This is a genomic window from Pseudomonas sp. IT-P395 (assembly GCF_949767675.1).
Classification (GTDB): Bacteria; Pseudomonadota; Gammaproteobacteria; order Pseudomonadales; family Pseudomonadaceae; genus Aquipseudomonas.
Genome location: NZ_CATKPW010000059.1, coordinates 1 through 56,746, shown reverse-complemented (window position 1 = coordinate 56,746; position 56,746 = coordinate 1). Strand labels below are relative to the sequence as shown.

Here is a 56,746-nt window from a genome sequence, read left to right as displayed (position 1 = left end):
CCCCCAAAACGCCGAACCAATGGAAAACAACGTCAGCCCCGACGCCGTGACCATAAAGGTAATCAACGCCGCCTCCCGTTCCTTCACCTCGGCCATGGCAATGCTCAAACCATTGATGATCGAACCAAACAGCGCCAGCGCGGCAATCGACAGCACCAATTCCTTCGGCAGCGCGGCAAACAACGCCGCCAACGTGGCGCCGAACACCCCGGCGATCCCGTAGAAAATCCCGCACCAGACCGCAGCGGTGTAGCGCTTGTTGCGATCCTCATGGGCATGCGGCCCGGTGCAAATCGCCGCGCTGATGGCCGCGAGGTTGATGCCGTGGGAGCCGAACGGCGCCAGTAATAGTGAAGCGATGCCGGTGGTGGTGATCAGCGGCGAGGCCGGGACGTTGTAACCGTCGGCGCGCAGGACGGCGATGCCGGGCATGTTCTGCGAGGTCATCGCGACCACGAACAGCGGAATGCCAATGCTGATGGTCGCTGCCAACGAGAAGTGCGGCGTGGTCCACACCGGCGTCGCCACTTCCAGATGAAAACCGCTGAAATCCAGCAGCCCCATGAAGCCAGACAGCGCGGTGCCGATCAGCAGCGCGGCGAGCACGGCATAACGCGGCGACAGACGCTTGACCAGCAAATAAGTGAAGAACATCCCCAGAACCAGCCCGGTGCGGTGCTGTGCGGCGACGAAGATTTCGCTGCCGATCTTGAACAGAATCCCCGCCAGTAATGCCGCTGCCAGTGACGCGGGGATCTTTTTTACCAGGCGTTCGAAGCTGCCGGTCAGGCCGCAGATCGTCACCAGCACGGCGCAGGTGATGTAGGCGCCAATGGCCTCGCCATAACTGACGCCGCCGAGGCTGGTGATCAGCAACGCTGCGCCGGGTGTCGACCAGGCGATGGTGATGGGCGTGCGATAACGCAGCGAGAGGCCGATCGAACACACCGCCATGCCGATCGAGATCGCCCAGATCCACGAAGAAATCTGCCCGCTGGTCAGGCCCGCCGCTTGCCCGGCCTGGAACATCAGCACCAGCGAGCTGGTGTAGCCGGTCATCATCGCAATGAAACCGGCGACGATGGCCGACGGCGAGGTGTCGGAGAAGGGCCGCAATTGAGTGTGCGTGGCGTCGTTCATGACGGCGGTGTTCCTTATACAGATGAAGATGTCCGCCATAACGCAAACCCTTGTAGGAGCTGCCGAAGGCTGCGATCTGTTGATCTTGCTTCTCAAAATCAAAGTCAAAAGATCGCAGCCTTCGGCAGCTCCTACAGGGTAGGTGGTGTTCTGGCAGCGGATTCTGCGATCAAGCCTAAACTCAAACGTAACGGATCGTTGCAATACAGCGGAGGTCACAAACAGCCATACAGTCGTGTTGCCACCATCCATTGTGTACAATCGCGCTGTTTTTTACGCGATACTTGCCAGCGACCTACTGTGCCGTATTACAGTCACGGTCTATTCGCCGCAGTTCTCCCGACTCGAGTGCCCATGAACGAACAGTTGCAACCCCTCAAGAAACAACCGCGAGCAGGCAAAGCCGGCCGCAGCGGTACCCAGGACGATATTGTCTACGCGCATATCTTCGAGGCCATCCTCGAACAGCGTCTGGCGCCCGGCACAAAATTGAGCGAAGAAGCGCTGGGGGAAATCTTCGGGGTCAGCCGCACCATCATTCGCCGCGCGCTGTCGCGTCTGGCCCATGAAGGCGTCGTGCTGTTGCGGCCGAACCGTGGCGCCGTGGTTGCCAGCCCGAGTGTTGAAGAGGCGCGTCAGGTGTTTCTCGCTCGCCGTCTGGTCGAGCGCGCAATCACGGAGTTGGCCGTGCAACACGCCACCGCCGAGCAGATTGCCGAGTTGCGCCAGATGGTCAACGACGAGCGCGACAGCTTCTCGCGCGGTGATCGCGGCGCCGGTATTCGGCTGTCGGGCGAATTCCACCTGAAACTGGCGGAAGCGGCGATGAACGCCCCACTGATCAGTTTCCAGCGCAGCCTGGTTTCGCAGACGTCGCTGATCATTGCCCAGTATGAAAGCGGCAACCGCTCGCACTGCTCGTATGACGAACACACCCAGTTGATCGACGCGATCGAGAAACGTGACGGTGAGTTGGCGGTGAACCTGATGATGCATCACATGGATCACATCGACAGCAAGCTCAACCTCGATGAGGAAGGTGCGTCGGATGATCTGCATGCGGTGTTCTCGCATTTGTTGCAGACCAAGAAGCCGGGGCGCCCTGCGGCCAAGCTCTAAATGACACCGAGTCGCCCCAATCGCTGGCAAGCCAGCTCCCACAAGGAGTTGTGGGGTTCACCAAATCTGCGATACATCGAGAAACCTGTGGGAGCTGGCTTGCCAGCGATAGCAATCTGACAGGCAACAAAAAATCCCCCGGGGTACACACCACCGGGGGATTTTTTATGCCTTGGAAAAGCTTAGCGCTGATGCACCAAAGCACCTGCCGCATACGTCTGCTGCACCGTGCGGTCATCGCCCAGTGTCATCAACACAAACAACGTCTCGGCAATGTTGTTGGCCTGCTTCAAGCGGTAGCTCAGCAGCGGTGTGGCGTTGTAATCCAGCACCAGGAAGTCGGCGTCGGAACCCGGTTGCAGGTTGCCAATCTTGTCTTCCAGACGCAGGGCGCGTGCGCCACCCAGCGTCGCCAGATACAGCGACTTGAACGGGCTCAGTCGCGCACCTTGCAGTTGCATCACTTTGTACGCTTCGTTCAGCGTTTGCAGCAGCGAAAAACTGGTGCCGCCGCCGACGTCAGTGCCCAGACCGACGTTGAGTTTGTGCTTCTCGGCCATCGGCAGGTTGAACAAGCCGCTGCCGAGGAACAAGTTCGAGGTCGGGCAGAACGAGATCGCCGAGCCGGTTTCCGCCAGGCGCGCGCATTCGTCGTCGCACAGGTGCACGCCGTGGGCGAATACCGAGCGCTCGCCGAGCAATTGGTAGTGATCGTAAACGTCGAGATAGCCTTTACGCTCCGGGAACAGCTCCTTGACCCACTCGATTTCCTTGAGGTTTTCGCTGATGTGGGTCTGCATGTACAGATCCGGGTATTCGCTCAGCAGTTGCCCGGCGAGGGTCAGTTGTTCCGGAGTACTGGTCGGCGCGAAGCGTGGAGTAACTGCATAGTGCAAGCGACCCTTGCCGTGCCAGCGCTCGATCAGCGACTTGCTTTCGACGTAGCTCGATTCGGCGGTGTCGGTCAGGTAGTCCGGCGCGTTGCGGTCCATCATCACCTTGCCGGCGATCATTCGCAGGTCGAGCTTTTCGGCGGCTTCGAAGAACGAGTTTACCGACTGCGGGTGCACGCTGCCGAAGACCAGCGCGGTGGTGGTGCCGTTGCGCAGCAGTTCCTTGATGAAAATGTCCGCGACCTCATCGGCGTGGGCCTTGTCGCCGAACTGGCTTTCGCACGGGAAGGTGTAGGTGTTCAGCCAGTCGAGCAATTGCTCGCCGTAGGCACCGACCATGCCGGTTTGCGGCAGGTGAATGTGGGTGTCGATGAAGCCCGGGGTGATCAACGCGTCCTGGTAGTGCTCGATTTCGATGTCCGCCGGCAACGTCGGCAGCAAATCACTGGCGTGGCCAAGGGCGCTGATCTTGCCGCCATCGACCACCAGCAGGCCGTCCTCGAAATATTCGTAGGAGGCTTCGATCCCGACTTCGGCGGGGTCGGCGATGCTGTGCAGGATGGCGGCGCGGTAGGCTTTGCGAGTCAGAGGCATGAGGGTTCTCTAATCAGTTTGAGGCTTTGAGTTTGGTCGCCTGACTGCGCCGCGAAACCGGCAGCAGTTTGGCAATCGGTTCGGCGCTGGCAGTCTGCTGGCCGAAGTTGGCGTTGTAGGTGGCGATGATTTCGCCGGCGATGGAGATGGCGATTTCCACAGGCAGTTTGCCTTTGACTTCGCCGATGCCCATCGGGCAGCGCATGCGTTGCACGACGCCGCTGTCGAAACCGCGATCACGCAAACGGTGTTCGAACTTCGCGCGTTTGGTCTTCGAACCGATCAGGCCGAAGTAGGCGAAGTCGTTGCGCTTGAGGATCGCGGCAGTGAGTTCAAGGTCGAGCTGATGGTTGTGGGTCATGACGATGCAATAACTGCCGGCGGGCAGCTCATCGATTTCATCCACAGGCTCTTCGGAAACGATTTTACGCACGCCGTGGGGGATCTGTTCGGGGAATTCGGCCTCGCGCGAATCGATCCAGCGCACCCGGCAGGGCAGGCTGGCGAGCAGCGGCACCAAAGCGCGGCCAACGTGACCGGCACCGAACACGGCGATTTGCGCCTGCACCTGGCCCATCGGTTCGAACAGCAACACGGTGGCGCCGCCGCAGCACTGGCCCAGGCTGGCGCCAAGGCTGAAGCGCTCCAGATGAGTTTCCTGCTTGCCGCTGGCGAGCATGTCGCGGGCGATCTGCATGGCTTTGTATTCCAGATGCCCGCCACCAATGGTGTCGAAGCTCTGGTTAGCGCTGATGACCATTTTCGAACCGGCGTTGCGTGGCGTCGAGCCGAGTTCTTCGATGATCGTCACCAGCACACAGGGTTCGCCCTGGTTCTGCAGGTCGGCGAGGGCGTCGATCCAGTTGTACATAGTTCACCCCTACAACATCGTTGTCTGTTCGGGCCTCATCGCTGGCAAGCCAGCTCCCACAGGATTTGCGGTGTAACGCCTATCGGTTAAACGCCACAAAAACCTGTGGGAGCTGGCTTGCCAGCGATTGGCCGCGCCTCGGTCTTTAGAGCGGAGCCAGCTCGGTTTCAGCTTCAACGGCTTTCACCGCTTTCAGCTGACGCATCTGCTCGCAACCCCATAACACCCGCTCCGGCGTCGCCGGCGCATCGATCTGCGGCTGATGCTTGTAATCACCGAGGCTTGCCACCGCATCCTTGATCGCACACCACGAAGCAATCCCGAGCATGAACGGCGGTTCACCGACAGCCTTGGAATGGAACACGGTGTCTTCCGGGTTCTTGCGGTTTTCCACCAGTTTCACCCGCAGATCCAGAGGCATGTCCGCCACCGCCGGGATCTTGTAGCTGGCCGGGCCGTTGGTCATCAGCTTGCCTTTGTTGTTCCAGACCAGCTCTTCCATGGTCAGCCAGCCCATGCCCTGGATGAAGCCACCCTCGACCTGACCGATGTCGATGGACGGGTTCAGCGAGGCGCCGACGTCGTGAAGAATGTCGGTGCGCAGCATCTTGTACTCGCCGGTCAGGGTGTCGACGATCACTTCGCAGCACGCCGCGCCGAAGGCGAAGTAGTAGAACGGACGCCCACGCGCCTGGCTGCGGTCGTAGTAGATTTTCGGAGTCTTGTAGAAGCCAGTGCTCGACAGCGACACCTGATTGAAATACGCCTGCTGGATCAGTGCTTCAAAGGTCAGGATATGGTCGCGAACACGCACATGGCCGTTGTGGAATTCAACGTCTTCTTCAGTGACTTTGAAGTGACGGGCAGCGAATTCGATCAGGCGTTTCTTGATGATTTCCGCCGCGTTCTGCGCCGCTTTACCGTTCAAGTCGGCACCGCTCGACGCTGCCGTCGGCGAAGTGTTCGGCACCTTGTCGGTGTTGGTCGCGGTGATCTGCACACGATCGATTTCGACCTGGAACACTTCGGCCACGACCTGCGCGACTTTGGTGTTCAGGCCCTGACCCATTTCGGTGCCGCCATGGTTCAAGTGGATGCTGCCATCGGTGTAGATGTGGATCAGCGCGCCGGCCTGGTTCAAGAAGCTCGCGGTGAAGGAAATACCGAATTTCACCGGGGTCAGCGCCAGGCCTTTTTTCAGGATCGGGCTGTTGGCGTTGTAGCGACGAATGGCTTCGCGGCGCTCGTGGTACTGGCTGCTTTCTTCCAGTTCGGCGGTCATCTCTTCGAGCATGTTGTGCTCGACGGTCTGGTAGTAGTGGGTGACGTTGCGCTCGGTCTTGCCGTAGTAGTTGGCCTTGCGCACCGCGAGTGGGTCGAGTTGCAGGTGACGAGCAATCGCGTCCATCACTTCCTCGATCGCGACCATGCCTTGCGGACCACCGAAACCACGGTAAGCGGTGTTCGACGCGGTGTTGGTCTTGCAGCGGTGACCATTGATGGTCGCATCGCCGAGGTAGTACGAGTTGTCCGAGTGGAACATCGCCCGGTCAACGATCGACGCGGACAAGTCCGGCGAGCAGCCGCAGTTGCCGGCCAGATCCATGTTGATCCCGTGCAGGCGCCCGGTGCTGTCGAAGCCGACGTCGTATTCGACGTAGAACGGGTGACGCTTGCCGGTCATCAGCATGTCTTCGACGCGCGGCAGGCGCATCTTGGTCGGCTGACCGGTGAGGTGCGCAACCACCGCGCACAGGCACGCCGGGCTGGCGGCTTGAGTTTCCTTGCCGCCGAAGCCACCGCCCATGCGGCGCATGTCGACGACGATTTTGTTCATCGACACGTCGAGCACTTCGGCGACCAGTTTCTGCACTTCGGTCGGGTTCTGCGTCGAGCAGTAGACGATCATGCCGCCGTCTTCGGTCGGCATCACTGAAGAGATTTGCGTCTCCAGATAGAAGTGTTCCTGGCCGCCAATGTGCAGCGTGCCTTGAATGCGATGTTCAGCGGTCGCCAGTGCCGAGACCGAATCGCCGCGCTGGTGGGTGTGGCTGTCGAGCACGAAATGGCGTTTGCGCAGGGCTTCGACGACGTCCAGCACCGGCTCGAGATCTTCGTATTCGATGATCGCCGCCATCGCGGCTTTGCGCGCGGTTTCCAGATCTTTCGCGGCGACGGCGAGCACTGGCTGACCGACGAATTGCACGTCATCGATGGCCAGCAGCGGGTCGCCCGGCAACAATGGGCCGATGTCTTTCAGGCCCGGCACGTCTTCGTGGGTGATGGCGATGCGCACGCCTTCGAAGGCGTAGCACGGCGAGGTGTCGATGCTGATGATTTTCGCGTGGGCGCGGTCCGACAGGCGTGCGTACAGGTGCAACTGGTTGGGAAATTCCAGGCGGTCATCGATGTACTGCGCCTCACCAGACACGTGCTTGGCGGCGCTGTCGTGCTTGACGCTGCGGCCGACACCGGAGGTCAGGTCCTTGGCGAACAATTCAGCCAGTTCAGCTTGAGTTTTCTCTACGCCGTGATGGTTAGACATAAGCGGTCACCCGAGTCTCGATGTGCGGTGTTTGCAGTTCGATGAAGTATTTGCGCAGTAGGTTCTGCGCGCTGAGCAGGCGATATTCCTTGCTGGCGCGGAAGTCCGAGAGCGGGGTGAAATCTTCCGCCAGTGCAGCGCAGGCGCGCTCGACCACGGCGTTGTTGAACGGCGCACCGATCAGTGCGGCTTCACAGTGGGCGGCGCGTTTCGGGATCGCGGCCATACCACCGAACGCCATGCGCGCATCGGTGATTACGCCGTTTTCGACGCGCAGGTTGAACGCGGCGCAGACGGCGGAGATGTCGTCGTCCAGACGCTTGGAGACTTTGTAGGCACGGAACAATTGCTCGGCGCTGGCGCGCGGCACGATGATCTTCTCGATGAATTCACTTTCCTGACGGGCGGTGACTTTGTAGTCGATGAAGTAATCCTCGAGGTTCAGGGTGCGGCGGGTTTCGCCTTTGCACAGCACCACCTGCGCGCCGAGGGCGATCAGCAGCGGTGGCGAGTCACCGATCGGCGAGGCGTTGCCGATGTTGCCGCCGAGGGTGCCCTGGTTGCGGATTTGCAGCGAGGCGAAGCGGTGCAGCAGTTCGCCGAAATCCGGGTACTCGGCGTTCAACGCTTCGTAGCAGTCGGAGAGGGCGGTGGCGGCGCCGATTTCGATGCGGTCTTCGAAGGTTTCGATGCGCTTCATTTCGGCGACGTTGCCGACATAGATCATCACCGGCAAAGTGCGGTGGAACTGAGTGACTTCCAGTGCCAGATCGGTGCCGCCGGCGAGCAGGCGCGCTTGTGGGTACGCGTCATAAAGGTCGGCCAGATCAGCGACGGTCAGCGGCACCAGGCAGCGTTTGTCGCCGCTGTTGAGTTCGCCGATATCGGTCGGGGCGATGGCTTTCAGGCGGGCGATGGTCTCCGCTTCGCGGGCATCGAACTGATCCGCTTGCTTGCCGCAGCAGGATTGTTCGGCAGCGGCCAGAATCGGTCGGTAGCCGGTGCAGCGGCAGAGGTTGCCGGCCAGCGCTTCGTGGGCCTTGGCCTGATCCGGTGCATCGCTGTTCTTTTGCAGGGCGAACAGCGACATGACGAAGCCGGGGGTGCAGAAACCGCACTGCGAGCCATGGCACTCGACCATGGCTTTCTGCACGCTGTGCAGTTCGCCTTGGTGTTTGAGGTCTTCCACGCTGATCAGTTGTTTGCCGTGCAACGACGACACAAAGGTCAGGCACGAGTTGAGGCTGCGATAGCGAATGTGTTCGCGGCCAGCGTCATCCGTCTGTAACTCGCCGACCACCACGGTGCAGGCGCCGCAGTCACCGCTGGCGCAACCTTCTTTGGTGCCGGACTTGCCCACGTGGTCACGCAGGTAATTGAGCACAGTCAGATTCGGGTCCAGGGCGTGCTCGCTACGGAGTTCCTGGTTAAGTAAAAACTGGATCACGGAAGGCCTCGCAGACTCATTATTGTTGTTAACCGACGTGAACCGAATTTAGCAGGTCTGACTTTTCGGTCAATGGTTTTCTGACTTAAAGGTCAGGAAAATACGTTTCGTCGATCAACTACGTGTCTATTCAGTATTGACCCTCATTGGATCCCCTGCTTTTTTGCGGGAATCGTGCCAAAAACCGCTGAGTGGGCACTCCGCCATGACCGTGCATTTGCGCTACACTGCGCCGCTTGTGCAGATCGATAGAGTTTGAAGGACAACCATGACGTTCAAGGCGCCGGACAGCCTCGCCGAGCAAATCGCTCACCACCTCGCCGAACGCATCATTCGTGGCGAAATGAAGCCGGGAGAGCGCATCCAGGAACAGAAGGTCACGCTGGCGCTGAACGTCAGCCGCGGTTCGGTCCGCGAAGCCTTGCTGATCCTCGAACGCCGCCACCTGATCGCGATCCTGCCGCGTCGTGGCGCGCACGTCACCGAGCTGACGCCACACAAGGTGCAGAGCCTGTGCACGCTGATGAGCGAGTTGTACATCCTGCTCGGCAATTCGGTGGCCAATGGCTGGCAAGTGCAGTCGGACATGGCGCCGTTCGTGCAGATCCAGCAGCGCCTGACCGCCAGCTACGAGCGTCAGGACATCCGCAGCTTCGTCGATGAAAGCTTCGCCGTGATGCGCGCCGCCTATCCGTTCGCCAACAACCCGTACCTGCAAGAGACCGTCGAGAACCTGCAACCGGCGATGAGCCGCGCCTACTTCCTCGCCCTCGAACAGCGCAAGGCTTCAATGAGCGAGTTCCTCGAACTGTTCGAACGCCTGCTGGCCGCCGTGCTTGCCCGTGATTTACCGCAGATCCGCATCGTGCTGACGGCTTATGCCCAGCGCAGCTGCGATCTGGTGGTTTCCGCCCTGACGGTTGCCTAAGCGTGCGGCTCAAGTGCATCAAACTGGCGGGATTCAAATCCTTCGTCGACCCGACCACGGTGAACTTCCCCAGTAACATGGCGGCGGTCGTCGGGCCGAACGGTTGCGGCAAGTCGAACATCATCGACGCCGTACGCTGGGTGATGGGCGAAAGTTCGGCGAAGAACCTCCGTGGCGAGTCGATGACCGACGTCATCTTCAACGGTTCGACCAGCCGCAAACCGGTGAGTCAGGCCAGTATCGAACTGGTCTTCGACAACTCCGATGGCACCTTGCTCGGCGAGTACGCGGCCTACGCGGAGATTTCCATCCGCCGCAAAGTCACCCGCGACAGCCAGACCACCTATTACCTCAACGGCACCAAATGCCGTCGTCGCGACATCACCGATATTTTCCTCGGCACCGGTCTCGGCCCGCGCAGCTATTCGATCATCGAGCAGGGGATGATCTCCAAGCTGATCGAGTCCAAGCCTGAAGACCTGCGTAACTTCATCGAAGAAGCCGCCGGCATCTCCAAGTACAAGGAGCGCCGCCGCGAGACCGAAAACCGTATCCGTCGCACCCACGAAAACCTCGCGCGTCTGACTGACTTGCGCGAAGAGCTCGAGCGTCAACTCGAGCGCCTGCACCGTCAGGCCGAAGCGGCGAAGAAGTATCAGGAATTCAAAGCCGAGGAGCGTCAGCTCAAGGCGCAACTGTCGGCCTTGCGCTGGCAGGATCTCAACGATCAGGTCGGCCAGCGCGAGTCGGTCATCGGTACCCAGGAAATCAGTTTCGAAGCCTTGGTCGCTGAGCAGCGCAATGCGGATGCGGCCATCGAACGTCTGCGCGACGGTCACCATGACCTGTCCGAACGCTTCAATCTGGTGCAGGGGCGCTTCTATTCGGTCGGCGGCGACATCGCCCGGGTCGAGCAGAGCATCCAGCACGGCCAGCAACGTCTGCGTCAGCTGCAGGACGATCTGAAAGAAGCCGAGCGCGCACGCCTGGAAACCGAATCGCACCTGGGCCACGACCGTACGTTGCTGCTGACCCTCGGCGAAGAGCTGGACATGCTCACCCCCGAGCAGGAAGTCACCAGCGCCGCCGCCGAAGAAGCCGCTGCCGCGCTGGAAGATTCCGAATCGGTCATGCACGGCTGGCAAGAGCAGTGGGACGCCTTCAACCTGACCGCCGCCGAACCGCGCCGTCAGGCCGAAGTGCAGCAGTCGCGCATCCAGCAGTTGGAAACCAGCATGGAGCGTCTGGCGGATCGGCAAAAACGTCTCGGCGAAGAGCGCGCGCTGCTCTCGGCTGACCCGGAAGACGCGGCGATCATGGAACTCAACGAGCAGCTCGCCGAGTCTGAAGCGACCCTCGAAGACCTGCAGACCAGCGAAGAAGCGCAGGTCGAAAAGCTTGAACAACTGCGTCAGGAATTGCAGCAGGCGCTGACCGCGCAACAACAGGCGCAGGGCGATTTGCAGCGTCTTAACGGTCGCCTCGCGTCCCTCGAAGCCTTGCAGCAAGCCGCGCTCGACCCGGGCACCGGCACCGCCGAATGGCTGAAGGAACACAACCTCGCCGAGCGCCCGCGCTTGGCCGAAGGCCTGAAGGTTGAGGCCGGTTGGGAATTGGCGGTGGAAACCGTGCTCGGCGCTGACCTGCAAGCGGTGCTGGTCGACGATTTCAGCGGTTTCGATTTATCCGGTTTCACCCAAGGCGATCTGCGCCTGCTCAGCCCGGCCAGCGATGGCGTGCGCGTCGCTGGCAGCTTGCTCGACAAGGTCGACGCGCAGATCGATCTGTCGCCGTGGCTCGGTCAGGTCAAACCGGTCGACAGCCTTGAACAGGCTTTGGCCTTGCGCGGGCAGTTGAGCGCTGGCGAGAGTTTGATCAGCCGCGACGGTTACTGGGTCGGCCGGCATTTCTTGCGCGTGCGCCGGGCCAGCGAAGCGGAAAGCGGCATGCTCGCCCGTGGCCAGGAAATCGAAGCGTTGCACCTCGAACGCGAAGAGAAAGAAGCCACGGTCGAGGCCATGGAAACCCGTCTGCAAACCCTGCGCGCACAACAGCGTCAGCAGGAAAACGGCCGCGAACATTTACGTCGTTTGCTGCAAGACGAAGCGCGTCAGCAAGGTGAACTGAAAGCGCAGTTATCTGCCGGCAAAGCCAAGGCCGAACAGTTGACGCTGCGTCGTACCCGTCTTGATGAAGAGCTGGTCGAACTCGGCGAGCAACGCGAACTCGAGCACGAACAGATCGGCGAAGCGCGCATGCAATTGCAGGAAGCGCTGGATGCCATGGCGCTGGACACCGAGCAACGCGAATTGCTGTTGGCTCAGCGCGACAGCCTGCGCGAACGCCTCGACCGCGTGCGTCAGGAAGCGCGGCAGCACAAGGATCACGCCCATCAATTGGCCGTGCGTCTTGGCTCATTGCGCGCGCAGCACGACTCCACGCGCCAGGCGCTGGAGCGTCTGGAAATGCAGGCCGAGCGTCTGACGGAAAAACGCGAACAGTTGAGTCTGAACCTGGAGGAGGGCGAGGCACCGCTGGAAGAGCTGCGTCTGAAACTCGAAGAACTGCTCGACAAGCGCATGACCGTCGATGAAGAACTGAAGACCGCGCAGATCGCTTTGGAAGATGCCGATCGCGAATTGCGCGACGCGGAAAAACGCCGGACGCAGGCCGAGCAGCAATCGCAGCTGATTCGCGGCCAACTCGAACAGCAGCGTATGGAATGGCAAGCCCTGACCGTGCGCCGCAAAGCCTTGCAGGATCAATTGCTCGAAGACGGCTACGATCTCAACGGCGTGCTCGCGACATTAACCGCGCAAGCCAGTGAACGCGAAGCCGAAGAAGAACTCGAACGCATCAATGCGCGGATTCAGCGCCTGGGTGCGATCAACCTCGCGGCCATCGACGAATACACGCAACAGTCCGAGCGTAAGCGTTATCTGGATGCGCAGGACGCCGATCTGGTCGAAGCGCTGGAGACCCTGGAAAACGTCATTCGCAAGATCGACAAGGAAACCCGTAACCGCTTCAAAGATACCTTTGATCAGATCAATGGTGGTTTACAGGCGCTTTTCCCAAAAGTTTTCGGTGGCGGGCGCGCGTATTTGGAACTGACGGGCGAAGATCTACTCGATACAGGGGTAACGATCATGGCGCAGCCGCCAGGGAAGAAGAACAGCACCATCCATTTGCTCTCCGGCGGGGAAAAAGCCCTGACCGCACTGGCACTGGTTTTTGCCATCTTCAAATTGAACCCGGCGCCGTTCTGCATGCTCGATGAGGTTGACGCGCCACTGGATGACGCTAACGTTGGACGCTACGCACGCTTGGTTAAGGAGATGTCGCAGACCGTGCAGTTCATCTATATCACCCACAACAAGATCGCCATGGAAATGGCCGAGCAGTTGATGGGCGTGACGATGCATGAACCGGGTTGTTCGCGACTGGTAGCCGTGGATGTCGAGGAGGCGATGGCGATGGTGGACGCCTGAGTCAGCGTGGTGTCGGAAAGGTAATTTGGTGTTGTAGGACTTTTTTACCGGGTTCGACTTGCTGGCCAATCGACATATTCGCGCAAGCCAATGAGACAGACGGTGTAAAGTTGTCTTTGGTCGTGCTAGTTTAATGTCAATTTTTCGTATACGTGGGCAAAACGCCTGTCAGAACATAGAGTTGGCGCCACGTTTTAAAGCGGTTTGCACAATGTAAACCCCTTATTTTTCAGCATTTTTTATAGAGGCACGGGATTACATGGAAATCGGTCTGCGCGAGTGGCTGATCGTCATCGGCATCATTGTGATAGCCGGTATTCTTTTCGATGGCTGGCGCCGTATGCGCGGCGGCAAGGGAAAACTGAAATTCCGTCTTGACCGAAGTCTGTCCAACCTGCCGGACGAGGACACCAGCGCTGAGCTGTTGGGCCCGGCCCGTGTTCTGGACAACCATAAAGAACCACAGCTGGACGAACACGATCTGCCGTCGGTGAGCATGCCGGCCCGCGAAGCACGCGAGCCTCGCGAATCCGGTTCGAAACGTGGCAAGCGTGGCAGCAACGGTCCGGCGCAGGGTGACCTGAACCTCGACCTGGATCTGGACGGCGGCCCGAGCTTCAGCAGCCGTGACGACGATTTCGCCGAAGACACCAAGCCTTCGCCGGCGGTGGTCGACAAAGACCAGCCGCAAGCTGAAGAAGTGCTGGTGATCAGCGTGATCTGCCGTGACGCTGCCGGTTTCAAAGGCCCGGCACTGTTGCAGAACATCCTCGAAAGCGGTCTGCGTTTCGGCGAGATGGATATTTTCCACCGTCACGAAAGCATGGCCGGCAACGGTGAAGTGCTGTTCTCCATGGCCAATGCGGTCAAGCCGGGCATCTTCGATCTGGACGACATCGACCATTTCAGCACCCCGGCGGTGAGCTTCTTCCTCGGCCTGCCAGGCCCGCGTCATCCGAAGCAAGCCTTCGACGTGATGGTGGCCGCAGCTCGCAAGCTGTCGCAGGAACTGAACGGCGAACTGAAAGATGATCAGCGCAGCGTCCTGACCGCGCAGACCATCGAGCACTACCGTCAGCGCATCGTCGAGTTCGAACGCCGCGCCCTGACCCAGAAGCGCTAAGGCCAAGATCAAAAGATCGCAGCCTCGTTTCACTCGACAGCTCCTGCAGGAATGATTTCTGTAGGAGCTGCCGAAGGCTGCGATCTTTTGCTTCTGCTGCCAGAGATAGATGAATTAGAGCAGCCTCGGCTGCTCTTTTGCTTTATGAGAGAACACCCATGACCGCCGCCAAAAACCGCATTCTCGAGCTGCGCGCTGAACTCGATCAGCACAACTACCGTTACCACGTCCTCGACGAGCCGAGTATTCCGGATGCCGAGTACGACCGGTTGTTCCACGAGCTCAAGGCGCTGGAAGCGGCCAACCCGGAGCTGATCACCAGCGACTCGCCAACTCAGCGCGTCGGCAGCGTGGCGCTGACCGCGTTCACTCAGGTGCGTCACGAAGTGCCGATGCTCAGCCTCGGTAACGCCTTCGAAGAAACCGACATGCGCGAATTTGATCGCCGCGTCACCGAAGGTCTGGATCTGCCGGCCGGCGATCTGTTCGGCGGCAGTGCGGCGGTGGAATACAGCTGCGAACCGAAACTCGATGGCCTGGCGGTCAGTCTGCTTTATCAGGATGGTGTGCTGGTACGCGGCGCCACGCGCGGCGACGGCACCACCGGTGAAGACATCAGCGTCAACGTGCGCACCGTGCGCAACATCCCGCTGAAATTGCACGGCGAAGGCTGGCCGGCGACCCTGGAAGTGCGCGGTGAAGTGTTCATGTCCAAGGCTGGTTTCGAGCGTCTTAACGCCTCGCAACTGGAAGTCGGCGGTAAGACCTTCGCCAACCCGCGCAACGCCGCCGCCGGCAGCTTGCGTCAGCTCGATTCGAAGATCACCGCCAACCGTCCGCTGGAATTCTGCTGCTACGGCATCGGCCAGGTTTCCCACGACATCTCCGACACGCACATCGGCAACCTCAAGCAGTTGCAGCAGTGGGGCATGCCGATCAGCCACGAGCTGAAACTGGCCAAGGGCATCGGCGAATGCCTGGACTACTACCGCGACATCGGCGAGCGCCGTAACTCGCTGGCTTACGAAATCGACGGCGTGGTGTTCAAGGTCAACAGCATTGCCGATCAACGCGAACTGGGCTTCCGCGCCCGCGAACCGCGCTGGGCGATTGCGCATAAATTTCCGGCGATGGAAGAACTCACGGAACTGCTCGACGTCGAGTTTCAGGTTGGCCGTACTGGCGCTGTTACGCCGGTGGCACGATTGAAACCGGTCAAGGTTGCCGGCGTCACCGTGGCCAACGCCACGCTGCACAACATGGATGAAGTCGCGCGTCTGGGCCTGATGATCGGTGACACCGTGATCATTCGCCGCGCCGGTGATGTGATTCCGCAAGTGGTGCAAGTGGTCATGGATCGCCGTCCGGAAAACGCGCGCGCGGTACAGATTCCAGAGAGCTGCCCGGTGTGCGGCTCGCACGTCGAGCGCACGCAACTGATCAAACGCAGCAAGGGCAAGGAAACCGTCAGTGAAGGCGCTGTGTATCGCTGCGTGGGTCGACTGGCCTGTGGTGCGCAACTGAAGCAAGCGATTATTCACTTCGTCTCGCGCCGGGCGATGGACATCGAAGGCCTGGGCGACAAGAGCGTCGAGCAGTTGGTCGATGAAGGTCTGGTCAGTTCGCCGGCCGATCTGTATGCGCTGAAGTTCGATGACATCGTCGATCTGGAAGGTTTTGCCGAAGTCTCCAGCAACAAGTTGCTCGCGGCCATTGAAGACAGCAAGAAGCCGGGGCTGGCGCGTTTCATCTATGCGCTGGGCATTCCCGATGTCGGCGAGGAGACGGCCAAGGTGCTGGCGCGCTCGCTGGGTTCGCTGGAGCGTGTGCAGCAGGCGCTGCCGCAAGTGCTGACCTACCTGCCGGATGTCGGTCTGGAAGTAGCGCACGAGATTCACAGCTTCTTTGAAGATGCGCATAACCAGCAGGTCATCACCGAGTTGCTGGGGCATGGTTTGCAGATTCAGGATCAGGGTGAGCTGGGCGCCGAGTTTGCCGCCAGCACCACACTGGGTGGCTTCCTCGACAAGCTGCACATTCCTTCGGTCGGCCCCGGCGGCGCGCAGAAACTGGCGGACAAGTTCGGCTCGCTGGAAGCGGTGATGAATGCTGACTGGCTGGACATGCGTCAGGCCTTGCCGGAGAAGCAGGCGAATTCGGTGCGCGAGTTTTTTGCACTGCCTGAGAACCGGCAACTGGCTGAGGCATCCGAAAAGCAACTGCGCGATTTCGGCATGCACTGGCAGAGCGAGAAGAAAATCGTCGAAGGTTTGCCGCTGTCCGGCGAGACCTGGGTGCTGACCGGCAAGGTTGAGTTGATGAGCCGTGATGTCGCCAAGGAACACCTGGAAAGCCTTGGCGCCAAGGTTGCCGGCTCCGTGTCGGCGAAGACTCATTGTGTGGTTGCAGGCCCCGGCGCCGGCTCCAAACTGACCAAGGCCAATGAGCTGGGCGTGAAGGTGATGGACGAAGAAAGCTTTATCGCCTTCCTCAAAACCCATGGCCTGAACGTTTGATCGTTCCCACGCTCCCGCGTGGGAATGCCGCCCCGGACGCTCCGCGTCCGCTGTGACGCGGAGCGTCACGGGATGCATTCCCACGCAGAGCGTTGGAACGATCATCGCGCGGGAATGATCTAGTCTTGGCAAGCCCCAGGGAGAGATCGCCATGCACCGCTTTTTCGAGCAGCTCAGTTCCCGCATCATCGCGCCGTTCATGGGCGAATCCTCACGCAACAGCAAAGTCTGGCCGTGCCGCTGCGGCCAGTCGCTGTTCTTTCGCAACAGCCAGTGCCTGGCGTGTAATGCCTTGCTCGGTTATCAACCCGAAGAAAGCCGCCTGACCTCGCTGCAACCGGGGCCCTACGAGGGCACCTGGACGCTCGACGCCGATCCCGACTCGGGATTGTTCCGCCGCTGCGCCAACCTCGACACAGCCGCCGCGTGCAACTGGCTGCTGCCAGCCAACGACCACGACAGCCTGTGCATCGCTTGCAGCCTCAACCGCACCATCCCCGACCTGTCCGACCCGGACAACCCTGAGCGCTGGCGCAAAGTCGAAATCGCCAAACGGCGTCTCGTCGCGCAACTGATTACCCTCGGCTTGCAGGTCATCCCGAAAACCGTGGATGAAGACACCGGGCTGGCCTTCGATTTCATCGGCGTCGACCTTGAAGGCAACGCGCCGATGACCGGCCACGCCAACGGCCTGGTCACCCTCGACATCAAAGAAGCCGACGACGCCCACCGCGAGCAGGTGAGGGCGGCGATGCACGAACCCTATCGCACACTGCTCGGGCATTTTCGTCATGAGGTCGGGCATTACTACTGGGATCGCCTGATCGCCAATGGCCCGTGGCTCGGCTCATTCCGCAACCTGTTCGGCGACGAGCGCGCCAGTTACGCCGAGGCGCTCGATCGTCACTATCAGCAAGGCGCGCCACTCGACTGGCCGCAGCACTACGTCAGCGCCTACGCAACGATGCATCCGTGGGAAGACTGGGCGGAAACCTGGGCGCATTACCTGCACATGATGGACGCCGTGGACACCGCGCTGGGTTTTGGCATGAGCGCGCGGGAAATGGATTTTGATTACCAGCCGTTTCCCACCAGCACGCTGTACGACCCGGAGCATCCCGGTGGCGAGGCGTTTCTGTCGTTCGTCAACGCGTGGATCGAACTGGCCGGCATGCTCAATGAGCTGTCACGCAGCATGGGCCAACCGGATTTCTACCCGTTCGTGCTACCGGCGCCAGCGATTGCCAAGCTGCACTTCATTCATCTGGTGATCCAGCAGGCGGGCGGCAGGGCGGATGAAGTTCTGGCCCTGTAGGCGCTGCCGCTGGCTGCGATCTTTATGTCCTTGAACCCGTTCATATTTTTAATCTGCAACCAACGGTTGTAACTTCGTCTCAGATAGGTACAATGGCGCGGCTCGCCGACAGGCAAGCGTCGTTATGGTGACCCCATCGGTCCCCCCGCAACGATTACCCGTGAACCTGGTCAGAGCCGGAAGGCAGCAGCCACAGCGGGAACATTGTGTGCCGGGGTGTGGCTGGTGGGGTTACCACCTTAACGAACAATCGAACGCTTCAACCAGAACTGCATGGGTTTCGCCCACTGCGGTTTTTTTGTGCCTGCGATTTGCCAAATCGACACATATTCCCCCTGTTGAAGATGACCCTGTGGGAGCTGGCTTGCCAGCGATAGCGGTGTGTCAGGTTCATCTATTTGACTGAAAATCCGCAATCGCTGGCAAGCCAGCTCCCACAAGGTTATGGGGTGTTGTCGGAGTGGCCGGTGTAGAGCCGGATAATCTCATCAATCTCCCCCGACATCTTCATCCGCAACAACGTGCGCAAGATCCGTTGCACCGGCACCTTCGGGTCATTCCTCACATAGCAACCCACCTTCTGCTCCTGCAACACGGCGACACCTTGCAGTTGTTGCGCGGGCATCAACCGCTGATTAAACCAGTCCAGCGTCCACTGGTTACTCACCGCATAGCGATAGCGCCCGGCCAGCAGCTTCTCCAGCACCTGCTCTTGGTTGCGCGCATCTTCACGCTGAAGTCGGTCAGCGTCGAACAGCGGTTGCAGGGTAGGGTAGGTATAACCAAGCACGGTGCCGATGGACTGGCGGGGCAGGCGGGCGGGATCGGCGCTGGCCGGTTGATCCTTGCGGCTGATCAATAGATCTCGCTGAAACAGCAGCGGGATGCTCCAGATGTAATCCCCCGACTGATTCGGCAGCCACGACTGTGCGGCATAGCAGCGCACGTCGATCTCGCCATGCTCCATGGCGGTCTGCACGCGGGCGCGGGGCAGGACGTGAAACTCGGCCGGTACGCCGACCTGCGTGGCGAGGCTGAGCATCAGGTCGTAAAGGATGCCCTGGGTCGGGCGGCTGCGTTCGTATTGCACCATCGGCATCGCCCAGCTGTCGGGCATGGCGAAGCGCAACGGGGTTTCCGCTGCCGTTACGCTCAGGCTGATTCCCAGCAGTGCCCCCAAGGCCCAACGCATAAACGCTCCGGTAATTCCCGATCCCGAGCCGATAAAAGCCTCTGCTGATGCAGCTTAGCCACATTAGACGAGGACACCGGATGCAATTTTGCCCTTGCTCCGCTAGCATTAGCCGCTTCAGCTTCCTTCGTTGCGACGGTTTTCGATGAGTTATCAGGTTCTTGCACGTAAATGGCGTCCGCGCTCGTTCCGCGAAATGGTCGGCCAGACCCATGTGCTCAAGGCTCTGATCAATGCCTTGGACAGCCAGCGGCTGCACCACGCGTACCTGTTCACCGGTACGCGCGGGGTGGGTAAAACCACGATTGCGCGGATCATTGCCAAATGCCTGAACTGTGAGACAGGTATCACTTCCAGCCCCTGCGGCGAGTGCTCGGTGTGCCGTGAAATCGACGAGGGGCGTTTCGTCGACCTGATCGAGATCGACGCCGCGAGCCGCACCAAGGTCGAAGACACCCGTGAACTGCTCGACAACGTGCAGTACGCGCCGAGCCGTGGGCGCTTCAAGGTCTACCTGATCGACGAAGTGCACATGCTCTCCAGCCATTCCTTCAATGCGCTGCTGAAAACCCTCGAAGAGCCGCCGCCGTACGTCAAGTTCATCCTCGCGACCACTGACCCGCAGAAACTTCCGGCAACGATTTTGTCGCGCTGCCTGCAGTTCTCGCTGAAGAACATGACGCCGGAGCGTGTGGTCGAGCATTTGACCCACGTACTGACCGCCGAAAACGTGCCGTTCGAAGACGATGCGCTGTGGCTGCTCGGTCGCGCCGCTGACGGTTCGATGCGGGACGCCATGAGCCTGACCGATCAGGCCATCGCCTTCGGTGAAGGCAAGGTTCTCGCTACCGACGTGCGGGCGATGCTCGGCACGCTGGATCACGGTCAGGTCTATGACGTCCTGCATTCGTTGATCGAAGGCGACGCCAAGGCGTTGCTTGAAGCCGTGCGTCATCTGGCCGAGCAAGGCCCGGACTGGAACGGCGTGCTCTCGGAAATTCTCAACGTGCTGCACCGTGTGGCCATCGCTCAGGCGCTGCCGGAAGGTGTCGACAACGGGCACGGTGACCGCGATCGCGTATTGGCATTGGCGCAGGCCTTGCCAGCAGAAGATGTGCAGTTCTATTACCAGATGGGCCTGATCGGTCGTCGCGATTTACCGCTGGCGCCGGATCCTCGTGGCGGTTTCGAAATGGTCTTGCTGCGGATGCTGGCCTTCCGGCCGGCAGATACAGCGGATGCCCCGAGGCAACCGCTAAAGCCAGTGGGGATCAGCCAGGCCACAGTTGATTCCGCAAACTCCGTGGCTGCCGCGCCTAAACCTGCGCCGGTAGTCGCTGCGGCGGTTGTGCCAGCGCCTGCTGCAGCACCTGCGCCAGTGGCTGCATCCGCACCGGCTCCCGAGCCGGCGCCGGTTGCTCCTGTTGCCGCGCCAGAACCTGAGCCAGCGCCTGTCGTCGCTGAAGAAGTCGTCGACCTGCCGTGGAATGACCCGGTTGAACCCGAGCCAGAGCCCGAACCAGCGCAGCAACCCGCCGTCGAACCGGTGCTGGAAACCGCCGCCGAGCAGCCCGAGTTGCCGCCGATGCCGCTGCCGACCCCGGACAGCGTCGTCCCGGAGGCGCCTGAGTGGGCTGCTGCGCCGATCCCCGAGCCGTCAGTCGCCGACGTCGATGCCGCTACTCCGGGCATGGACATGGACGATGAGCCGCCGCTGGACGAGGATTACATCGAGCCGGACATCGATTCGGCGTACAGCTATCTCGACGAACTGGCCAGTGAGCACGCCGCCGAGCCTGCCCCGGAACCCGAGCCAGAACCGGCTGCGGCACCGGCCACCGGTCTGGCGTTGCAATGGCTGGAGCTGTTTCCGAAACTGCCGATTTCCGGCATGACCGGCAGCATTGCCGCCAACTGCACGCTGATCGCGGTCGATGGCGACCATTGGCTGATGCACCTCGACCCGGCGCACAGTGCGCTGTTCAACGCCACGCAGCAGCGGCGTCTGAACGATGCGTTGAACCAGTTCCACGGTCGCACGCTGAGCCTGACCATCGAGCTGATCAAGCCCGAGCAGGAAACCCCGGCCCAGGCCGCGTCCCGTCGCCGTGCCAACCGTCAGCGCGAGGCGGAGGAGTCGATTCACGGCGATCCGTTCATCCAGCAGATGGTTCAGCAGTTCGGCGCGGTGGTGCGACACGATACTATTGAACCTGTCGACGCCTTGGTCGCCCAAGGCTAATAACTGAGGGTGCTCGGCCGCGCTGGCCGGGCGCTGTTTTGATCCAAGTACTTTGAGGTGATTCCCATGATGAAAGGTGGCATGGCCGGCCTGATGAAGCAGGCGCAGCAGATGCAGGAAAAAATGGCCAAGATGCAGGAAGAACTGGCCAACGCCGAAGTCACCGGTACGGCCGGCGGCGATATGGTCACCGTGGTGATGACCGGTCGTCACGACGTCAAAAGCGTGAGCATCGACCCAAGCCTGGTCGAAGGCATGAGCGAAGATGACAAAGAAATGCTGGAAGCGGTCATTGCCTCCGCCGTCAACGACGCTGTGCGCAAGATCGAAAAAAACAGCCAGGATAAAATGGGCAACATGACCGCCGGCATGAACCTGCCAGCCGGTATGAAACTGCCATTCTGATTCGCCAATCGGCGGCAGATGAGCTACACAAAATGCCAGGCCTTGCGCCTGGCATTTTTGTTTCTGACTGATCGTTCCCACGCTCTGCGTGGGAATGCAGCCCGGGACGCTCCGCGTCCCAAGTACAGAGCCGAACGCGGAGCGTCCGTTGAGGCATTCCCACGCGGAGCATGGGAACGATCAATCCCGGCCATCTGAATAAACATCGAACGCGCAAAAGCCTCAACGGTCTGCTCCCTATACCCGCTGAATTCACCATTCACAGGAGACGCTGACATGTCCGACCCTCTTACTCTCAACCAACGCTTCGTCCTCGCCTCACGCCCGGTCGGTGCGCCGACCCCGGAAAACTTCCGCCTCGAACGCGAAGCGCTGCCGGATCTTGCGGACGGTGAGGTGCTGCTGAAAACCCTCTATCTGTCCCTCGACCCCTACATGCGCGGACGCATGAGTGACGCGCCGTCCTACGCTGCCCCGGTACAAATCGGCGAAGTGATGACCGGCGGCGCGGTCAGCCGTGTCGAGGATTCGCGTCATCCGAAATTCCATAAAGGCGATCTGGTCGTTGGCGCCACCGGTTGGCAGAGCCACAGCATCAGCGACGGCCGCAACATCATTCCGATCCCGGCCGGGCTGCCGAGCCCGTCGATGGCGCTGGGTGTGCTGGGTATGCCGGGGATGACCGCGTACATGGGCTTGATGGACATCGGTCAACCCAAAGAGGGCGAAACGCTAGTCGTCGCTGCGGCATCCGGCGCGGTCGGCTCGGTGGTCGGACAAGTGGCGAAGATCAAAGGCCTGCGCACGGTCGGTGTGGCCGGCGGAGCCGAGAAGTGCAAATACGTGGTCGAGGAACTGGGTTTCGATGCCTGCATCGATCACAAGGCCGCCGATTTCGCTGAACAACTGGCCAAGGCCTGTCCTGATGGCATCGACATCTATTACGAGAACGTCGGCGGTCATGTGTTCGATGCCGTGGTGCCGTTGCTCAACCCCAAGGCGCGCATTCCGCTGTGCGGCCTGATCGCCGGTTACAACGCTTCCGAAGCGCCGCAAGGCCCGGATCGTCTGCCGATGCTGCAACGCACGCTGCTGACCAAGCGCGTGCGCATTCAGGGCTTCATCGTGTTCGACGACTACGGTGATCGTCAGCCGGAATTCATCAGCCATATGGTGCCGTGGGTGCGCGACGGCAAGGTGAAATTCCGCGAAGACGTGGTGGAAGGTCTGGAGCAGGCACCCGAGGCGTTTATCGGCCTGCTGGAGGGGCGCAACTTCGGCAAACTGGTGGTGAAGGTTGCCCAGGACTGAGTATTTGACGCTGGCCGGAGGCGCGGGTATAAACCGCGTCTCGTTGTTTTGTCGGACTTTTTACCCATGAGCTTCAGCCCTTTGATTCGCCAACTGATCGACGCCTTGCGCACTTTGCCGGGCGTGGGTCAGAAAACCGCCCAGCGCATGGCGTTGCAGATGCTCGAGCGTGACCGCAGCGGCGGCTTGCGTCTGGCCCAGGCCCTCAGCCAGGCCATGGAAGGGGTCGGCCACTGCCGCCAGTGCCGCACGCTGACCGAAGACGATCTGTGCCCGCAATGTGCCGATACCCGCCGTGACGACACGCTGTTGTGTGTGGTGGAAGGGCCGATGGACGTGTATGCGGTCGAGCAGACCGGATTCCGTGGCCGCTACTTTGTGCTCAAGGGGCATTTGTCGCCGCTTGATGGCCTGGGACCTGAGGCGATCGGCATTCCGCAGTTGATGACGCGAATCGAAGAGGCGGGAACGTTCACCGAAGTCATCCTCGCAACTAACCCGACCGTGGAAGGTGAGGCGACGGCGCATTACATCGCCCAGCTGCTGAGCAACAAAGGCCTGATCGCTTCGCGGATCGCTCACGGCGTGCCGTTGGGTGGGGAGCTGGAACTGGTCGATGGCGGCACGCTGGCGCATTCGTTTGCCGGGCGGAAACCGATTTCCCTCTAATAAAAATCAAAAGATCGCAGCCTTTGGCAGCTCCTACCTTGGAACGCGTTTCCCTGTAGGGGCTGCCGACGGCTGCGATCTTTTGATCTTCTGTACCTTGTAAACCAAGCAAGCGCTCGGTTAAGTTCGGCGGACCCTTCCGTGGAGCTCGCCCATGCCTGCCTTTCAGGAATACTTCGACCCCAGCCACCAATTGGTTCGCGACAGCGTCAGACGTTTCGTCGAACGCGAGATCCTGCCGGACATCGATCAATGGGAAGAAGCCGAAAGTTTCCCCCGCGAGCTGTACCTGAAGGCTGGTGCGGCGGGCATTCTCGGCATCGGCTATCCCGAAGTTCTCGGAGGCAGTCATGAAGGCGATCTGTTCGCCAAGGTTGCCGCCAGTGAGGAATTGATGCGCTGTGGCTCTGGCGGCCTGGTAGCGGGGCTGGGATCGCTGGATATCGGTCTGCCACCGATCGTCAAATGGGCGCGCCCCGAAGTGCGTGAGCGCGTTGTGCCGCAAGTGCTCAGCGGCGAAAGGATCAGCGCCCTGGCGGTCACCGAACCCGGCGGCGGCTCCGACGTCGCCAACCTGCAAACCCGCGCCGTGCGCGACGGCGATTTCTATCGTGTCAGCGGCAGCAAAACCTTTATCACCAGTGGCGTGCGCGCCGACTTCTACACCGTTGCGGTGCGCACCGGTGCGCCGGGGTTTGGCGGTATCAGTCTGTTATTGATCGAAAAGGGCACGCCGGGCTTCACCGTCGGCCGTCAGTTGAAAAAAATGGGCTGGTGGGCGTCGGACACTGCCGAATTGTTCTTCGACGACTGCCATGTACCTGTGGGCAATCTGATCGGCGCCGAGAACATGGGCTTCGCCTGCATCATGGGCAACTTTCAGAGCGAACGGCTGGCGTTGGCGCTGATGGCCAACATGACTTCACAGTTAGCGTTGGAAGAGAGCCTGCAATGGGCACGCGAGCGCGAAGCGTTTGGCAAGCCGATCGGCAAGTTTCAGGTGATCAAACATCGCTTGGCGGAGATGGCCACGGCGCTGGAAGTGTCGCGGGAGTTCACTTACCGGCAAGCGGCGAAGATGGCGGCGGGGCAGAGCGTGATCAAGGAGATTTCCATGGCGAAGAACTTTGCCACGGACACCTCGGACCGGATTACCACGGAGGCGGTGCAGATTCTCGGTGGGCTGGGCTATATGCGCGAGAGTCTGGTGGAGCGGTTGTATCGGGATAACCGCATCTTGTCGATTGGCGGCGGCACGCGAGAGGTGATGAACGAGATCATCAGCAAGCAGATGGGGCTTTGATTTGTTGGTGAGGCGACCGGCCTCATCGCGAGCAGGCTCACTCCTACAGTGGAACGCATTCCAAATTGTAGGAGTGAGCCTGCTCGCGATGTCGGCCTGAAGGGCGCCGCTTACTTATCGGTCAACGCAAACTGCGTCAGGCAGAAGGTAGGGATACCCATGTCTTCCAGGCGCTGCGAACCTTGCAACTCCGGCAAATCAATAATCGCCGCCGCTTCATGCACCCTCGCGCCCATGCGGCGAATCAGGTTGGCCGCCGCAATCAGCGTGCCGCCAGTGGCAATCAAATCATCGAACATCACCACCGAATCGCCTTCACACAGGCTGTCGGCGTGCACTTCGAGGAACGCTTCGCCGTATTCGGTTGCGTAACCTTCCGCCAACACATCAGCTGGCAATTTACCTTGCTTGCGGAACAGCACCAGCGGCTTGTTCAACTGATAGGCCAATACCGAACCGATCAGAAAACCGCGGGCATCCATCGCACCGATGTGGGTGAAGTCGGCTTCGACGTAGCGGTGGGCGAAGCTGTCCATCACCAGGCGCAGGGCCGTTGGCGACTGGAACAGCGGGGTGATGTCGCGAAAGATCACGCCCGGTTTCGGGAAGTCGATCACAGGGCGGATAAGCGATTTGATGTCGAAGGAGTCGAAGACCATCGTCGAGGTGTCCTGGCAGGGCTGCAAACGGCGCAGTATACCCGCGGCTGAAACGCTTCGCTCAACCGCGGATCGAGATCAGCCTTCGATCGAGCCACCGGCCAGCGCGCAGAGCTGGATCGGGTCGAGGATATGAATCTCTTTGCCCTCGGCGGCGATCAGTTCGTTCTGCTGGAAACGGGTGAAGACGCGGGACACGGTTTCTACCGCCAGACCGAGGTAGTTGCCGATTTCATTGCGCGACATGCTCAGGCGGAACTGGTTGGCGGAAAAACCGCGAGCGCGGAAGCGAGCCGACAGGTTGACCAGGAACGTGGCGATGCGCTCGTCGGCGGTTTTCTTCGACAGCAGCAACATCATTTGCTGGTCATCGCGGATTTCCCGGCTCATCACGCGCATCAACTGGCGGCGCAGCTGCGGCAGTTGCAGGGCCAATTCGTCGAGGCGTTCAAACGGGATTTCGCAGACCGAGGTGGTTTCCAGCGCTTGGGCGGAGACCGGATGCTTCTCGGTGTCCATGCCGGACAGGCCGACCAGTTCGCTCGGCAGGTGGAAACCGGTGAGCTGTTCTTCGCCGCTGTCGCTCAGGCTGAAGGTCTTCAGGGCGCCGGAGCGTACTGCATAAACGGAATCGAACGTGTCGCCCTGGCGGAACAGGAACTCGCCCTTTTTCAGCGGGCGGCCGCGTTTAACGATTTCGTCCAGCGCATCCATGTCTTCCAGATTCAGAGAAAGTGGCAGGCAGAGAGGGGCCAGGCTGCAATCCTTGCAATGGGCCTGGTTGTGAGCGCGCAGTTTAACTGGCTCGGACATTTCTTAGATCCTTGTGGGAAAACACACATAAGCCGTAAGGGTAACTCACGGGAGGACATTCAGGCCAGTCTGGGGCGACTTTGCCCTACAGGCGTAAAGCCACAGGGCCAGCAGCCGATAAACAGGTATCAAAGTGCATACAAGGAACGAATCGATGGCCGTCATTGGCACGCTGGGCCCCGGTAACAGCGACGTTGCGGCAGTGCCGGAAACGTTTAAAACGACGTCAGGCAATGCACGCGACCCGGGTTCGTCCGAAGAGGCAACCCCGACCTTGGTCGAGGGCGTCAAAGTGTCGCTGTCCGGTGCATCGATTGAAAAGGCTGCCAGTACTGGTGGCGAAAACAGCGACATCGAAGACAGCGGCTTGCCGGAGAACATCCAGCAATTGCTGAAAATGATCCGCAAATTGCAAAAGCAGATTGCCGAGAAAAAGGCGCTCATCGAAGCGGTCATGGCCGACAAGCGCCTTTCCAACGAAGAAAAGATCATCAAGGTGGCCGCTCTGCGCGGCGCCATCGCCGCGTTGAATACGGGTCTGATCACCGCCAACCTGGCCTTGTCCAAAGTGGTGGGGCAGTCGGGCCTGACGGCGGATCAGAATATGAAAGTCGGTTCGTTGCTGACGAAAAACTAGATCACCCGCGAAAACCGCTGGCGGTTTTGCTGTTCCAGATACGCATCGAACACCATGCACACTGAGCGCACCAGCAGGCGCCCCGCCGGCAATACGGCGATCCGCTCGCGATCCAGCTCAATCAGGCCATCGCTGGCCATGCCTTGCAGCTGCGGCCACAGTGCACCGAAGTAACCCTGAAAATCGATGTTGAACTGCTGCTCGATCTCGGCAAATTCCAGGCTGAAATTGCAGATCAGTTGCTGGATCACCGCACGCCGCAGACGATCATCGGCGTTGCAAACCAAGCCCCTGCTGGTTGCCAGTTGCGCAGCGGCGAGGGTGTTCTGGTACTCGTTGAGGTCGCTGCTGTTCTGGCAGTACAGGTCGCCGATCTGGCTGATGGCCGACACCCCCAGACCAATCAAATCGCAATGACCGTGGGTGGTGTAACCCTGGAAGTTGCGTTGCAGGGTCTGCTCTTCCTGGGCAATGGCCAGTTCATCGTCAGGCAGCGCGAAGTGATCCATGCCGATGTAGCGATAGCCGGCGGCGGTCAGTTGTTCGATGGTGCGCTCGAGCATTTCCAGCTTCTGCGCCGGCACCGGCAACTCATTGCCATTGATCCGCCGCTGCGGCATGAAGCGCTCCGGCAGGTGTGCATAGTTGAACACCGAGAGTCGGTCCGGTTGCAGGCTGATGACCTCTTCAACGGTGCGGGCGAAGTTTTCCGGGGTCTGCTTGGGCAAGCCGTAAATCAAGTCGATATTGATCGAGCGAAATTGCAGGGTGCGCGCCGCATCGATCACTGCGCGGGTTTCCTCCAGACTTTGCAGGCGATTGACCGCGCGCTGCACCGCCGGATCAAGATCCTGCAGGCCGATGCTGACCCGGTTGAAGCCGAGTTCGCGCAGCAGGCCCATGGTCGACCAGTCGGCTTCGCGCGGATCGATCTCGATACCGTAGTCGCCGGAGTCGTCGTCCAGCAGATTGAAGTGCTTGCGCAGGTGCGCCATCAACTGGCGCAGTTCGTCATGGCTGAGGAAGGTCGGGGTGCCGCCGCCAAAGTGCAATTGCTCGACTTTCTGGGCCGGGTCGAGGTGGCAGGCGATCAACTGGATTTCCTGCTCCAGCCGCTGCAGGTAGGGCAGCGCGCGGCCGCGATCCTTGGTGATGACCTTGTTGCACGCGCAGTAGTAGCAAATGTTCGCGCAGAACGGCACATGCACGTACAGCGACAAGGGGCGCAGAGCCTTGCGGCTGTCGCGCAGGGCATGGAACAAGTCGAACGTGCCGACCTGACTGTGAAATTGCACGGCGGTCGGATACGAGGTGTAGCGCGGCCCCGCCAGGTCGTAGCGGCGGATCAGATCAGAGTCCCAACGAATGGCGTCGAGCATGCGGGCATTCCCCCGGATAGGCTGGCAGTGTGAGCGAGTCTATCGGGGGGCGGCGATGGGGCTCTTGATTTGCATCAACAGCATAAGATCAAAAGATCGCAGCCTTCGGCAGCTCCTACAGGGAAACGCATTCCAAAGGTAGGAGCTGCCGAAGGCTGCGATCTTCTGATCTTAATGGCCCATGAGCCAATGCTGATGAGGGCCAGGCAGGGTCCAGATCCCGAACAGGATCACCAGCAATCCACCGGCCATGCGCACGCTGCGTTTGCGCAAAATGGCCGTGACGCGTTCTGCCGCAAGGCCCGTGGCGAGCAATACCGGCCAGGTGCCGAGGCCAAACGCAAGCATCAGCAACGCACTGTCCAGTGCATTGCCCTGACTCGCCGACCACAGCAATGTGCTGTAAACCAGCCCACACGGCAGCCAGCCCCACAACGCGCCAAGCAATAGCGCGCGAGGCAGACTCGACACTGGCAGCAAGCGATTGGCGACCGGCTGAATGTAGCGCCACAGACCGCGCCCCAAACTTTCAATGCGCGTCAGCCCGCTCCACCAGCCGGCCAGATACAAACCCATGGCAATCAACAACAACCCGGCCAGCACACGCATGAACAGCGCCGCCGGACTGTTCGCCACCGCCCACCCGGCCAAGCCGATCAGCAGGCCCGCCGTGGCATAACTGAGAATTCGCCCAAGGTTGTACGCCAGCAGCAAACGAAAGCGGCGGCTGCGCTGTTCCTTGGGAATCGCCAGGGTCAGCGCGCCCATCAAACCGCCGCACATGCCCAAACAATGACCGCCACCGAGCAGGCCGAGGATCAATGCCGAGACCAGCAAGGGCGCCAGTTCAAGCATGGGGTGGGGCCTTGTCGTCGGGTTTGTTGGAATTGGCTTCGTCCACGGCGGCGGTGTGGTTCGGATCCTGATCATCGAAGAGGATGCTATGCGCCGGGCCGTCGAGGTCGTCGTACTGACCGCTGTCCACCGCCCAGAAAAAGATGTACACGGCGATGGCCACGATCAGCAGCGCGGCCGGAATCATCACGTAAAGAGCTGGCATCTGTACTCCAGGCGCCCGCGCGGCTCAGGCCGGCAGCGGGCGGGTGTGCGATCGGGTGCTGGCGGGCGGCGGACTCGGCAAGCGAGTCAGGCGCAGCGCGTTGAGCACCACGGTCAACGAACTGATCGACATGCCGACGGCAGCCCATACCGGAGTGATCCAGCCGAGGGCGGCGAACGGCAACATGAGGCCATTGTACAGCGCCGCCCACAGCAGGTTCTCGATGATTACCCGACGGGTGCGGCGCGCGAGGGTGAACGCCTGCACCAAGGCGTCGAGGCGGTTGGACAGCAGCACCGCATCAGCACTGGTTTTCGCCAGATCGGTGGCCGAACCCATGGCGACACTGATGTCGGCCGCCGCGAGCACCGGTACATCATTGACGCCGTCGCCAAGCATCAGCACTTTGCGACCTTCCTTGTGCAGTTGCTGCAGGACTTGCAGTTTGTCGTCCGGGCGCAAGCCGCCACGGGCTTCGTCGATACCGAGTTCAGCGGCAACGCTGGCAACCATCGGCGAGCTGTCGCCGGACAACAGCAATGTGCGCCAGCCGCGTGCCTTGCAGGCGGCGAGCAGGGCAGGGGCATCGTCGCGCAGGCGATCATCGAGGACGAACCAGGCCAGCGGCCCTTGTGCGTCGCCGAGCAGCAACCACTGGCCCGCCTCGTCCGGCATCGACGGTGTTGCAGCGCCGCTGAGGGCGCAGACAAACTCCGCCTGGCCGATGCGCAAGCGCTGCCCACCCACCAGACCTTCGAGGCCAAGCCCCGGCGTGCTGTGGACGTCTTCGGCGGCCAGCGGCGCACGGCCGAAAGCGCGGGCGATCGGGTGCTCCGAACGGTTTTCCAAAGCGGCGGCGAGGCTCAGACATTGATCACTGTCGAGCGCCGCAAGTGGGCGAATCGAACGCAGCACCAGTCGCCCTTCGGTGAGGGTGCCGGTTTTGTCGAAGATTACTGTGTCGATCTGATTCAGGCCTTCCAGCACATGGCCGCGAGTCAGCAGCAACCCAAGTTTGTGCAAGGTGCCGGTGGTGGCCGTGAGCGCGGTCGGCGTCGCTAGCGACAGGGCGCACGGGCAGGTGGCGACGAGCATGGCCAGGACAATCCAGAACGCCCGAGATGAATCCAGCTCCCACCAGAGCAGGCCAATGGCGGCTGCGGCGATCAGTGATAGCAGCAGGAACCATTGCGCGGCGCGGTCGGCGATTTCCGCCAGTCGCGGTTTCTCTGCCTGGGCGCGGTCGAGCAGACGGACAATGGCCGACAGGCGCGTGTCTTGGCCCAGCGCCTGCACTTCCACGGTCAGCGCGCCCTCGACGTTGAGCGTGCCAGCGGTGACTGCATCGCCGAGCACGCGCGGTTGTGGCAGGTATTCGCCGGTCAGCAGTGATTCGTCGATGCTCGACTGGCCGTCGATGATCTTGCCGTCCGCCGGCAGGATCGAGCCCGCCTGCACCAGAATCCGGTCGCCGAGGCGTAGCTCGTTGAGCAGGATACGTTCGCTCTGACCGGCGGCATCCAGACGCAGGCACGAAGCCGGCAATAGATTCACAAGCTGCGCCGTCGCGGCGGCAGTGCGCTCGCGGGCACGACGTTCCAGATAGCGCCCGGCAAGCAGGAACAGCGCAAACATCCCGACCGCGTCGAAATACAACTCGCCGACGCCGGTGATCGACGTCCAGATCCCGGCAATGTAGGCGCTACCGATCGCCAGCGACACCGAAACATCCATGGTCAGGTGGCGCGTGCGCAGGTCGCGCATTGCGCCTTTGAAGAACGGCGCGCAGCTGTAGAACACAATCGGCGTGGTCAGGAACAGTGCGACCCAGCGCAGAATCGTATGCAGCTCGGGGCTGAGGTCGATGTTGAATTCCGGCCAAGTGGCCATGGTTGCCATCATCGCCTGAAACCACAGCAAACCGGCCACACCGAGCTGGCGCAGGGCGAGGCGGTTTTCGCTGGCCAGTTGTTCGCTGGCGCGATCGGCCTGATACGGGTGGGCGGCGTAGCCGATGTGGCGCAGTTCGGCGAGGATCTGGCTCAGTGGCAGTTGAGCGTCGGCCCAGCGCACGTGCAGGCGATGGTTGGACAGGTTCAGTCGCGCCTCGGCCACCGCTGGCAACGTGCGCAGGTGCTTTTCGATCAGCCAGCCGCAGGCGGCGCAACTGATGCCTTCCATCAACAGGGTGGTTTCGGCCAGCTCGCCTTCGTGGCGCACGAAGGGTTGCTGCACATCGGCGCGGTCGTACAGCGCGAGTTCGTCGGTCAGTTGCACCGGCAGCGCTTCGGGGTTGGCCGAGGCTTCGCTGCGGTGTTGGTAATAGCTTTCCAGACCACCGGCGACGATCGCTTCAGCCACGGCCTGACAACCCGGGCAGCAGAATTCGCGGGATTGCCCGAGTACAACAGCGGTGAAGCGGCTGCCGGACGGAACGGGCAGGGCGCAGTGGTAGCAGGGGAGTGGGGTGGTCATGGCATCGTTGAGGGGTTAAGCCCTTGCATTAGGGTTGTCCGCTTGCCCTCACCCCAGCCCTCTCCCGGAGGGAGAGGGAGCCGATCAGTGTGAGCCTGGATTTTCACTGTCATACACAAAACGTGCAAACGCTCAAGATCAGTTCCCTCTCCCGGAGGGAGAAGGAGCCGATCAGTGTGAGCCTGGATTTTCACTGTCATACACAAAACGTGCAAACGCTCGAGATCAGTTCCCTCTCCCGGAGGGAGAAGGAGCCGATCGGTGTGAGCCTGGATTTTCACTGTCATACACTAAACGTGCAAACGCTCGAGATCAGTTCCCTCTCCTGGGGGAGAGGGCTAGGGTGAGGGGGCTTTTGAAGTTGTTTACTTCTTCAAGTCTTCGGCACCTTGCAGCGGCTCATCACCGAGCAACAGATCCTTGTCATGGCTCACCAGCTCTTCCTCGAACATGCGCCACACGTGATCATCCTGACTGCCGAGCAATTCGACAAACCGGCGACCTTCAACCTTGTCACCCAATTGACCGATGTAACGCCCGGTTTCAGTTTCGCTGCGGGTCAACACGATCTTGCGATCTTTCTCCGGCTGCGTCGGCGAAATCAGGTTCAACTCCAGTGTTTTAGGCTGACTGTCACCGCTCAAGCGCAAATCGACTTCACCGGTCACGCCATCCAGATGCACCGCCGCACGCATCTTCAGAGTCTGCGCCAACAGTTCACGGTCCAGCGAACGGTTGATGCCTTTGCCGGCCTCGTAATAGTTATCGTTGACGAGGTTGTCCGGGTTGTTCACCGCGATGGTCACCATGGACAGGGTCAGGGTCACCGAACAGGCCAGAATCCCGATGATGATCCATGGCCAAAGGTGCTTGTACCAGGGACTTGCGGCGTTTGCTGCGGGCATGTTCAGTTCTCTCAACGGATTTGTGGGCCGATGAATCGGCTCTTGGCTTCAACGTGGACGCTGTCGTCATCGGCATCCTTGAGGAGGAATTTCACCTCGTTGGTGCTTGACGGCAGTTGTTCCGGTGCGCTCGACAACTCGACCGGCATGCTGACGATATCGCCGGCCGCGACCTTGATCTCGCGCTTGCCTTGCAGGCGCAGATCCGGCAAACCGCTGGCTTCCAGCACGTAGGTGTGGTCGCGCTGATCCTTGTTCATGATCTTCAGGCTGTAGACGTTTTCGATCCGGCCTTCGGCGTTCTCGCGGTACAGCACGCGGTCCTTGCTGACGTCAAAACCGACCAGCGAACGCATGAAGAACGCGGTGACCAACAGGCTGATCATCGCCAGCAGCACCACGGCGTAGCCGATCAGGCGTGGCCGCAGTTTATGGGTTTTCTGCCCGGACAGGTTGTGTTCGGTGGTGTAGCTGATCAACCCGCGCGGGTAGTCCATTTTGTCCATGATGCTGTCGCAGGCATCGATACACGCGGCGCAGCCGATGCACTCGATTTGCAGACCATCGCGGATGTCGATACCGGTCGGGCAGACCTGCACACACATGGTGCAGTCGATGCAGTCACCGAGGCCTTGGGCCTTGTAATCGATGCCTTTCTTGCGCGGGCCACGGCTTTCGCCGCGACGCGGGTCGTACGAGACGATTAGCGTGTCCTTGTCGAACATCACGCTCTGGAAACGCGCATACGGACACATGTAGATGCACACCTGCTCGCGCAACCAGCCGGCGTTGCCGTAGGTGGCGAGGGTGAAGAAACCGACCCAGAAATACGACCAGCCATCAGCTTGGCCGGTGAAGAACTCGAAGACCAGTTCGCGGATTGGCGAGAAGTAGCCGACGAAGGTCATGCCGGTGACAAAACCGATCAGCAGCCACATCGAGTGTTTCGCGGCTTTGCGCAGCAACTTGTTGGCGCTCATCGGCGCCTTGTCGAGCTTGATGCGCTGGTTGCGGTCGCCTTCGGTGACTTTCTCGCACCACATGAAAATCCACGTCCACACGCTTTGTGGACAGGTGTAACCGCACCAGACGCGCCCGGCATACACGGTGATGAAGAACAGACCGAACGCGGCAATGATCAACAGGCCTGAGAGCAGGATGAAGTCTTGCGGCCAGAAGGTGGCGCCAAAAATGAAGAACTTGCGCTCCGGCAGATTCCACCACACGGCCTGATGGCCGCCCCAGTTCAGCCAAACCGTGCCGAAATACAGCAGGAACAAGGCGGCACCGCCCATCATCCGCAGATTGCGGAACAGGCCGGTGAAGGCACGGGTGTAGATTTTTTCTCTGGAGGCGTAAAGGTCAACGCTGTTGTTCGCGTTTTTGCTTGGTGGTGTGACGTCGTGTACCGGAATCTGATTGCTCATCATTGCATCCCACGGCAGTGGAAAAATGCCTCGGTCGATACGTGCCAACCAAGGTCAAAAAGGGGTGTTGCAGTGGCGCAATGATACGCCGGTCGCTCTGGGTCAAGGGTGCGACCTTTGGTCGCGTTGGGTAAAAAACCTGAATGGTGTAGCGAATGCAGTAAAGCCTGATGCAGGTCAATTGACTTGTTGAGTATGGACGGTTTTGGCGCAGCGGCTAATCCATTGTTGTTCAGGGCGGATCAGTTCGATGCGATTGCCACTGCAAGCCGTGAAAAAACCGGACCGACTTGAGGGCGGCGAGCATGGACGATGTCATCTTCAGGTTATCAATTGCACAAGATTCCGAATGAATAGTTAAAGGCGCAACGTTGAACATTGCTTTTTGCATCAGGCATTGTTGTAAGTTTTTTTGTGTCGGAAACATATCTACTTGATTGTTGTGGCTTGGTGCTTTGAGGTTTTCTGTTTTTTCTAATAAGTTCTGTTGTCGCGAAAACGTGTTCGCGTGTATTTGATTAATTTAAATGGAATTATATGTATGGCTTTCAATAAGTTTACAAGCATAGTGCTAGGGGTTTGTTTATGGGCTTCGGTCGTCTCCGCTCAGGCTGTGACTGGAACCCCGAAACACATGGTGTTTGCCTCGGATACTCAATATCCCTGGACCGACAAGACAGATAACCGTGATCCCGAATCCGACTCGGAATTCGAAGTTCGCTCCAAGTGGCTGGTCGACAGTCAGCTTGCAAGTATTGCTGATTTCAGAAATCAGCATGGTTCGCAAGCCCTGGTGCCACTGATGATCAATGGTGATATAACCGCTTTCGGTCATGGCTGGCAGCGGTCTTTTATGAAAGATATGTTGAACAAGTACTTTAAGGGTGAGTACTTGTATGGCTTGGGTAATCACGATTATGAAAACAATGTTGATGATTGTTTTAGCAATAGCTGTGCGGCGGGAAGTATCGTCGAATTCAAGGAGCATCATGAAGGCAAGGTGGACAGCTTTGATCTGAATATCACCAGTGGATTTCTCGGCAAGACGTATTCCGGCAGTCTTGCCTATTCTAAAAATATCGGCGAAGTTCATATGGTTCAGCTCAATAACGAGCCGACTTACACCACACGGATCGCTCATCCACTGAACCCGACGACGTTTGAAATCAACGATGCACTGGACTGGCTCGAGAAGGATCTGAGACTGGCCCGAGCCTCGGGGTACGCGATCATCATCAATATGCACAAGCCGCTGGACCACAAAGGGACCCAGGCCCAGCAGAAACGCTTTCACGACATGGTCAACAAATATCAAGTGACGGCGATCTTTGCTGGCCATTTGCATAAGGATGGCGGTGATGCCTATTGGGAGGGGAGCGTGCCCATGTACCTGAGCGGCAGTACGTCTCAGCAAACCTATCTGATTGCCAGTTTTACCGAGGACCGCAAGCAGTTGCAGGTCTATCTGGTGAGGAACAATCAGTGGCGCAATCGAAAGCTGATCGATACCACGGCGGTGCATTCAATCTTTGCCAACCGTCCATGATCAAAGCCCCGCCAGTGATCTGGCGGGGCTTTCGGATTCAGGGATTGGCAGAGGTCCATGGATTGATCAGATGCACGCCGCTGAGTTGAAAATCGGCAACATTACGGGTGACCAACGTCAGCCCATGTACAAGCGCGGTGGCGGCGATCAAGGCGTCGCATTCATTGCTGCGATCAGGCACATGCAACTGTGCGCATCGGGTAGCGACGGCGCTATCGACCGAGAGGATTCTTCCCGAGAATGCGGGTTTGACGTGACGCTCGAGCCAGTGACGCAGCCTTGCTCCTTGTGGCGGGTCACGGCGTTCGATGCGCAGAATGCCGGTTTCCAGTTCCAGCACGGTAATTGCCGATAGATACAGGCTGGCCGGAGCGACGCTGTTTGCCCATGTCACCACGTGCTGGTCGGCTTGGGGTTTTCGCAGCTCGGAAACGACATTGGTATCGAGTAGGAACATCAGGACAGATCCACGCTACGAGGAGTGATGACGGCGCGCTCGGTTTCGAATTCGATGTCAGACGCATTCGGCATGACCAGCAGATCGACGATGCTCGCCTGGCTACCGGTCAGCTTCTGGTACTCCTCAATGCTCAGCAGTACATGGGCAGGCTTGCCACGATCGGTAATGATGACCGGACCCTGATGCGCGGCTTTTTTCGCAGCGCTGGTGTCCTGATTGAATTCGCGGCTGGAAATGGTCGTGATGGCCATCATTTTTGGCCTCCAGTGATTCGGGTGTAGAAACGTTACTACCTTGAAGTTTGCGCTGCAATCGAAAAGGCGGGTTGCGGACGATCGGTTTATCACTGTCATAACGGCACCGGCGAAAGCGCCCCTGCCAGAAGGCAGGGGCGCTGGGTATTGGGCAAATTTTCGCTGTTTTTTGCTGCTCCGCGTCAGGGCAATCGCCCGCCGCCGAGACCGTCCAGACCGCCGCCGTTACCTGGATGGTCCATGGTGTCTGGCGATGTTGAGCGTGCGGGCGCAGCAGGCGTTTTTAACGGTGTTGCGTGATGATCAGGGCAGGGCTGCAAACGTTTTGGCAATGTGTTTTCGTCATTTTTTGACATGTAGGCTTCATCCTTGAAGGTTGACCCGATGCTGCTCATCGGGGTGATAAAAACCTACAGGGCACCTTTCCTCAGGTCTATTGAGCAAACGTTTCAAGTCATGAATGCCGGCATGAAAAAAGGCCCCGCCAATCAAGATTGGCGGGGCCTTTTCTGTTTCAAGCGATGGCCTTACTCGGCGTTCGCTTCCGGTGCTTTTTCACCGTGGGACAGGCTGTAAACATACGCCGCCAGCAGGTGCACCTTGTCGTTGCCTTGCAGTTGTTCCTGCGCAGGCATCTGGCCCTGACGGCCGTAACGAATGGTCTGCTGCAGTTGCGCGAAGCTCGAACCGTAGATGAACGCACCCGGGTGGGTCAGGTCAGGCGCGCCCATGGCGGGAGTGCCTTTGCCGGCCGGACCGTGGCAGGCCACGCAGTTGGCGGCGAACAGTTTGCCGCCGTTGGCCGGATCAGCCTTGGTGCCTTCCGGCAGTTTGCGCCCATCCAGATTGGTCACGACAAACGCTGCCACGTCGGCAACGCCTTGCTCACCAATGACTTCCGCCCAGGCCGGCATCACCGCGTGACGACCGCCCATGATGGTGGTCTTGATGGTTTCCGGCTCGCCGCCCCAGCGCCAGTCGGCGTCGGTCAGGTTAGGAAAACCGTAGGCACCCTTGGCGTCGGAACCGTGGCACACCGAGCAGTTGGAGGCGAACAGACGGCCACCCATCTTCAGTGCTTGTGGATCCTTGGCGACTTCTTCGATTGGCATGGCAGCGAATTTGGCGAAGATCGGACCGAACTTGGCGTCCGAGCGAGCCATTTCCTTTTCCCACTCGTGCACGCCGGTCCAGCCGGTCTGGCCGTTGGCGAACGCAGTCTGCTTGTCGTTATCGAGGTAGTTGTAGCCCGGCAGCAGGCCTTTCCAGTTGCCCAAACCCGGGTACAGCACCAGGTAACCCAGGGCAAAAATGATGGTGCCGACAAACAGCATGAACCACCATTTCGGCAGTGGGTTGTCGTACTCCTCGATTCCGTCGAAGGAATGCCCGACCGTCTCGTCCGTCTGCTCGCTGCGCTGGCCCTTGCGGGTCGACAGCAGCAGCCAGGTCAGGGCGAAGATCGTACCGAGACTGAGGACTGTGACGTACAGACTCCAGAATGTAGTCATTCTTTGTTACTCCTAGAAGCTTGCTCGACGTGCTTGATGGCTTCGGGATCATCCGCGAAAGGCAGCAAGGTCGCGTCTTCAAACTCCGACTTGCGCTTGGGGCTGAACACCCACAGCGCCAGACCGATGAAGGCCACCATCACAACAACGGTGCCCAGGCCACGAATCATCCCGATATCCATCTAATTCACCGTTTGCTTTTGATGATGGTGCCCAGGCCTTGCAGATAGGCCACCAGCGCGTCCATTTCGGTTTTGCCCTTCACGGCATCCTGTGCACCGGCGATGTCTTCGTCGGTGTAAGGGACGCCGAGGGTGCGCAAAACCTCCATTTTCTTGGCGGTTTCCTTGCCGTCGAGCTTGTTTTCCACGAGGAACGGGTAAGCCGGCATTTTCGACTCAGGCACCACGTTGCGCGGGTTGTACAAGTGCGCACGTTGCCAGTCATCGGAGTAACGACCACCGACGCGAGCCAGATCCGGACCGGTACGTTTGGAACCCCACAGGAACGGGTGATCCCAGACGCTTTCACCGGCGACCGAGTAGTGGCCATAGCGTTCGGTTTCGGCGCGGAACGGTCGGATCATCTGCGAGTGGCAGCCGACACAACCGTTGGCGATGTAAACGTCGCGGCCTTCCAGTTCCAGCGCCGAACGCGGCTTCATGCCTTCGACCGGCTTGTTGGTGACGTCCTGGAAAAACAGCGGAACGATTTGGGTCAGGCCGCCAACGCTGACGGCGATGACCATGAAGAAGGCCAGCAGGCCAATATTCTTCTCGACAGCTTCATGCTTCATCAGTGAGCTCCAACGACAGCGATCTGGGCAGCGGCTTCGGCTTCAGCCGGGTTCGAGGCGAGCACGGTGCGCCAGACGTTGTAAGCCATCAGGAACATGCCGCTGGCGAAGAATGCACCGCCCAGCGCACGGACGATGTAGCCCGGGTGGCTGGCTTGCAGCGCTTCAACGAACGAGTAGGTGAGGGTGCCGTCGTCGTTGATTGCACGCCACATCAGGCCCTGAGTGATGCCGTTGACCCACATCGACGCGATGTACAGCACGGTGCCGATGGTCGCGAGCCAAAAGTGCGCGTTGATCAGGCCGACACTGTGCATCTGCGCACGGCCGAACAGACGCGGGATCATGTGGTAGATCGCGCCGATCGAGATCATCGCCACCCAGCCCAGAGCGCCGGCGTGTACGTGGCCGATGGTCCAGTCGGTGTAGTGCGAGAGCGAGTTGACGGTCTTGATCGCCATCATCGGACCTTCGAAGGTCGACATGCCGTAGAACGCCAGCGAGACCACAAGGAAGCGCAGGATCGGGTCGGTGCGCAGCTTATGCCAGGCGCCCGACAGGGTCATCATGCCGTTGATCATGCCGCCCCAGCTTGGCGCCAGGAGGATGATCGACATCGCCATGCCCAGCGATTGTGCCCAATCCGGCAGGGCGGTGTAGTGCAAGTGGTGCGGGCCGGCCCAGATGTACAGGGTGATCAGTGCCCAGAAGTGCACGATCGACAAGCGATAGGAGTAGATCGGACGTTCGGCCTGTTTCGGCACGAAGTAGTACATCATCCCGAGGAAACCGGTGGTGAGGAAGAAGCCTACGGCGTTGTGGCCGTACCACCACTGGATCATCGCATCGGTCGCGCCCGAGTAGGCGGAGTAGGACTTGAACAGGTTCACCGGTAGCGACATGTGGTTGACGATGTGCAGCATCGCCGTGACCACGATGAACGCACCGTAGAACCAGTTACCCACGTAGATGTGTTTGGTTTTGCGCTTGGTGATGGTGCCGAAGAACACCAGACCGTAGGTGACCCAGACAATGGCCAGCAAAATGGCGATCGGCCATTCCAGTTCCGCGTATTCCTTGGTGGTGGTGTAACCCAGCGGCAAGGTAATGATCGCGCCGACGATTACCGCTTGCCAGCCCCAGAAGGTGAAGGCGGCGAGGCTGTCGGAAATCAGTCGCGTCTGGCAGGTTCGCTGCACGACATAGTAGGAAGTGGCAAACAGTGCACAACCACCGAAGGCGAAAATCACCAGGTTTGTGTGCAACGGGCGCAGGCGTCCAAAGCTCGTCCACGGCAGACCGAAGTTCAACTCCGGCCAAACCAGTTGCGAGGCGATGAAGACACCGAGCCCCATGCCAAGGATCCCCCAGACCACCGTCATGATGGCGAACTGGCGGACTACCTTATAGTTATAAGCAGTCGGACTGATTGCTGTGCTCATTCTAAGGTTCCACGGTTTGGGTGTTTTATTAGGATTAAAATCGGCCGCAAGTATGCAGAGAGCAGGGGGTCATTGCAACGCGCCATGACCTGGGTCAATGCTTTCCAACGCTGATTCTGCGGCCTTTCCATGCGCCGCGTAAGGACAAAATCAGCCTCGGACAAAATGTCGCAGCGGACGAAAAAAGCGAGGGGTTCAGGTCGCTTGTAACGGGGTGTGTTCAAACGCTCGGTTCGGGTGACGGACGGTGAATGGCACGACAGCCGGTATCTACCGGCGTTTGCGGCCACATCAGTCAGCCGGTTCGCGGAACACAGCAGTCAGCGTTGACCTGGAACCGGCACAAGCCAGTCCGCATCGAGCAAGCGTAGACCCGAATCAGAGGAACCGAAAGGAGAGGGTGTGAAGGGGTGCGACAATGCGTCGCAAAGGGGCTGGATGCTGCCGCACCGAGAATGGTGCGGCAGAGGTGTACGCAATGATTACTTCTTGTTGTCTTCAGTAATCAATTTTTCTGTATTCAATCCGTGCGACAGGCTGTACACATAAGCGGCCAGCAATTGCACTTTATCGTTACCCAGCAGTTCGTTCTGCGCCGGCATATGACCCTGACGACCATGGCGAATGGTCTGCTCGAGTTGGGTCAGGCTGGTGCCGTAGATAAACCCGGCCGGGTGCGTCAGATTCGGCGCACCCATGGCTTCAGTGCCGTGGCCGGTTGCCCCATGACAGGCTACGCAAGTGGTGCTGAACGCCTGCTGTCCGGCTTGCAGGTCGGCCTTGCTGTCGGCGGGCAATGGCAGACCGGCCAGCTCGTGACGCACATAAGCGGCCACGTTCTTCACCCCGGCCTCGCCGAGCACTTCGCCCCAGGCCGGCATCGCCGCCATCCGGCCACCCATGATGGTGGTCTTGATGGTCTCGGCTTCGCCACCCCAGCGCCAGTTGCTGTCGGCGAGGTTAGGGAAACCGAACGCACCTTTGGCGTCGGAGCCGTGGCATACCGAGCAGTTGGAGGCGAACAAGCGGCCACCCATTTTCAGCGCCTGTGGATCCTTCGCCACTTCTTCCACCGGCATGGCGGCAAACTTGGCGAAGATCGGCCCGAACTTGGCATCAGCCTTGTTCATCTCCTTTTCCCACTCGTGCACGCCAGTCCAGCCATCCTCGTAACCCGGCAGGATGCCTTTCCAGTTGCCCAGACCCGGATAGAGGATCAGATAGCCCACGGAAAACACCAGCGTGCCGGCGAATAGCATGAACCACCATTGCGGCAGCGGGTTGTCGTATTCCTCGATGCCGTCGAAGCTGTGGCCCATGGTCTGGTCGACGCTGCCCTTGGTTTCGCCCCGGCGGGTGCCGATCAGCAGCCACGTCAGGCCGATCAGGCTGCCGATGGTCAGTACGCAGATCCACGTACTCCAGAAGGTGGTCATGGCCGGGTACTCCTTGTCTCATTTGCTTGGGTTGTTTCGGCTTGCGGCTCGTCGGCGAACGGCAGCAGGCGCGCTTCGGCGAATTCCGGCGTGCGCTTGCGGTTGAACACCCAAAGCGTCAAACCGACGAAGGCGACGAACACCACGACCGTGCCGAGGCCGCGAATCAGGCCTGCACTCATTTCAATGATCATCGTGCTCACCTCTTGCTCTTGATCGCAGTGCCGAGCACTTGCAGGTAGGAGACGAGGGCGTCCATTTCGGTCTTGCCCTTGAGGCTGGCCACCGCGCCGCTGATGTCGTCGTCGGTGTACGGCACGCCGAGGGTGCGCATGGTCTTGAGCTTGGTTTCGGTGTGGCTGCTGTCGACCGCTTGCGTGACCAGCCATGGGTAGGCCGGCATTTTCGATTCCGGTACGACGTTGCGCGGGTTGTACAAGTGCGCGCGGTGCCAGTCATCCGAGTAACGCGCGCCGACCCGGGCGAGGTCCGGACCGGTACGTTTCGAGCCCCACAGGAACGGGTGATCCCAAACGCTTTCGCCCGCAACCGAGTAGTGCCCGTAGCGCTCGGTTTCGGCGCGGAACGGGCGGATCATCTGCGAGTGGCAACCGACGCAGCCTTCGCGGATGTAGATGTCGCGGCCTTCCAGTTGCAGCGCGGTGTAGGGCTTCATGCCTTCTACCGGTTTGTTGGTGACGTCCTGGAAGAACAGCGGGACGATCTGGGTCAGGCCGCCGATGCTCACGGCGAACACCATGAGCAACATCAACAGGCCGACGTTCTTTTCAATCGTTTCGTGTTTCATGGCGGACTCCTCAGGCCATCTGCGCGGCAGCAACGACATCAGCAGGCTGCGAGGCCCGCACGGTGCGCCAGGTGTTGTAAGCCATCAGGAACATGCCGCTGAGGAAGATCGCCCCGCCAATCAGCCGCACGACGAAGCCTGGATGGCTGGCCACCAGGGTTTCGACGAAGGAGTAGGTCAGCGTGCCGTCCTCGTTTACTGCGCGCCACATCAGGCCCTGGGCGATGCCGTTGACCCACATCGAGGCGATGTAGAGCACGGTGCCGATGGTCGCGAGCCAGAAGTGCGCGTTGATCAAACCGACGCTGTGCATCTGCGCCTTGCCGAAGATTTTCGGGATCATGTGGTACAGCGCGCCGATCGAGATCATCGCCACCCAGCCGAGGGCGCCGGCGTGTACGTGGCCGATGGTCCAGTCGGTGTAGTGGGAGAGGGCGTTGACGGTCTTGATCGCCATCATCGGACCTTCGAAGGTCGACATGCCGTAGAACGCCAGCGAGACCACGAGGAAGCGCAGGATCGGGTCGCTGCGCAACTTATGCCAGGCGCCCGACAGGGTCATCATGCCGTTGATCATGCCGCCCCAGCTCGGTGCCAGCAGGATCAGCGACATCACCATGCCCAGCGACTGTGCCCAGTCCGGCAGCGCGGTGTAGTGCAAGTGGTGCGGGCCGGCCCAGATGTACAGGGTGATCAAGGCCCAGAAGTGCACGATCGACAGGCGATACGAATACACCGGACGCTCGGCCTGTTTCGGCACGAAGTAGTACATCATCCCGAGGAAACCGGCGGTGAGGAAAAAGCCTACGGCGTTGTGGCCGTACCACCATTGCACCATCGCGTCGGTTGCACCGGCGTATACCGAGTACGACTTGGTGAAACTCACCGGCAACTCAAGGTTGTTGACGATGTGCAGAATCGCCACGGTGATGATGAACGCGCCGAAGAACCAGTTGCCCACATAAATGTGCTTGGTCTTGCGCTGCATGATCGTGCCGAAGAACACGATCGCGTAGGCGACCCAGACGATGGTGATCAGGATGTCGATCGGCCATTCCAGCTCAGCGTATTCCTTGGAACTGGTGTAACCCAGTGGCAGGCTGATCGCCGCCAGCAGGATCACCAACTGCCAGCCCCAGAAGCAGAACGCGGCGATTTTTGGTGCAAACAACTGGGTCTGGCAGGTGCGTTGCACCGAGTAGAACGAACTGGCGAACAGCGCACAGCCACCGAACGCGAAGATCACCGCGTTGGTGTGCAGCGGGCGCAGACGGCCGAAACTGGTCCAGGGCAAATTGAAGTTGAGTTCGGGCCAGACCAATTGGGCCGCGAGAAAAACCCCGAGGCCCATGCCGACGATGCCCCACACCACCGTCATAATGGCGAATTGGCGGACCACCTTGTAGTTGTAGGCGGTACTGATAGAAGTGTTCATGGTTCCCCATCCACGGTTCAGCCGAAGTGAGCGCGCGCACAACACGCGGCGAATCCTTCGTCTGGAGTTATAGGCAGACTAAAAGCGAGGCAAGCATGGACAAACAGCACAAGGCCAGTATTGACGGGGATCAATGGGCGCAGTGCGTGCGTGATCATGGGTGGCTTTGGGATGCCGCCAATGGTGAAGTTTCTGCGACGTTGATCCTGGCGCATGGGGCGGGGGCGCCGATGGACAGTGACTGGATGAACGATATGGCTGGGCGCCTTGCCGGGCTTGGGGTGAATGTGTTGCGGTTTGAGTTTGCGTATATGGCGCAGCGGCGGGTGGATGGGGTGAAGCGGCCGCCGAATCCTGCTGCGAAACTGCAGGAATGTTGGCGTGAGGTGTATGCCGAGGTGCGGCGTCATGTCGCTGGGGTTTTGGCCATTGGCGGGAAGTCGATGGGGGGGCGGATGGCGAGTCTGCTTGCTGATGAGTTGGGGGCTGATGCGCTGGTGTGTCTGGGGTATCCGTTTTATGCGGTGGGTAAACCGGAGAAGCCTCGGGTTGAGCATTTGGCTGGTTTGAAGACGCGGACGTTGATTGTGCAAGGCGAGCGGGATGCGCTGGGCAATCGGGAGGCTGTCGAGGCTTACACCTTGTCACCGAGTATTGAGGTGGCGTGGTTAGCTGCCGGCGATCATGATCTCAAGCCATTAAAGGTTTCCGGGTTTACCCATGAACAGCATTTGGCCAGCGCCGCGCAGAAAGTAGCCGAGTTTCTCAGCAAGTGACCGAGCCGGGCTGAGATTTTGAACTGCATGAAGATCTGCTCCCTTCCCCCTCGCCCCCATGGGGGAGAGGGCTGGGGTGAGGGGGATCGATTTCAGCTACGACACAGTTTTTCGTTTTGGGTACATATCCGTTGCTGCGGTAAAGGCCGCTCAGGGTTCCGCCCTTACGGCGGGTCACCTTTTCCAAACGCCGAAAAGGTAACCCAAAAGGCTTGCTCCTACGTGCGGCCCGCTCGCTAAGGCTCGGGGTTCCTTCGCTCCGGGATCGATCCGGGCGCAGCGCCTACGGTTTGCTTCGCTGCACCTCCTCTCGCTGTGTTTGGCTTCGCCAAACGGTCGCTGCGCTCCCACCCCCGGATCAATCCCTCCACTCAGCCTTCCGACGTCGCCCGTGGATCAAGATCAAAAGCAGGCGAGCTGACACTCGGCCTATTGAGTGGTGAAAAGCGGTGTTCGGCTTTGGTTTTGTGGTGCTCTTGCCCCTCATCGGAACGCCGCCCGCCCAGCCCTCTCCCGAGGGAGAGGGAGCCGATTTTTGAGCTTTTCAGAATCTGAGTTCAACTCGGTATCGCACGTCGGCGTACCTTACCCCAACACCTCGATCAGTCCCCTCTCCCTCTGGGAGAGGGCTAGGGTGAGGGGCGATTCTGCTGGCACGATCAAGAACTGGTAGCGCTCACTACCCAGCATTTCCTGTGCGTAAACATGATTCCGCGAGCGCGTTTAAAGTACACGAGCCGTTACGCCATCGGGCCTACAACACCTTGCGCCGTTACCTACGCGTACGCCAGAATCCGCCGGCTTACACGACCATAGCGCGGGCTATATCGTTTGCCTGCCACTGCCCATCAGTGGTCGGGTTTAGTAGCTCGTATGGTTTTAGTAAGTGCATAGGTCCCATAAAGTCAGGCGCATCTGCCTGTACTCAATGGTGGCTGTGCTCAGGGCGCTTTCGAGCGCGCCGGTCTTGCTAATTCCTCCGGTCTACTAACCTGCGCACAGCCGCCACCCTTCTTTTAGTAGAGAACGGTCGCGGCCCTTGATCAGGAATTAGATATTTATGTTCAAAGCCACGCCAAACCCTCCGGGCATCGACCCAACCCCTCACGACCCAGCGCTTGAGTCTCAAAAGACAAAAGAAGCGACGGATCGCGCCCTCGACTACTACCTCCGACCCGAAGCACTGGGAGCCCCACCAAACTCACCAAAATTTCGCCCCGTCTATCTCGTCGACCCCACGCTGGATGACGAAACCCTCCTGGTCGAGGCTAGCGAGTCGCTTTCATACGCCCATGCCATGGCCGGCAATATCGCCAACTCAATCGGCGGCCGGGAGCGCAAACCGTTGCTGGCGCTGCAACAGGTGATCATGCTCAACGAACTGTTGGTCAATCGACTGCTGGATAAGCTGAAGTTGCCTCAATAAAGTCGTTGGCTGTTATGGCCGCATCGCGAGCAGGCTCACTCCTACAGGGGATTGTTGTCGGGCACATATCTGTGACCACCGCATATCCAATGTAGGAGTGAGCCTGCTCGCGATGACGGCCTGACGACTAACCAACCTCTCACTGATGCACCCGGTCCAAATGTGGGAGCGAGCTTGCTCGCGAAAGCGGCATCACAGACAACATTAAAATCACAGCCCGACTTCCCGCTTTTTCTGCCCGCAAACGCAATCCTGTAAGCACGTTTAAATCACACAATCCGTTACGCCATCGGGCCTACAACACCTTGCGCCGTTACCTACGCGTACGCCAGAATCCGCCGGCTTACGCGGCTATGGGCCGGGCTATATCGTTTGCCTGTCACTGCAAATCAGTGATCGGGTTTGGTAGCCCGTCTGTAATAGCCGTGTGGCAACACCCTGTTCTGTCTCTTTGTAGAGGCCCAGTTCAATGGTGGTCATGCGTGGGGCTCACTCGTGAGCGCCGGGTTCCTATTGCAGCCGGTCTACCAACCCGCGTACGGCCACCACCCACTCGTTTGGTAGCGAGGGTGATGGTTCCTTAAACTGCGATAGGAGTTTCATCCATGTTCAAAATCACGCCCAACCCTCCAGCCACTGATCCAATCCCCCACGACCCAGCGCTCAGCCCGCAAAAGATCAAAGAAGCAACCGACCGCGCCCTCGACTACTACCTCCGACCCGAAGCCCTGGGTGCTCCACCAAGCTCGCCCAAGTTTCGCCCCGTCTATCTCGTCGACCCCACGCTGGATGACGAAACCCTCCTGGTCGAGGCTAGCGAGTCGCTTTCATACGCCCACGCCATGGCCGGCAACATCGCCAACTCAATCGGCGGCCCGGAGCGCAAACCGTTGCTGGCGCTACAACAGGTGATCATGCTCAACGAGCTGTTGGTCAATCGGCTGCTGGATAAGCTGAAGTTGCCTCAATAATTTAACTGGCTGTTATGGCCGCATCGCGAGCAGGCTCACTCCTACAGGGGATTGTTGTCGGGCACATATCTGTGACCACCGCATATCCAATGTAGGAGTGAGCCTGCTCGCGAAAGCGGCATCACAGACAACACCAAAAAATCACAGGCCAACTTCCCGCTATTTCTTTGCGGTACATCAAACAGTATCCGGCAATGCCTCAAAATACTGTTTGGCTTTCAAGTCATCTCTTTTTAAATTGAAAGTGCCTTTGGGTTTTATTTGTTCGAGCGTGTCGTCGGGTTTTGTTTTTGTAAATGTCGCTTCGAATTCACCTTCAACAGTCCCTTGTAAAGGATCAAGCTTAATGCTCAATGTCGCATCACCCGCTGGGATAACTCGCCAGCCTTTCAGTCCGCCCTTATTGATTGAATGTCTGTGGTCACAGTACAAGCCCGTTGCAAGTGTATAAGTGTCTTTCAGTATGTCTTCGTTGATATACGGCACTGCGAGCATAAAACCAAAAAGATTCTCTGAATCGACGGAGCCTACGGAGCCGTAAAATATCCATAAGTTGTTAGTTGTCGTGCTTGATTTATAGAATAATGTTCTTTGCGCTTCGGTGGATAAAGAATCGATCTGCCACTGAAATTCGTTGTCCTCTGTTTCGAAGTTATTTGTCTGAGGGGTGTTGTCTTCGTTATAAAAATCTCTGAAGTTCACGATGAAATCCTTCTGTCTCGTAGGGGGTATCCCGTCGATTGATCGAGCGGTATTTCATAGATATTCAGTTGTTAGAATGTTGTCTACTGTTAGAGTTGTCAGCTAGACAAAGTTCGCGGAATGTGCATTTTCGCCTTTTTCTTTTTTTCAGGTAATAAAAAACCGGAAGCTTTCGCTGTCCGGTTTTTTTATCCTGCTAGAACAATCAGCGGTTAAACCGCTCCACCAACGAGTATTGCGTGTTAGCCGTCTTCGTCAGTTCTTCACTCAGCAACGCCGAGTTATGCGCCTGTTCCGACGTCTGATCCGCCAGCTCCGAAATATTGCTGATGTTGCGGCTGATCTCTTCGGCCACCGCACTTTGCTCTTCCGTTGCCGCAGCAATTTGCGTGGTCATGTCGGTGATGTTGGCCACCGCTTCACTGATCCCGACCAACGCCTGATCCGCTTCCAGCACTCGCGCCACACCTTCTTCAGCCTGACGATGCCCGGCTTCCATGGTTTGCACGGCACTCGAAGCCGTCTGCTGCAACTTGGCGATCAGGGCATGAATCTGCCCGGTCGATTCGCTGGTGCGTTGCGCCAGTTGACGCACTTCGTCAGCCACCACGGCAAAGCCACGGCCCATCTCACCGGCACGCGCGGCTTCGATCGCAGCGTTCAGTGCCAGTAGGTTGGTCTGGTCGGCGATGCCTTTGATCACATCGACCACGCCGCCGATTTCGTCGCTGTCCTTGGCCAGTTGGGTCACGGTCAGGCCGGTTTCCCCAACAACCACGGACAAGCGCTGAATGGCTTCGCGGGTTTCGCCGGCGATGTCACGACCGCGACCGGTCAGGCGATTGGCTTCCTGAGTCGCGTCAGCGGTGCGCTGCACGTGGCTCGCCACTTCCTGAGTGGTCGCGGCCATCTGGTTGACGGCGGTGGCGACTTGTTCAGTTTCCACGCGTTGACGTTCCAGGCCGGTCGAGCTGCTGTGTGCCAGTCGGTCGGATTGCTTGGCCTGATCGGTCAGGTGTTCGGCGGTGTCCTGCAGACGGGTCAGGCAGGTTTTCAGGCGTGCTTCCTGGCTGAGAATCGACATTTCCAGACGCGCCTGCGCGCCACGGCTGTCGGTGTACATCTGCGCGATCAGCGGGTCGGAGGTGGTCTGTTCGGCCAGACGTAGCAGGCGCTTGAGCCCGCGTTGCTGCCATTGCAGGCCCATCAGACCCAGCGGCACCGAAAGACCGGCGGCGAGGGCGAAGCCCCACTGCGAGTTCAGGGTCGCGCCGATCACGAAGCTCAGTTGGCTGACCAGAATGAACGGCAGCCAGTCTTGCAGCACCGGCAGCCATTTGTCGCTGGAAGGGATCGCCGACTTGCCTTGGTTGATGCGTTGGTAGAGCGCTTCGGCACGGCGGATCTGTTCGGCGGTGGGTTTGATCCGCACCGACTCGTAACCGACTACCTGATTGCCGTCGAACACCGGTGTTACATAGGCGTTAACCCAGTAATGGTCACCGGTCTTGCAGCGATTCTTGACAATGCCCATCCATGGCAAGCCTTGTTTCAGTGTGCCCCACATGTGCGAAAACACCGCCGCCGGGACGTCGGGGTGACGGACCAGGTTGTGCGGCGCACGGATCAGTTCTTCACGCGAAAACCCGCTGATCTCGACGAAGGCGTCGTTGCAGTAGGTGATCACGCCCTTGGCGTCGGTTGTGGAGATCAACCGCTGCTGAGCCGGGAAAGTCCGTTCGCGTTGTGTAATGGGCTGGTTGTTACGCATGGTTTTTCAATCCGCAAGGCTTTGAAAGGTTGTCGGCGGTGACAGCTTTTTATTGAAATTTTTTTTCAATAATCAGCACAGCGTCGCAAAACGGCGCTTGCTTCAGCCAGCGAGCATCGGATAGGTGAACAAACCGAAATGCAGCAGGTTCAGGCCGAAATGCGTGGCGATCGCCGCGCCGAGCCCGCCAAAACGGTAGGCCAGACCATAGCCGACACCCGCCAGACCCGCCAGCAACACCCACGTCCAGCCTGCGCCGGCATGCACCAGACCAAACAGCAGCGAGGCCAGCAGCAGGGCGAGGTTTTCACCGTACGGCAGGTGTTTGAAGCGCTGGCTGAGGCCGCCCTGTATATAGCCGCGAAACAGCGCCTCCTCGACCAAAGTCACCAGCAGCAGGTTGTTCAGCACCCACAGCCACGCCTGATCCGGCCACTTCGGCGCCCAGGCAATCACACCCAGCAACAGCGCACCGCCAAGGGCCAGAACTGCGCTCAGCGTCAGGGCGAGGGCGGTGGCGTACACGCTCAGGCGCAACGAACGTCGCCCGACAATCCACGGGCAGACCAGCAACAGCCAGAAGCCAATCAGTGGTTTGTCGAGATTCAGGTACATCGAAAACGGCACGGCGTTGTCGGTGAAGCGCTGCGGGTCGATGGCGCGACCGTTGGCGAAACCCGGCAGCCAATGCAGGGCCAGCGCCAAAGCCAGCACGATAAACAGGCCATGGCCGAGAAAACGTGCGACCGGCACCTGTTGTTGGCGCACGGCAAAGCCTGCGAATACCAGCAGCCCGACGGAAATCAACGCCAGCCAGCCAAGGTGACCGTAACTCAGCGCCCATCCGTAACCGAGGCTGAGAAGCGCCAGATAGAGCCATGGCAAAGCCTTCATCGAAAGTCCCTGTGCAAATTTTGTGGAAGGGCTTTCTACACGGGTGGGGGCGTGGGGACAAGTGAAGGTGTGGTGGCAAACCGGGACAGTGCGCGAACCTGTGACCAACACTGGTCCCCTGTGGGAGCTGGCTTGCCAGCGATGAGGCCTGCACAGCCGACATCTTCATCGACTGGTACACCGCTATCGCTGGCAAGCCAGCTCCCACAGGGTTTTGTGGATGGCTGGGAATCAGTGCAGGTTAAGTTTCGCGGCCACACGCTCGGTGATTTCCGTGCGCAGCTTCAGCGATGGCGCGGCGCGCAAACGGGCCTCATCGACAATCGCCCCCGGCGCAGTCTCCGGGCTACCAGCGTTGAACGGCGGCGCCGGCGCATATTCCAGTTGCAACTGGATCAGTTGCGCGGTGTCGGCATCCACCAACTCAGCCGCCAACACCAAGGCAAAATCGATCCCCGCCGTAATCCCGCCGCCGGTAAACAGATTGCCGTCACGCACCACCCGATCCTTCACTGCAATCGCGCCCAGTGTCGGCAGCAGATCGTGATACGCCCAATGTGTGGTCGCGCGTTTGCCTTGCAGCAGACCCGCCGCGCCAAGTACCAGCGAGCCGGTGCACACCGATGTCACGTACTTCGCCTGAGCAGCCTGACGCTTGATGAAGTCCAGCGTCACTAGGTCTTCCATCAACGCCCCAACGCCACCACCGCCGGGCACACAGATCACATCCAGATTGGGACAATCCTCAAACGTGATGGTCGGTTTCAGCAGCAGGCCGGTGCTGGCGGTGACCGGCATCAGATCCTTCCAGATCAGATGCACCTGCACGCCCGGCAATGAGGCGAGCACGTCGTACGGCCCGGTCAGGTCGAGTTGCTGAACCTGCGGAAACAACAGAAAACCGATCTGCAGCGTCATTGTTCTTGCTCCATGAAAAGGGGTGGACGGCTTCACTGTAGGCGCGTAGGTTCTGGCGCATACGCCAATCACCCCACGAATTACGCCAAATGCCCAAAGCCATCCACGTACTCGCGTTTGCCAACATGCAGATTCTCGACGTCACCGGGCCGTTGCAGGTGTTCGCTTCGGCCAACGACATCGCCCGTCAGCGCCTTTTGCCCATTCCGTATGCGCCGAGCGTGATTGCCAGCGGCGGCGGGGCGGTGATGTCGTCGGCTGGTCTGGCGGTGTTGGCCGAACCGTTGCCCGAAGCGCCCAGCGACACATTGATCATCGCCGGTGGCTGGGGCATCTATCCGGCGGCTGAAGACATGGCGCTGGTGGATTGGGTGCGCGAACACGCCGCCAAATGTCGACGCGTGGCCTCGGTCTGCACTGGCGCGTTTTTGCTGGCAGCCAGCGGCTGGCTTGACGGTCGCCGAGTCGTCACCCACTGGACCCGCTGCGAACAACTGGCGCAGCAGCACCCAAAACTGCAAGTCGAGGCCAATCCGATCTTCATCAACGACGGCCCGGTCTGGACCTCGGCAGGTGTCACCGCCGGCATCGACTTGGCTCTGGCGATGGTCGAAGAAGATCTGGGCAGCGACATCGCGCTGGACGTCGCCCGCCATCTGGTGGTGTTCCTCAAGCGCCCCGGTGGGCAATCGCAGTTCAGCGTGACCCTGTCACTGCAGAATCAGGGTAATCGGTTTGATGAACTGCACGCGTGGATCGCCGAAAACCTGACCTGCGATCTTGGCGTGCCGACCCTTGCCGAGCAGGCGGGCATGAGCGAACGCAGTTTCGTCCGCCATTATCGTGCCGACACCGGCCAGACCCCGGCGCGGGCGATTGAACTGATCCGTGTCGAGACGGCGCGGCGCTTGCTCAGCGACACCGGTCTGCCGGTGAAACGGATCGCGGCCAATTGCGGATTTGGCAGTGAAGAAACCTTGCGCCGTAGCTTTCTACGGGCGATTGGCGTGACGCCGCAGGCGTATCGCGAGCGGTTTTCGCTCAGCACTGCAGTAGATCCGGCAATGCCTTGAGCATTTCCGGCGGGGCTCTCTCCGGGTTCAGATAGACTGCACAGCTAATTCTGCCGACCGACTTCAAGGACGATGCATGTCACTCAAATCGCTGCTTGCTCTGCTGGTATTCGTCGCGATGCTGGCTGGTTGTGCTTCACCGCCACCGTCACTGCCGGACACCCCGCAACGCCGTGAACTGATGGAGCGCATGTTTGCCAAGTCGACGATCATGCTGTCGTTCAAGGAACTCGACGCACGCGCCGCCGCCGAGCCGGGCGAACCAAAACGTCAAATCTCTGCAGATGAGGCAGTGGCCAAGCATAAGCAACAAATGAATGTCGACCTGCCAGCCGCGTACTGGCAGCAGCGCCGCGCCAACCTGGCGCAACTGATCGATGCCAGGGCCAAGGGCGAAGCTATCGGCCTGGCGGCTTATAAAGCGAAGTACTTCGAACAGTTGTCCCAGGCGCCGACACCTATGCTCACGGCGCTGGCCAATGCGCCGAGGATGGACGCGCTGCCAGAGTTTGCGCTGGTGCTGCCCAATGATCATCAACTCAGTTACTTCTACTTGATCACCGTCGCGGATGAGACGTTCTGGGAAATTGAGCAGTTTTACCAGCACATGGCCGATCTGGATGCCCAGTACGGCGTCTGCGCGCTGTTCCCGGATTGCTACCGAGCGGACTTCCGTACGGCTAAGCCTCGGCTTCCGCCATCTGATTAAAGTACTTCGTCCGGTCCGGGGTAAACGTCACCACCATCTTCGTCCGCGAGCACGTCAGCGAACGCTCTTCACTCAAATCAATATTCAGATCCTCGCCGCGCAAGCCTTGCCACTGCGCCAGGTATTTCAGCGAGCCGTATTTTTCGAGCTTTTTCAGGCTGCGACTCACGCCACCTTTCCAGCCGAGCACCGGCAGTTCACCGTCGAGGCACTGTTGGGCGATATGGGGGAAACGCGCGGCGCGCTGTCGGCCGACTTCCCAGCATTTGATCAGACCCTGATCAGCAGCTTCCCAGAGCTGGGTGCGGGTCAGGCCCGTGCGAAGAGGGGCGGCGATGTTGCGCTGGACGTGCTGGCTCATTCTGGTTCCTTGAATTCGGGTTTTGTTGGACAGCTCCGCTGTGCCCGTTGCGGTGGATGGTAGGGGCGGATGTAACCGCTGGCAACAAGGTATTTCGGGGTGTAAGTGCAAGTTACGAGGGGAGCTTGGCGTGGTGTTTGTGAGTTTTTTGCGGGCATTGATTTACACAAAGTGTCGCCGCAGGTAACCGCTGCAAGGCCCAGCGCCGAAACTCGGTGCTGGGTGATGTGTGTGGCGTGTAGGCCGGCTTCCCACAAGAGGCGTTTAAAATGCGATTTATCTGACAGACGCTGACGAAGAATCGGACGAGTTCAAGGCTGCCACTCACTCTTTTCCCCGCTCAAACGCCGATCCAGAAAACTCGCCGCGCTGATCAACGCCAGATGCGTCAATGCCTGTGGGGTATTGCCCAAGTGCCGGCCATGGGCGTCGAACTCTTCGGCGTAAAGGCCCAGCGGATTGGCATAGCGCAGCAATTGCTCAAACTCCAGATGGGCTTTTTCCACCTGCCCCGCGCGAGCCAGGCATTCGACATACCAGAACGAGCACGCAGCGAAGGCGCCTTCGGTGCCGGCCAGGCCATCGATATTGCTGTCGTCATTGCGATAGCGGTAAACCATGCCGTCGCGCACCAGGGTCTTTTCGATGGCCGCGAGGGTCGCGAGCCAACGCGGATCCTTGGCGCTGACGAAACGCACCAGCGGCATCAACAACATCGAGCCATCCAGCGCCGTGCCGCCCTTGTACTGGACGAAATGCCCGCGCTCCTCGTTCCAGAAGTTGTCCCAGATGTCGGCGTAAATCGCCTGCCGGGTCTTGTCCCATTGCGCAAACGGGGCCGGCAGCGAGCGTTTCGAAGCCAGGCGAATGGCCCGGTCCAGCGCCACCCAGCACATCAGCCGCGAATGCAGAAAATGATGTTGCTCACCGCGCATTTCCCAAATGCCGACGTCCGTGGTCTGCCAGGTTTCACAGACTTGATCGACCACTTCACGCACGTGTCGCCAGCCCTCGTGGGAAATCGCGTCGCCGTATTTGTTGACCAGATACACCGCGTCCATCAGTTCGCCGAAGATGTCGAGCTGGATCTGATCGTACGCGCCATTGCCGATGCGCACCGGTTGCGCGCCGCCGTGTCCGGACAGATGGGGCAGTTCGGTTTCCGGCAATTCCTGTTGCCCGTCAATGGCGTACAAAATATTCAGTTTCATCGGTTGCCCGTGGCAATCGCTGACCCGTCCGCGCAGCCAGCCCATGTAGTCGTTGGCTTCGCCGACAAAGCCCAGACGCATGAACGCGTACACCGTGAACGAGGCGTCGCGGATCCACGTGTAGCGGTAATCCCAGTTGCGCTCGCCGCCCGGCGTTTCCGGCAGACCGAAGGTGGCGGCGGCGAGAATCGCGCCGTGTTTGCGCGAGGTCAGCAACTTGAGCGCAAGGGCTGAACGGTTGACCATTTCGCGCCAGCGTCCACGATAGATTGACTGCCCGAGCCAGTCGCGCCAGAACTTCAGCGTGCGCTCCATGCACAATTGCGCAGCGCCTTCCTCGAAGCGCGGATCGTCTTCGCCGCCGAGCAGAAACGCGGCTGTCTGATCCTGTTTCAAGGTAAATGAGGTTACCGCTGCGTCGGTCTCGATGTGCAGTGGTTGATCCGAGGTCAGCCGCATCGATGGCTGGCCATCGGCACTGAAAATCACTGCTTGCTGGTCCATCCGCGCGCGGGTGGCGGCGCGGGCATAGTCATGGCGCACCGCGCAACGCACGTGGAAGGTTGCTTCACCGCTGACCACGCGCACCCGGCGCATCAGCAACGGCAAATCGTCTGCGTTATCGGCGATCGGCAGCAGGTCGGTGACCTCGACTACCGCGCGCTCACTCAGCCAGCGAGTTTGCAGAACATTGGTGTCTGGCAGGTAAATCTGCTCGCGGCGGGCATCGGGCAGGTCTGGCGCCAACTGGAAAATTCCCGCGTCCGGGGTGTCCAGCAACGAACAGAAAATCGACGGGCTGTCGAACTCCGGCCAGCAGAAAAAATCCACGCTGCCACGGTCGTTGATCAGTGCCGCACTGCGCATGTCGCCGATGATGCCGTGGGCGTCGATCGGGCTTTGTCGTTCCAGGTGATGCTCAGCCATTGCCGCGAAACTCCGGATAGAGGCTCATGCCGCCGTCGATGAACAGGGTGGTGCCAACGATGTAATCGGAGGCGTCGGAGGCGAGAAAGACCAGCGCATTGGCGACGTCTTCAGCATCGCCGATGCGCCCGTAGGGAATCAGCTCAAGCAGCTTTTCGCCGGCAGCGCCTTCAGTGGCGTCTTGATTGATCGCCGTGCGAATGGCCCCCGGCGCAATGCCGTTGATACGAATGCGTTGGTGGCTGACTTCCTGCGCGAGGGTCTGCATCAGTTGGTCGACGCCGCCCTTGGACGCGGCGTAATTGACGTGCCCGGCCCAGGGAATGCGCTGGTGCACCGAACTCATGTGGATGATCTTGCCGGCCGCACGGGACACGCCTTCACGAATGCCTTGGCGATTGAAGATGCGCAGGGCAGCGCGGGCGCAGAGGAACTGCCCGGTGAGGTTGACGCCGATCACTGCGTTCCAGTCGTCCAGCGACATATCCACAGCGGCGGCGTCTTTTTGCATACCCGAGTTGGCCACCAGAATGTCCAGTGAACCGAAGGCATCGAGGGTTTCGGCGAACAGCCGTTCAACCTCGTCTTCCTTTGATACGTCGGCGCGGATGGCGATGGCTTGGCCACCATCGGCAATGATCTGTCGGGCCAGTGCCTCGGCTGGTTCTGCCTGCCGGTTGTAGTTGATGATTACTGCGGCGCCGGCGGCGGCGAGGGCTTTTGCGCACGCGTGGCCGATGCCGGAACTGGCGCCGGTGATCAGGGCTGTTTGTCCGGTGAGGGAGATGTGCATGCGGGGTCTCGCCTTGAGTGAGGGCTTATAAAGCTGACTGGTGGCGAGCGATGAGAGTTCAGCTCGA

At 59.8% G+C, this 56,746-nt stretch carries 49 protein-coding genes and 1 other RNA gene (1 of these 50 cut by a window edge); 19 read left to right on the top strand and 31 right to left on the bottom strand.

Features of this window, described 5'->3' with window-relative positions:
• Window positions 1-1,140 carry the 5' portion of a benzoate/H(+) symporter BenE family transporter gene (locus ACM6IN_RS25445; protein ID WP_042704944.1) on the bottom strand. Its footprint begins 51 nt before the window's first position, so the window shows 1,140 of its 1,191 coding nt (coding positions 1-1,140); it begins with the start codon at window positions 1,138-1,140; its stop codon lies off the left edge, out of view.
• Window positions 1,141-1,494: 354 nt separating this feature from the next.
• Between ACM6IN_RS25445 and ACM6IN_RS25440 the strand changes: the two genes are divergently transcribed.
• Window positions 1,495-2,259, top strand: coding sequence for a GntR family transcriptional regulator (locus ACM6IN_RS25440; protein WP_007918375.1), 765 nt, complete (start codon window positions 1,495-1,497; stop codon window positions 2,257-2,259).
• Window positions 2,260-2,441: 182 nt separating this feature from the next.
• Here the strand turns inward: ACM6IN_RS25440 and guaD are convergent, their stop codons facing one another.
• The 4 genes from guaD to xdhA all read right to left on the bottom strand — a co-directional run bounded on the left by guaD (window position 2,442) and on the right by xdhA (window position 8,609).
• Entirely contained in the window at window positions 2,442-3,746 is a 1,305-nt protein-coding gene (gene guaD / locus ACM6IN_RS25435; protein WP_007918377.1) for a guanine deaminase, read from the bottom strand.
• A 13-nt stretch (window positions 3,747-3,759) separates the two neighbouring features.
• Window positions 3,760-4,617, bottom strand: a complete 858-nt coding sequence (xdhC, locus tag ACM6IN_RS25430; protein ID WP_414916899.1) for a xanthine dehydrogenase accessory protein XdhC — start codon at window positions 4,615-4,617, stop codon at window positions 3,760-3,762.
• A gap of 145 nt (window positions 4,618-4,762) precedes the next feature.
• Window positions 4,763-7,162, bottom strand: coding sequence for a xanthine dehydrogenase molybdopterin binding subunit (xdhB, locus tag ACM6IN_RS25425; RefSeq protein ID WP_007918382.1), 2,400 nt, complete (start codon window positions 7,160-7,162; stop codon window positions 4,763-4,765).
• A complete protein-coding gene (gene xdhA / locus ACM6IN_RS25420; protein ID WP_095111811.1) occupies window positions 7,155-8,609 on the bottom strand; it encodes a xanthine dehydrogenase small subunit in 1,455 nt (484 codons plus the stop codon). Before xdhA ends, xdhB begins: the two co-directional genes overlap by 8 nt.
• A gap of 268 nt (window positions 8,610-8,877) precedes the next feature.
• On the opposite strand from xdhA, the gene ACM6IN_RS25415 reads away from it, so the two are divergent.
• The 6 genes from ACM6IN_RS25415 (at window position 8,878) to ffs (ending at window position 18,213) form a co-directional block, all read left to right on the top strand.
• On the top strand, window positions 8,878-9,537 hold the full coding sequence (locus ACM6IN_RS25415; RefSeq protein ID WP_007918384.1) for a GntR family transcriptional regulator: 660 nt from the start codon (window positions 8,878-8,880) through the stop codon (window positions 9,535-9,537).
• Between the two features lie 2 nt (window positions 9,538-9,539).
• Window positions 9,540-13,028, top strand: coding sequence for a chromosome segregation protein SMC (smc, locus tag ACM6IN_RS25410; RefSeq protein ID WP_123374767.1), 3,489 nt, complete (start codon window positions 9,540-9,542; stop codon window positions 13,026-13,028).
• Between the two features lie 259 nt (window positions 13,029-13,287).
• Entirely contained in the window at window positions 13,288-14,151 is an 864-nt protein-coding gene (gene zipA, locus ACM6IN_RS25405) for a cell division protein ZipA (RefSeq protein WP_007916269.1), read from the top strand.
• A gap of 158 nt (window positions 14,152-14,309) precedes the next feature.
• Window positions 14,310-16,667 (top strand): NAD-dependent DNA ligase LigA, encoded by a 2,358-nt coding sequence (gene ligA, locus ACM6IN_RS25400; RefSeq protein WP_414916898.1) that lies wholly within the window; start codon window positions 14,310-14,312, stop codon window positions 16,665-16,667.
• A gap of 151 nt (window positions 16,668-16,818) precedes the next feature.
• Window positions 16,819-17,982 (top strand): putative zinc-binding metallopeptidase, encoded by a 1,164-nt coding sequence (locus ACM6IN_RS25395; protein WP_414916897.1) that lies wholly within the window; start codon window positions 16,819-16,821, stop codon window positions 17,980-17,982.
• 134 nt (window positions 17,983-18,116) lie between these two features.
• Window positions 18,117-18,213: signal recognition particle sRNA small type (gene ffs, locus ACM6IN_RS25390), an RNA gene on the top strand.
• Between the two features lie 211 nt (window positions 18,214-18,424).
• Here ffs and ACM6IN_RS25385 read toward each other — a convergent pair.
• Entirely contained in the window at window positions 18,425-19,174 is a 750-nt protein-coding gene (locus ACM6IN_RS25385) for a substrate-binding periplasmic protein (RefSeq protein WP_414916896.1), read from the bottom strand.
• A 145-nt stretch (window positions 19,175-19,319) separates the two neighbouring features.
• Between ACM6IN_RS25385 and dnaX the strand changes: the two genes are divergently transcribed.
• From dnaX to ACM6IN_RS25360, 5 genes are all read left to right on the top strand, one after another.
• Window positions 19,320-21,416 (top strand): DNA polymerase III subunit gamma/tau, encoded by a 2,097-nt coding sequence (gene dnaX, locus ACM6IN_RS25380; RefSeq protein WP_414916895.1) that lies wholly within the window; start codon window positions 19,320-19,322, stop codon window positions 21,414-21,416.
• 66 nt (window positions 21,417-21,482) lie between these two features.
• Window positions 21,483-21,821, top strand: a complete 339-nt coding sequence (locus ACM6IN_RS25375; RefSeq protein WP_095111805.1) for a YbaB/EbfC family nucleoid-associated protein — start codon at window positions 21,483-21,485, stop codon at window positions 21,819-21,821.
• A 276-nt stretch (window positions 21,822-22,097) separates the two neighbouring features.
• On the top strand, window positions 22,098-23,132 hold the full coding sequence (locus ACM6IN_RS25370; RefSeq protein ID WP_414916894.1) for an NADP-dependent oxidoreductase: 1,035 nt from the start codon (window positions 22,098-22,100) through the stop codon (window positions 23,130-23,132).
• Between the two features lie 66 nt (window positions 23,133-23,198).
• On the top strand, window positions 23,199-23,801 hold the full coding sequence (gene recR / locus ACM6IN_RS25365; protein ID WP_007918335.1) for a recombination mediator RecR: 603 nt from the start codon (window positions 23,199-23,201) through the stop codon (window positions 23,799-23,801).
• A 154-nt stretch (window positions 23,802-23,955) separates the two neighbouring features.
• Window positions 23,956-25,104 (top strand): acyl-CoA dehydrogenase family protein, encoded by a 1,149-nt coding sequence (locus ACM6IN_RS25360; RefSeq protein ID WP_414916893.1) that lies wholly within the window; start codon window positions 23,956-23,958, stop codon window positions 25,102-25,104.
• A 110-nt stretch (window positions 25,105-25,214) separates the two neighbouring features.
• On the opposite strand, the gene ACM6IN_RS25355 is transcribed toward ACM6IN_RS25360, so the two are convergent.
• Both ACM6IN_RS25355 and fnr read right to left on the bottom strand, forming a co-directional pair.
• Window positions 25,215-25,763 carry an adenine phosphoribosyltransferase gene (locus ACM6IN_RS25355; protein ID WP_007918333.1) on the bottom strand — a complete coding sequence of 183 codons (549 nt, stop codon included), beginning with the start codon at window positions 25,761-25,763 and terminating at the stop codon, window positions 25,215-25,217.
• A gap of 78 nt (window positions 25,764-25,841) precedes the next feature.
• On the bottom strand, window positions 25,842-26,576 hold the full coding sequence (gene fnr / locus ACM6IN_RS25350) for a fumarate/nitrate reduction transcriptional regulator Fnr (RefSeq protein WP_007918332.1): 735 nt from the start codon (window positions 26,574-26,576) through the stop codon (window positions 25,842-25,844).
• Window positions 26,577-26,730: 154 nt separating this feature from the next.
• Between fnr and ACM6IN_RS25345 the strand changes: the two genes are divergently transcribed.
• Window positions 26,731-27,213, top strand: coding sequence for a hypothetical protein (locus tag ACM6IN_RS25345; protein WP_414916892.1), 483 nt, complete (start codon window positions 26,731-26,733; stop codon window positions 27,211-27,213).
• Here the strand turns inward: ACM6IN_RS25345 and hemN are convergent.
• The 6 genes from hemN to ccoG form a co-directional block, all read right to left on the bottom strand.
• A complete protein-coding gene (gene hemN / locus ACM6IN_RS25340) occupies window positions 27,210-28,592 on the bottom strand; it encodes an oxygen-independent coproporphyrinogen III oxidase (protein WP_414916891.1) in 1,383 nt (460 codons plus the stop codon). The genes ACM6IN_RS25345 and hemN overlap by 4 nt on opposite strands.
• Before the next feature lie 171 nt (window positions 28,593-28,763).
• Window positions 28,764-29,447 carry a sulfite exporter TauE/SafE family protein gene (locus tag ACM6IN_RS25335; protein WP_016984739.1) on the bottom strand — a complete coding sequence of 228 codons (684 nt, stop codon included), beginning with the start codon at window positions 29,445-29,447 and terminating at the stop codon, window positions 28,764-28,766.
• Window positions 29,440-29,652 carry a cbb3-type cytochrome oxidase assembly protein CcoS gene (gene ccoS, locus ACM6IN_RS25330; protein ID WP_007918328.1) on the bottom strand — a complete coding sequence of 71 codons (213 nt, stop codon included), beginning with the start codon at window positions 29,650-29,652 and terminating at the stop codon, window positions 29,440-29,442. The genes ACM6IN_RS25335 and ccoS overlap by 8 nt, the downstream gene beginning before the upstream one ends.
• A 24-nt stretch (window positions 29,653-29,676) precedes the next feature.
• Window positions 29,677-32,127 carry a heavy metal translocating P-type ATPase gene (locus tag ACM6IN_RS25325; protein WP_414916890.1) on the bottom strand — a complete coding sequence of 817 codons (2,451 nt, stop codon included), beginning with the start codon at window positions 32,125-32,127 and terminating at the stop codon, window positions 29,677-29,679.
• Window positions 32,128-32,492: 365 nt separating this feature from the next.
• Window positions 32,493-33,032, bottom strand: coding sequence for a FixH family protein (locus ACM6IN_RS25320; RefSeq protein ID WP_007917181.1), 540 nt, complete (start codon window positions 33,030-33,032; stop codon window positions 32,493-32,495).
• 11 nt (window positions 33,033-33,043) lie between these two features.
• The gene (gene ccoG, locus ACM6IN_RS25315) at window positions 33,044-34,459 is read right to left on the bottom strand and encodes a cytochrome c oxidase accessory protein CcoG (RefSeq protein WP_007917180.1); all 1,416 of its coding nucleotides are present in this window, start codon (window positions 34,457-34,459) and stop codon (window positions 33,044-33,046) included.
• Window positions 34,460-35,000: 541 nt separating this feature from the next.
• On the opposite strand from ccoG, the gene ACM6IN_RS25310 reads away from it, so the two are divergent.
• The gene (locus ACM6IN_RS25310) at window positions 35,001-36,005 is read left to right on the top strand and encodes a metallophosphoesterase family protein (protein WP_414916889.1); all 1,005 of its coding nucleotides are present in this window, start codon (window positions 35,001-35,003) and stop codon (window positions 36,003-36,005) included.
• 37 nt (window positions 36,006-36,042) lie between these two features.
• Here ACM6IN_RS25310 and ACM6IN_RS25305 read toward each other — a convergent pair whose 3' ends face one another.
• The 10 genes from ACM6IN_RS25305 to ccoN (ACM6IN_RS25260) form a co-directional block, all read right to left on the bottom strand.
• Window positions 36,043-36,462, bottom strand: coding sequence for a type II toxin-antitoxin system VapC family toxin (locus ACM6IN_RS25305; RefSeq protein WP_007917175.1), 420 nt, complete (start codon window positions 36,460-36,462; stop codon window positions 36,043-36,045).
• Complete coding sequence (locus ACM6IN_RS25300) at window positions 36,462-36,716, bottom strand: type II toxin-antitoxin system Phd/YefM family antitoxin (protein ID WP_042705038.1); 255 nt, start codon at window positions 36,714-36,716, stop codon at window positions 36,462-36,464. The genes ACM6IN_RS25305 and ACM6IN_RS25300 overlap by 1 nt, the downstream gene beginning before the upstream one ends.
• A gap of 530 nt (window positions 36,717-37,246) precedes the next feature.
• Window positions 37,247-38,230, bottom strand: coding sequence for a cytochrome-c oxidase, cbb3-type subunit III (gene ccoP, locus ACM6IN_RS25295; RefSeq protein WP_007917163.1), 984 nt, complete (start codon window positions 38,228-38,230; stop codon window positions 37,247-37,249).
• Entirely contained in the window at window positions 38,227-38,412 is a 186-nt protein-coding gene (locus tag ACM6IN_RS25290) for a CcoQ/FixQ family Cbb3-type cytochrome c oxidase assembly chaperone (protein ID WP_003175465.1), read from the bottom strand. The genes ccoP (ACM6IN_RS25295) and ACM6IN_RS25290 overlap by 4 nt, the downstream gene beginning before the upstream one ends.
• A gap of 5 nt (window positions 38,413-38,417) precedes the next feature.
• Entirely contained in the window at window positions 38,418-39,026 is a 609-nt protein-coding gene (gene ccoO, locus ACM6IN_RS25285) for a cytochrome-c oxidase, cbb3-type subunit II (RefSeq protein ID WP_007917161.1), read from the bottom strand.
• The gene (ccoN, locus tag ACM6IN_RS25280) at window positions 39,026-40,468 is read right to left on the bottom strand and encodes a cytochrome-c oxidase, cbb3-type subunit I (protein ID WP_414916888.1); all 1,443 of its coding nucleotides are present in this window, start codon (window positions 40,466-40,468) and stop codon (window positions 39,026-39,028) included. Before ccoN (ACM6IN_RS25280) ends, ccoO (ACM6IN_RS25285) begins: the two co-directional genes overlap by 1 nt.
• A gap of 482 nt (window positions 40,469-40,950) precedes the next feature.
• On the bottom strand, window positions 40,951-41,904 hold the full coding sequence (gene ccoP, locus ACM6IN_RS25275; RefSeq protein WP_007917157.1) for a cytochrome-c oxidase, cbb3-type subunit III: 954 nt from the start codon (window positions 41,902-41,904) through the stop codon (window positions 40,951-40,953).
• Window positions 41,901-42,098, bottom strand: coding sequence for a cbb3-type cytochrome oxidase subunit 3 (locus ACM6IN_RS25270; protein WP_077572245.1), 198 nt, complete (start codon window positions 42,096-42,098; stop codon window positions 41,901-41,903). Before ACM6IN_RS25270 ends, ccoP (ACM6IN_RS25275) begins: the two co-directional genes overlap by 4 nt.
• 5 nt (window positions 42,099-42,103) lie before the next feature.
• Window positions 42,104-42,712: a cytochrome-c oxidase, cbb3-type subunit II gene (gene ccoO / locus ACM6IN_RS25265; RefSeq protein WP_003223389.1), complete on the bottom strand. Its 609-nt coding sequence runs from the start codon at window positions 42,710-42,712 to the stop codon at window positions 42,104-42,106.
• Window positions 42,713-42,722: 10 nt separating this feature from the next.
• A complete protein-coding gene (gene ccoN, locus ACM6IN_RS25260) occupies window positions 42,723-44,147 on the bottom strand; it encodes a cytochrome-c oxidase, cbb3-type subunit I (protein ID WP_008082029.1) in 1,425 nt (474 codons plus the stop codon).
• Window positions 44,148-44,242: 95 nt separating this feature from the next.
• On the opposite strand from ccoN (ACM6IN_RS25260), the gene ACM6IN_RS25255 reads away from it, so the two are divergent.
• The 3 genes from ACM6IN_RS25255 to ACM6IN_RS25245 all read left to right on the top strand — a co-directional run bounded on the left by ACM6IN_RS25255 (window position 44,243) and on the right by ACM6IN_RS25245 (window position 47,320).
• Window positions 44,243-44,923 carry an alpha/beta family hydrolase gene (locus tag ACM6IN_RS25255; RefSeq protein ID WP_414916887.1) on the top strand — a complete coding sequence of 227 codons (681 nt, stop codon included), beginning with the start codon at window positions 44,243-44,245 and terminating at the stop codon, window positions 44,921-44,923.
• Between the two features lie 1,060 nt (window positions 44,924-45,983).
• The gene (locus tag ACM6IN_RS25250; protein WP_095111796.1) at window positions 45,984-46,349 is read left to right on the top strand and encodes a DUF6124 family protein; all 366 of its coding nucleotides are present in this window, start codon (window positions 45,984-45,986) and stop codon (window positions 46,347-46,349) included.
• Window positions 46,350-46,954: 605 nt separating this feature from the next.
• Window positions 46,955-47,320, top strand: a complete 366-nt coding sequence (locus tag ACM6IN_RS25245; RefSeq protein WP_095111795.1) for a DUF6124 family protein — start codon at window positions 46,955-46,957, stop codon at window positions 47,318-47,320.
• A 177-nt stretch (window positions 47,321-47,497) separates the two neighbouring features.
• On the opposite strand, the gene ACM6IN_RS25240 is transcribed toward ACM6IN_RS25245, so the two are convergent.
• The 4 genes from ACM6IN_RS25240 to inhA form a co-directional block, all read right to left on the bottom strand.
• The gene (locus ACM6IN_RS25240; RefSeq protein WP_414916886.1) at window positions 47,498-48,022 is read right to left on the bottom strand and encodes a hypothetical protein; all 525 of its coding nucleotides are present in this window, start codon (window positions 48,020-48,022) and stop codon (window positions 47,498-47,500) included.
• A gap of 205 nt (window positions 48,023-48,227) precedes the next feature.
• A complete protein-coding gene (locus tag ACM6IN_RS25235) occupies window positions 48,228-49,793 on the bottom strand; it encodes a methyl-accepting chemotaxis protein (RefSeq protein ID WP_007917140.1) in 1,566 nt (521 codons plus the stop codon).
• A gap of 102 nt (window positions 49,794-49,895) precedes the next feature.
• On the bottom strand, window positions 49,896-50,687 hold the full coding sequence (locus tag ACM6IN_RS25230; protein WP_007917138.1) for a CPBP family intramembrane glutamic endopeptidase: 792 nt from the start codon (window positions 50,685-50,687) through the stop codon (window positions 49,896-49,898).
• Between the two features lie 231 nt (window positions 50,688-50,918).
• The gene (gene inhA, locus ACM6IN_RS25225) at window positions 50,919-51,605 is read right to left on the bottom strand and encodes an isonitrile hydratase (protein ID WP_414893380.1); all 687 of its coding nucleotides are present in this window, start codon (window positions 51,603-51,605) and stop codon (window positions 50,919-50,921) included.
• 89 nt (window positions 51,606-51,694) lie between these two features.
• Between inhA and ACM6IN_RS25220 the strand changes: the two genes are divergently transcribed.
• Both ACM6IN_RS25220 and ACM6IN_RS25215 read left to right on the top strand, forming a co-directional pair.
• On the top strand, window positions 51,695-52,678 hold the full coding sequence (locus tag ACM6IN_RS25220; protein WP_414916885.1) for a GlxA family transcriptional regulator: 984 nt from the start codon (window positions 51,695-51,697) through the stop codon (window positions 52,676-52,678).
• 76 nt (window positions 52,679-52,754) lie between these two features.
• Window positions 52,755-53,387: a hypothetical protein gene (locus tag ACM6IN_RS25215; RefSeq protein ID WP_007917132.1), complete on the top strand. Its 633-nt coding sequence runs from the start codon at window positions 52,755-52,757 to the stop codon at window positions 53,385-53,387.
• Here the strand turns inward: ACM6IN_RS25215 and ACM6IN_RS25210 are convergent.
• The 3 genes from ACM6IN_RS25210 to ACM6IN_RS25200 form a co-directional block, all read right to left on the bottom strand.
• Window positions 53,359-53,748, bottom strand: coding sequence for a hypothetical protein (locus tag ACM6IN_RS25210; protein ID WP_007917131.1), 390 nt, complete (start codon window positions 53,746-53,748; stop codon window positions 53,359-53,361). The genes ACM6IN_RS25215 and ACM6IN_RS25210 overlap by 29 nt on opposite strands.
• Window positions 53,749-54,059: 311 nt before the next feature.
• Entirely contained in the window at window positions 54,060-55,886 is a 1,827-nt protein-coding gene (locus tag ACM6IN_RS25205; RefSeq protein ID WP_414916884.1) for a glycoside hydrolase family 15 protein, read from the bottom strand.
• Window positions 55,879-56,679, bottom strand: a complete 801-nt coding sequence (locus tag ACM6IN_RS25200) for a glucose 1-dehydrogenase (protein WP_414893378.1) — start codon at window positions 56,677-56,679, stop codon at window positions 55,879-55,881. The genes ACM6IN_RS25205 and ACM6IN_RS25200 overlap by 8 nt, the downstream gene beginning before the upstream one ends.
• Window positions 56,680-56,746 lie beyond the last annotated feature (67 nt).

Excerpts from the sequence above, each read along its gene's own strand:
- ACM6IN_RS25440 (WP_007918375.1), top strand. The coding sequence starts at position 1,495 with ATGAACGAACAGTTGCAACCCCTCAAGAAACAACCGCGAGCAGGCAAA.
- guaD (WP_007918377.1), bottom strand. The coding sequence starts at position 3,746 with ATGCCTCTGACTCGCAAAGCCTACCGCGCCGCCATCCTGCACAGCATC.
- xdhC (WP_414916899.1), bottom strand. The coding sequence starts at position 4,617 with ATGTACAACTGGATCGACGCCCTCGCCGACCTGCAGAACCAGGGCGAA.
- xdhB (WP_007918382.1), bottom strand. The coding sequence starts at position 7,162 with ATGTCTAACCATCACGGCGTAGAGAAAACTCAAGCTGAACTGGCTGAA.
- ACM6IN_RS25415 (WP_007918384.1), top strand. The coding sequence starts at position 8,878 with ATGACGTTCAAGGCGCCGGACAGCCTCGCCGAGCAAATCGCTCACCAC.
- zipA (WP_007916269.1), top strand. The coding sequence starts at position 13,288 with ATGGAAATCGGTCTGCGCGAGTGGCTGATCGTCATCGGCATCATTGTG.
- ligA (WP_414916898.1), top strand. The coding sequence starts at position 14,310 with ATGACCGCCGCCAAAAACCGCATTCTCGAGCTGCGCGCTGAACTCGAT.
- ACM6IN_RS25395 (WP_414916897.1), top strand. The coding sequence starts at position 16,819 with ATGCACCGCTTTTTCGAGCAGCTCAGTTCCCGCATCATCGCGCCGTTC.
- ACM6IN_RS25385 (WP_414916896.1), bottom strand. The coding sequence starts at position 19,174 with ATGCGTTGGGCCTTGGGGGCACTGCTGGGAATCAGCCTGAGCGTAACG.
- dnaX (WP_414916895.1), top strand. The coding sequence starts at position 19,320 with ATGAGTTATCAGGTTCTTGCACGTAAATGGCGTCCGCGCTCGTTCCGC.
- ACM6IN_RS25375 (WP_095111805.1), top strand. The coding sequence starts at position 21,483 with ATGATGAAAGGTGGCATGGCCGGCCTGATGAAGCAGGCGCAGCAGATG.
- ACM6IN_RS25370 (WP_414916894.1), top strand. The coding sequence starts at position 22,098 with ATGTCCGACCCTCTTACTCTCAACCAACGCTTCGTCCTCGCCTCACGC.
- recR (WP_007918335.1), top strand. The coding sequence starts at position 23,199 with ATGAGCTTCAGCCCTTTGATTCGCCAACTGATCGACGCCTTGCGCACT.
- ACM6IN_RS25360 (WP_414916893.1), top strand. The coding sequence starts at position 23,956 with ATGCCTGCCTTTCAGGAATACTTCGACCCCAGCCACCAATTGGTTCGC.
- ACM6IN_RS25355 (WP_007918333.1), bottom strand. The coding sequence starts at position 25,763 with ATGGTCTTCGACTCCTTCGACATCAAATCGCTTATCCGCCCTGTGATC.
- fnr (WP_007918332.1), bottom strand. The coding sequence starts at position 26,576 with ATGTCCGAGCCAGTTAAACTGCGCGCTCACAACCAGGCCCATTGCAAG.
- ACM6IN_RS25345 (WP_414916892.1), top strand. The coding sequence starts at position 26,731 with ATGGCCGTCATTGGCACGCTGGGCCCCGGTAACAGCGACGTTGCGGCA.
- hemN (WP_414916891.1), bottom strand. The coding sequence starts at position 28,592 with ATGCTCGACGCCATTCGTTGGGACTCTGATCTGATCCGCCGCTACGAC.
- ACM6IN_RS25335 (WP_016984739.1), bottom strand. The coding sequence starts at position 29,447 with ATGCTTGAACTGGCGCCCTTGCTGGTCTCGGCATTGATCCTCGGCCTG.
- ccoS (WP_007918328.1), bottom strand. The coding sequence starts at position 29,652 with ATGCCAGCTCTTTACGTGATGATTCCGGCCGCGCTGCTGATCGTGGCC.
- ACM6IN_RS25325 (WP_414916890.1), bottom strand. The coding sequence starts at position 32,127 with ATGACCACCCCACTCCCCTGCTACCACTGCGCCCTGCCCGTTCCGTCC.
- ACM6IN_RS25320 (WP_007917181.1), bottom strand. The coding sequence starts at position 33,032 with ATGCCCGCAGCAAACGCCGCAAGTCCCTGGTACAAGCACCTTTGGCCA.
- ccoG (WP_007917180.1), bottom strand. The coding sequence starts at position 34,459 with ATGAGCAATCAGATTCCGGTACACGACGTCACACCACCAAGCAAAAAC.
- ACM6IN_RS25310 (WP_414916889.1), top strand. The coding sequence starts at position 35,001 with ATGGCTTTCAATAAGTTTACAAGCATAGTGCTAGGGGTTTGTTTATGG.
- ACM6IN_RS25305 (WP_007917175.1), bottom strand. The coding sequence starts at position 36,462 with ATGTTCCTACTCGATACCAATGTCGTTTCCGAGCTGCGAAAACCCCAA.
- ACM6IN_RS25300 (WP_042705038.1), bottom strand. The coding sequence starts at position 36,716 with ATGGCCATCACGACCATTTCCAGCCGCGAATTCAATCAGGACACCAGC.
- ccoP (WP_007917163.1), bottom strand. The coding sequence starts at position 38,230 with ATGACTACATTCTGGAGTCTGTACGTCACAGTCCTCAGTCTCGGTACG.
- ACM6IN_RS25290 (WP_003175465.1), bottom strand. The coding sequence starts at position 38,412 with ATGGATATCGGGATGATTCGTGGCCTGGGCACCGTTGTTGTGATGGTG.
- ccoO (WP_007917161.1), bottom strand. The coding sequence starts at position 39,026 with ATGAAGCATGAAGCTGTCGAGAAGAATATTGGCCTGCTGGCCTTCTTC.
- ccoN (WP_414916888.1), bottom strand. The coding sequence starts at position 40,468 with ATGAGCACAGCAATCAGTCCGACTGCTTATAACTATAAGGTAGTCCGC.
- ccoP (WP_007917157.1), bottom strand. The coding sequence starts at position 41,904 with ATGACCACCTTCTGGAGTACGTGGATCTGCGTACTGACCATCGGCAGC.
- ACM6IN_RS25270 (WP_077572245.1), bottom strand. The coding sequence starts at position 42,098 with ATGATCATTGAAATGAGTGCAGGCCTGATTCGCGGCCTCGGCACGGTC.
- ccoO (WP_003223389.1), bottom strand. The coding sequence starts at position 42,712 with ATGAAACACGAAACGATTGAAAAGAACGTCGGCCTGTTGATGTTGCTC.
- ccoN (WP_008082029.1), bottom strand. The coding sequence starts at position 44,147 with ATGAACACTTCTATCAGTACCGCCTACAACTACAAGGTGGTCCGCCAA.
- ACM6IN_RS25255 (WP_414916887.1), top strand. The coding sequence starts at position 44,243 with ATGGACAAACAGCACAAGGCCAGTATTGACGGGGATCAATGGGCGCAG.
- ACM6IN_RS25250 (WP_095111796.1), top strand. The coding sequence starts at position 45,984 with ATGTTCAAAGCCACGCCAAACCCTCCGGGCATCGACCCAACCCCTCAC.
- ACM6IN_RS25245 (WP_095111795.1), top strand. The coding sequence starts at position 46,955 with ATGTTCAAAATCACGCCCAACCCTCCAGCCACTGATCCAATCCCCCAC.
- ACM6IN_RS25235 (WP_007917140.1), bottom strand. The coding sequence starts at position 49,793 with ATGCGTAACAACCAGCCCATTACACAACGCGAACGGACTTTCCCGGCT.
- ACM6IN_RS25230 (WP_007917138.1), bottom strand. The coding sequence starts at position 50,687 with ATGAAGGCTTTGCCATGGCTCTATCTGGCGCTTCTCAGCCTCGGTTAC.
- inhA (WP_414893380.1), bottom strand. The coding sequence starts at position 51,605 with ATGACGCTGCAGATCGGTTTTCTGTTGTTTCCGCAGGTTCAGCAACTC.
- ACM6IN_RS25220 (WP_414916885.1), top strand. The coding sequence starts at position 51,695 with ATGCCCAAAGCCATCCACGTACTCGCGTTTGCCAACATGCAGATTCTC.
- ACM6IN_RS25215 (WP_007917132.1), top strand. The coding sequence starts at position 52,755 with ATGTCACTCAAATCGCTGCTTGCTCTGCTGGTATTCGTCGCGATGCTG.
- ACM6IN_RS25210 (WP_007917131.1), bottom strand. The coding sequence starts at position 53,748 with ATGAGCCAGCACGTCCAGCGCAACATCGCCGCCCCTCTTCGCACGGGC.
- ACM6IN_RS25205 (WP_414916884.1), bottom strand. The coding sequence starts at position 55,886 with ATGGCTGAGCATCACCTGGAACGACAAAGCCCGATCGACGCCCACGGC.
- ACM6IN_RS25200 (WP_414893378.1), bottom strand. The coding sequence starts at position 56,679 with ATGCACATCTCCCTCACCGGACAAACAGCCCTGATCACCGGCGCCAGT.